Below are 46,575 nucleotides of genomic sequence, written 5' to 3'. Positions count from 1 at the left end.
GGACCGGCATCCGTACCCGCGTCCGTCACCACGACAGGACCACCGTCCGTGCCAGCGTCCGTCTCGACAGGACCACCGTCCGTCTCCACGGAACCGGCGTCCGTGCCAGCGTCCGTCTCCACCGGGCCCGCATCCGGCTCACCGGCATCCGTACCCGCGTCCGTCTCGACAGGGCCCGCATCCGGCTCACCGGCATCCGGCACGCCCGCGTCAGGTACCGAGCCCGCATCAGGCGTCAGCTGACAGCTGTTTTCACATCCATCCCCGTTGGTCCTGTTGCCGTCGTCACAGCGCTCGCCGCTCTCGACGACACCGTTGCCACAGACAGGATTGGAAGGAGGGTCGTCGTCACCATCACAAGCTGAGACGACCAGGAGCAGCGCCGCGAGCGGCGCCAGCAGTTGGCGGAAAGACCAGGACATGTAGGGGACGCTCCAGAGTGGCAGACCTGCGGGGGCCCGAATCCTACAACCGTCATGCATCGTTCAATCAGCAAAATTTCAACGACACCGTAGCAAAATGCAACCCCAGGGGTACTTTCCACCCCAGGAAAACTCAGGCAATTCCCGTGTTTCCAAGGCTCTACGGGATGACCTCCACATCGCGGTTCCTTTGAAACCTCTCAGACAGCCTGCCGGTGCGGGCGCGAAGTGCCGCGAGTCCGGACGCTTACGCGGAGTGTTTACTTTGCGTGGGCGGCACCCATAGTGAGACATCGGAAACACGGACTGCATGTCTGTGTTTCTTGAGAAAGCTCTCAGAAACATACAAGTCGCGCCTGACGGATTAATCAGGGAATCGCCCTCGCCGGGGCGATACAGGGGGAAGTGTGTCTTCAACCAAGAAACGACAACAACCGGGGGGGAGACCCCTCCCCGGAGGCCGGGTCGCGCCCGCGCTCGGACGTTCCTTTCTGGCGATCGCGCTGGTCTCCAGCCTCGCCTGTCAACCGGACGGCGCCGACGCGTCCACTCAGCAGGCCGCGCCAGGCCACCAGCCCATGGCGCCCACGCAGGAGAAGGCGGTGGGCTCCTCTCCCCAGGCGCTCGCGGAGCCCACCTGCGCGCGGACCGTCTTCGCGGATGTCGTCGCGCTGGATCAGGTCTACACCTACAACCGGCTGGGCTCCTTCAACCCCACGGGCATGATCTACGCCCTCAAGGAGGACGTGGAGGCCATCAGCCCGAGCAAGCCCGTGGGGCCCGGCAACGCGCGGCTGAAGACGAACAAGCGCCCCCGCCCGCTCACCCTGCGCGCCAACGTGGGGGACTGCCTCCAGGTGAAGTTCTTCAACTGGCTGGCGCCTACCCGCTCGGCGATTCCCAGCCCGGAGCAGTCCCAGCCCGGCCCGAGCAGGGCCGGCGGCTCCACCACGCTCAGCATCCTGCGCAAGCTCTTGCCCCTCTGGGTGTGGACGCTCTCGTATGACCCCGTCCAGTCGCTCATCAAGCGCGAGGCGGTGGGCGGCCGGTGGTTCTGGCTCGGCGAGGAGCAGGACGCGGAGAACGACCACCGCGACAACTCCCCCGCCACCCGTCACGCGTCCATCCACATCCAGGGCCTGCAGTACCGCAACATCCTCTCGGACGGCGCCAACGTCGGCTTCAACCCGAGCAGCCTGGTGCCCTCCGGCGGCACGCTCGACTACACGTGGTACGCGGACCACGAGGGCGTCTTCTTCTTCCACAGCATGGGGGCCTCGTTCGGCGGCGAGGGCGATGGAGGCTCCACCGCGCAGGGCCTCTTCGGCGCCGTCAACGTCGAGCCTCCGAACAGCACCTGGTATCGCTCCAAGGTGAGCGAGGGCGTGCTCAAGGCCGTCACCACCGGCACCAACCCGGACGGCACGCCGCTCATCCAGTACAACGCGGTGGATGGCACCGGCCGTCCCCACCTGGCCATCCTGGATTCCAGCCGGAAGATCCGCCACGGCGACCTGGAGGCCATCATCACCGGGTACACGAGCACGTCGGTGGGCACCAAGACGTCCATCGACCAGGGCCACTTCCGCGAGCTCACCGCCATCTACCACGATGAAATCAAGGCGGTTCAGGCCTTCGACGAGCTGGAGTGGAACCCGACGTTCCACAGCGTCCGCGACGGCTTCGGGGTGAACTACGGCGTGGCGGGCCTGGGCGCGGAGCTCATCGCCAACCGCGCGAAGATTGGCCCCACCAAGGACTGCGTCACCTGCGAGTACGAGGAGTTCTTCCTCGAGTCCTGGGCCAATGGCGACCCGGCGATGAACGTGGAGAAGGACGCCTCCGGCAAGGCCGTGGCGGCGCTCTATCCGGACGACCCGACCAACGTGCACCACAGCTACCTGGGCGACCCGGTGCGCATCCGCAACATCCACGCGGGCCCCGCGGAGACGCACGTCTTCCACCTGCACGCGCATCAGTGGAAGTACTCGCCCGGCGCCCAGGACTCCAACTACCTGGACTCGCAGACGGTCGGCCCCGGCTCGGCCTTCACCTACGACATCAACTTCGGCGGCTCCGGCAACCGCAACCTCACGGTGGGCGACTCCATCCACCACTGTCACCTGTACCCCCACTTCGCCCAGGGCATGTGGGCGCTGTGGCGCGTGCATGACGTGTTCGAGGCCGGCACCAAGGACCGCGTGCTGCCCGACGCGGAGATCAAGAACGGCACCCCCAACCCGGCCGTCATCCCCATCCCCAGCCGGGCCATGCCGCCCATGCCCACGTATGTCGCCACCACCGTGAGCACGCCCTCGGGCGTGATGACGCGGCCCGCGTTCCCCGGCTTCCCCTTCTACATCCCGGGCATGCCGGGCCGCCGGACGCCCCAGGCCCCGTTGGATCTGGAGTTCGACGGAGGCCTGCCGCGCCACATCGTCACCAACGCGGTGGGCCCGGTGGCCTATGGCAACTCGGGACGCTTCGACGTGGACCCGACGGCGCTCAACATCAAGCTGCTGCCCCACGCCGGCACCCCGACGGAGAAGGCCGCCATGGCCTTCCACTCCGGCGACTTCCCCAGCGCCGCCGGCGCCACCGCGCCGTCCATCGTGCCGCTGCACAACGACCCCGCCTTCGCGGAGACGGTGAAGTACTACCCCGGCTACACCGCGCTGGGCGGCACCGGGAGGTTCCTCGTCAACGGCCGGCCGCCCGTCGCCGGTGCGCCCTTCGCGGACCCGTGTCCGTCGCGCACGACGAAGCGCAACTACCGCGCGACCTACCTGCAGGTCGCCATGCAGCGGGTGAACCGCGCCGGCTGGCATGACCCGCAGGCGCGCCTGATGGTGCTCAACGAGGACGTGGCGGCCACGCAGGACGGCAGGCGGCCTCCGGAGCCCTTCTTCTTCCGCGCCGAGTCAGGCGAGTGCATCAACTTCTACGCCACCAACATCATCCCCGCGCACCTGGCACCGGATGACTTCCAGATCTACACGCCGACGGACGTCATCGGGCAGCACATCCACCTGGTGAAGTTCGACGTGACGGCGGCGGACGGCGCCGGCAACGGCTGGAACTACGAGGACGGCACGCTGTCCTCGGACACGGTGGCGCACCGCATCCACCTGGCCAACGCGGCGGGCGGCGCCTTCGTGGCGGATGGCAACGTGGGCGAGACGGGCGCGCGCGTGTACCTCTCCGCGCCCGCGTCCCACCCGCGCATCCCCCGTGCGCCCGGCACCGCGCAGACCACCGTGCAGCGCTGGTGGGCGGACCCGCTGCTCAGCGACTCGGGCAAGGAGCACCCGCTGGAGACCGTGTTCACCCACGACCACTTCGGCCCGTCGTCACATCAGCAGCACGGCTTCTACGGCGCGCTGATCGTCGAGCCGAAGGGCTCCAAGTGGAGGGACCCGCGCACGGGAATCTACTACGGCTCGCGCGTGGCGGACGGTGGCCCGACGAGCTGGAGCGCGGACATCATCACCGCGAACCCGGCCAACAGCTTCCGCGAGTTCGCCATCGCCTTCGCGGACTACGTGCCCCTCTACGACGAGTGCGGCAAGCCGGTGAACCCGCCCAACTACAAGGAGGAGAAGCTGCCGTGGGCGGTCGGCTTCGAGACCACGCCCATGCCGGAGGCCATCAGCGCCGCTGACCCGGGCGGGATGACCATCAACTACCACAACGAGCCCATCCCCCACCGCATCTCCACTCGCATCAGTTGCAGCGACAGGGTGCAGCGCAGCGGGACGCGCGGAGACATGGCCAACGTCTTCCGCTCGGACATCCACGGCGACCCGTACACGCCGGTGATGTACGCGAACCCAGGCGACAACATCCGCATCCGCCTCATCCAGGGCGCGCAGGAGGAGCAGCACTCCTTCACCCTGCACGGCAACAAGTGGCTCAAGGAGCTGTACGACCCGGACAGCGGCTTCTACAACGCGCAGGCCATCGGCATCTCGGAGAAGTTCGAGTTCAACCTGACCGGCGGCCTGCCGCAGATCATCGGCCCGTACGAGACGGCGGACTACATGTACATGAGCGCTTCCACGGGTGATTTGTGGAACGGCATGTGGGGCATCCTCCGGACGACCAAGAACCGGCTGCGAAACACCCGCACCCTGGCGGACGTGGCCCTGCTGGCCGCGGACGAGAACCCGAAGCTCCAGACGGTCGCCAGGGGCGCTGCGAACGGAGAGGCGCAGGCCTACCCGCCGTTCACCCTGCTGGACCTGCCCGACGAGGCGGGCCTGGAGGTGCTGGACCCGGAGAAGGAGCGCGACTCCGTGCAGGACTCCTACGAGGTGGACGAGACGGGCAAGCCGGTGAAGCAGCGCACCGTCGAGCACGTCATGGCCGACCGCGAGGGGATGCTCCGCGTCGACAAGGACCTGGTCCTCCAATACGAGGCGGCCCAGTGGTTCGGCATCAAGCCCATCAAGACGGACTCGTGTCCGAAGGGCGCGCCGGTCCGGCTGTACCGGGTCTCCGCCATCGACGCGAAGAACCACCTCGCCGGCAAGCGGCTCGTCTACAACGACGTGCACAAGATCTACGACCCGGACGCCATCATCTTCGCGCAGGACGCGCACCTGGGCGGGCTGAAGGCCGGCACGCGCAAGCCGGAGCCGCTCATCCTCAGGGCCCGCGCGGGTGAGTGCATCCAGGTCATCCTGACCAACCGGCTGCCCTCCACCACGCTGCCAAAGTCGAACATCTGGGCTCACCACTCGGCCATCACCCCGCGCTTCAACGTCAACCAGGTGCGGATGTCGAACCACGTGTCGCTGCATCCGCAGCTCGTCAACTACGACGTCAACGTGGACGACGGCGCCAACGTGGGCCTCAACGCGGTGCAGACGGTCCCGCCCGGCGGCGCGCGCACGTACCGGTGGTTCGCCGGTGAGTTCAAGAGCTCGCCGTTCGGCACGCCGTTCCCCTGGGGCCGCAGGACGCCCATGGAGTTCGGCATCGTCAACCTGCGCAACATGGCGGACGTGGTGAACCACGGCATGCACGGCGCCATCGGCGCGCTCATCATCGAGCCCACCGACGCCTCCTGGACGGCGGACCCCGGCACCGAGGCCCAGGCCTACGTCTCGTACACCGGGGCCGACGGCAAGCCGGAGACGTTCCGCGAGTTCGTCGCCCTCTTCCAGGACGACCTGGGCCTGCACAGCGATGACTCCACCTTCTGGGACACGGACGGCCTGGAGAGCTACACGGCGCTGCGCAACACGTCGGGCATCGACGACTCGCAGGACACCGGACAGAAGGGCTTCAACTACCGCACCGAGCCGCTGTGGGCCCGGCTGGGGGTGCCCCCGCAGACGAGTCCGGAGGCCATCAACGACTTCGACCTGCGCGACATCCTCAGCTCCACGAAACATGGGGACCCGGCCACGCCGGTGTTCAGGGCGAAGGTGAATGACCCGCTGCGCTGGCGGTTCGGCCATCCGTCGGGCCACTCGCGCCAGCACGCCATCTCCATGCATGGCGCGGAGTGGCGCCGCAACCCGTGGCGCGCGGGCAGCCAGTCGCGCGTCATGGGCCCCAACGCCACCTCGCCCATCATCTCCACCCAGGGCGGCGCGTCGGTGATGCAGTCGTACACGATGATTCCGGAGTACGGAGCCGGTGGCGCCTCCAGCGTCAAGGGCGACTACATGTACCGCGACCACGCGAGCTTCCTGTGGAGCGGCGGCGGTCTGTGGGGCGTGTACCGGGTGCAGTAGCGGTCAGCCGCTGTCGGTTCCGGGCGACGCGGTCCGCGTTGGAGCGCGTCGCCCCCCTTCTCTCTCTTCGGTGTCCCTGGAAGTCCTCGCACCATGCGCAAGAGCCTTGTCTTCACCTCCCTCGGCCTGCTGTCCTTGGGCGCACTCGGCGCCGCCGGTTGGAACCTCCGCCCTCGCGAGCAGCCGGACGTCCCCGTGGCCGCGCCACCCCTCCCCGCTCCGGAGCCGGTCTTCGCCGAGCGCGAGGGTGTCTCGGTGCGGTTCGATTTGTCGCTGAACCCTCGTCCCCGGGAGGCCGCGGCCGGCGCGCCGCTCCAGGGCACCGCGCGCTTCGTCCTCCAGGACGCGAAGTCCCACGCGCCGCTCCAGGGCCGACGTGTGCTCGGCTGGATGTCGCTGCGGGAGAAGGGCGCCGCGCCCCTGGATGACGCGGCCTGCACGGCGCGCGTGAAGACCTATCTGGGCGGGCTGCTCTCCGCGCGCGCGGACGTGGACCTGAACGCCTACTGGTTCCTCACGCTCAACCATGACCACACGGTGTCCGTCATCAACCCGCAGCTCGCCTTCGAGCGCACCAAGCTGCACAGCCTCGTCTCCGTGGGCGGCGAGGCGGCCGACTGGGCGATGTCGCAGGACCGCTCCGCGCTCTACGTGACGGTGGCCTCCGGCAACAGCGTGTCCGTGGTGGACATGGAGCGCTTCCTCACGACACGGACGGTCCGCGTGGGCCAGCAGCCGGGCCGCGTCGCGGTGGCACCGGATGGCCGCACCGCGTGGGTGAGCAACGACGGGGACGGCACCGTGAGCGTCCTCGACACCGCGGCCCACGCGGAGGTGGAGACCTTGCGCGTGGGCACGGGCCGCCATGAGTTCGCCTTCTCCGACGAGGGCCGCACGGCCTGGGTCACCAGCACCGAGGCCGACGTGCTGACCGCCGTGGATGTGGCCTCGCGCGAGGTGCTGGGAACCGTGAAGGTGGGCGTGGGCGCGGGTGACGTGGCCTGGAGCCCCGTGGCCCGAGCCCTCTTCGTGGTCCAGCCCCGCTCCAGCGAGGTGCTGGTGGTGGACCCCGAGAAGCGCGAGGTGTCGCGGCGCATCACCGTGAAGCCCGGGCCGGGCGCGCTGCGGTTCGACCGCACCTCTCGCTGGGCGTTCCTGCTGTACCCGGAAGCGGACGCGGTGGACATCCTCGACGCCGCGCGCAGCCAGGTGGCCCACGCGCTCACCGGCTTCTCCGCGCCGGACTCCGTCGTGTTCACCGAGTCCTTCGGGTACGTGCGCAACACCACCAGCGGGCGCGTGGCCCTGGTGGACATGAGTACGCTGGAGGGCACCGGCACGCCCTCCGTGGTGAACGTCACCATGGGCCAGCGCGCGCCCGAGGAGTCTCGTGGGCTGGGCCGCTCGGACCCCATCGCCGCGCTGCCAGAAGGCAACGGCGTCATCGTCGCCGGCACCGCGGACCGCGCCCTCTTTCTCTACCAGGAGGGAATGATGGCGCCGCGAGGCACCCACCTGAACTACGGCCGCGAGCCCCGCGCCGTGCGAGTCCTGGACCGCTCGCTGCGCGAGGTGGAGGCGGGCGTCTACTCCGCCACGGCCACGGTGCGGGAGAACGGCACCTACGACGTTCAGCTGCTCCTGGACAACCCCCGCGCCATCGTCTGCACGCAGTGGCAGGTGGGCGGAGTCCCGGAGGACGCGGCGCTCGCGAAGAAGCTCCCGCTCACCCTCACCCCCGCGTTCGACGCCAAGACGCTGCTCACCGCCGGCGCCACCACGACGCTGCGCTTCAAGCTGGAGCCCACTCCGGGCATGACGGGCATGCCCCCCGTGCAGCCCGAGGAGGTTCGCGTCCTCCTCTTCAAGACGCCCGGCACCTGGCAGTGGCGCACGGAGCCGCGACGCAGCGCCGACGGCGGCTTCGAGGTGGACTTCACCCCGCCCTCGCCGGGCCAGTACAAGTTCGTGGTGGGCGTCGAGAGCCGTGGCATCGACCTGGGTCGCCTGCCCCACTCCACCTTTGGCGTCGTGGAGGCTCCTGCCTCGGCGACGGCATCCGCCTCCGAGGTCCACCGATGAAGCACCGCCTGTCGTCGTTCTCGAAGGTCCTCGTCCTCGTGCTGGGGCTCGCGGGGCCCGTGTCAGCGCACGAGGTCGCCGTGCCCACACCCAAGGCGCCCGCGCCGCTGAGCGTGGAAGTCCCCGACGTGGAGCTGGTGGACCAGACGGGCCGCGCGGTGAAGCTGTGGACGGACCTGGTCCGTGGCCAGACGGTGGCCATCAACTTCATCTTCACGCGCTGCAAGACCATCTGTTCACCGATGACGGCGACGGTGGCGCGCGTGCAGAAGGAGCTAGGCCCCCGGAGCAACGTGCGCTTCATCTCCATCACCCTGGACGTGGCCAATGACACGCCCGAGCGCATGGCGAAGTTCGCCGAGCCCTTCAAGCCCGGCCCGGGCTGGTCCTTCCTCACGGGGGAGCCGGCGAAGGTGAAGCAGGCCCTGGTGGCGCTCGGGGGCTATGTGCCGGACAAGGAGGCGCACCGCCCCACCGTCCTCGTGGGCAACGCGATGGCCGGCACGTGGACGCGCGTGGATGGATTGGGGAGTCCCAGCACCCTCCTCGCGGCGATTCGCGAGGCCCAGGCGGCTTCGGCGGGGCCCTCGGAGCTGGGGGCCACGGTGCAGGCGGACGCCAGCGCGCAGGACGCCTCGGCCGCGAAGTACTTCACCAACACGGAGCTGGTGGACCAGCACGGCAAGGCGCACCGGTTCTACGAGGACCTGGTGCGCGGACGGAAGGTGCTCATCAACTTCGCGTTCACCGCGTGCAAGGGCGCGTGCTCGCCCATCACCCGACATCTGGCGCAGGTGCAGGAGAAGCTCGGCGGACGCGTGGGCAAGGACATCACGATGATCACCCTCTCGGTGGACCCCGCCAACGACACCCCCAAGAGCCTGGGCACCTTCACCCAGAAGATGGGCGTGCGGCCCGGCTGGTACTTCCTCACGGGCTCGCGAGAGAACATCACCCTCGTGCTCAAGAAGCTGGGGGGCTACGTCGATGACCCGGATGCGCACAACACCACGCTGCTCATCGGCGACTCAGCCACGGGGATGTGGGTGAAGTCCCCGGCGATGGCCCAGGTGGACAACATCGTCTACGCCGTCGAGCACCTGAACGACCCGAGGTAGCGGCATGCCGAGGAAGCCTGACGGAGCCCGCGCTGTCGGCGTCTCGCGAGCAGCGAGCCTGGGGCCACATGGCGCGCGGTGGGCCCTGGTGGTCCTGGCGTCGCTGTGGTTCGGCTGCAAGCAGGCGGAGTCGACACCTGCTCCCGTGGACCCGCTGACGGCGAAGCGAGGGCGGAGCCTCTTTCAGCGGGGACAGAGCGTCCGAGGGAAATCACTCATGGGTTTTCTCGCGCCCGAGCGTGTGGAGCTGAGCGGAGAGGTGGCCGCCTGTGCTCGCTGCCATGGTCCTTCGGGTCGTGGCAGCCGCGAGGGTGGCGTGGAGGTGCCGGACATCACGCCCGGGGCGCTCGGACATTCGCGGGCTCGAGCGGTGGGAGCGCTGGAGGACGCCGCGCGCCCCGCGTACACGCGGACCACGTTGTTGCGCGCCATCACCGAGGGTGTCTCCGCCAGTGGGCGTGTGCTGGGCGTGGCCATGCCTCGGTACGCACTGGACGATGTCGAGCGGGAGGAGCTGCTCGCCTACCTGGGGCAGCTTGGCGAACACCCGGACCCGGGCGTCTCCCCCACCACGCTCACGGTGGGCGCGGCGTTGCCTCTCACGGGAAGACGGGGACAGCTGGGACAGGAAGCCGCGGCCGTGGTGCGCGCGGTGTTCTCGGACGTGAATGCCAGTGGCGGCATCTTCCGCAGGAAGCTGGAGCTGCTCGTCGAAGACGACGCCGCGCTCCACGCGCCGCGGAGCATGATGCCTCCGGCCGCGGACTCCACTGCGCGATTGCTGGAGCGAGGGAGTCCGGCGGAGGCGGCGCAGGACGCCACTCGGGCCACGACGCCTCCGACCTCTGACGCCACCACGCGCTTGCTGGACCGTGGCGTGCTCGCGCTGGTGGCCAGCATGCGACGAGGCCCGCTGCCTTCCGACGCGCGACTCACCGAGGAAGGTGCGCCCCTCATTCTCCCCCTCGCCTTGAACGGAGGCACCGCCGACGAGGACAGTCCCGTGTTCTTCCTGTACCCCGATGAGCCCGCTCTCGCGCGGCTCGCGGTGCAGTCCCTCGCCGCCACGCGCGAGTCCGAGCTGCGACGCAAGTCGCTGGTCGTCATCCACACGGGAGGCGATGAGGGCAGGGCCTGGGCACAGGCCGTGCGCGCGGAGACGACACGCCGGGAGCTTCGAGCCCCCGTGGAGCTGACCGTCCCAGACGGACCTCTCCCGGTGGAGCACTGGGCCTCCGCGCCACCACCCGCCGTGCTGTACGCGGGAACGCCCGAGGGCCTCGACACCTTGCTGCGGGCCCTGGAGGCGCATGCCCCCTCCGTACGTGTCCTCGCACCGGCGAGCCTCGCCATTCCCGAGCTGGTGGGCGCCTCGACGGGTCGCATCCACTTCCTCTATCCCGCTGGCCTCGGAGAGCGAGCCCCCGCGCTGAAGGACTTCGCCGCGTTCATGAAGCGCCATGGCCTGGCCCCGGGACACACCTCGTTTCAATTCGGCGCCTACGCCGCGGCGCGAGTCCTCGTGGAAGCCCTCACCCGAGCGGGAGCCGAAGTCACCCGCGCCAGCTTGACGCAGCACCTGGAGACCCTGCGCGACTTCGACACGGGCGTCTCCCCGCCCGTCACCTTCGGCGTCAATCGCCGCGTGGGCGTGCAAGGGGGGCAGCTCGCGGCGTTGGACCCCACCACGAATCAGCTCGTCCCTGTGTCCGACTGGATACCCCTGACACCCTAGCGGTTGTGTGCGAGCGTCGGGCCCATGGCCCTGCCCCAGACCCACTTCATCGAGACCACACTGCGCTCTGCGCTGATGCAGTTGCCGGTTCGGACCGCGGTCTTCGAGCTGGAACAGGCGCGCGTGCTGCTGTCACCCGCATCGATTCTCACCGCCGAGCAGCTCAAGGAAGCCGGTCCCGTCACGGACATCGTCGCCCCGAGCTTGATGCACACCGCGGGCATGAAGGCCGCCGCGAAGGCCCACCCGACGGCACGACTCTGGGGCCCCCTGGGCGCGCGGGAGAAGCATCCCGAGCTGACCTGGCATGGCCTGCTCGGCGTAGACCCCTGGCCCTTCGAAAGCGAGCTGGCGCTGCTTCCGCTCGCGGGCATGCCGAAGTTGAACGAGAGCGCGTTCCTCCACTCCGCCTCGAAAGCGCTCTACCTGACCGACATGGTCTTCAACATCCCGCAACCGAAGGGCCTCGCCGCCTGGTTGTTCTTCAGGATGTTCGGCACCTACCGCCGCTTCGCCGTGAGCAAGCTGTTCCTCCGCTTCGTCAAGGACAGGCCCGCGTTCGAGGCCGCCATCGCGAAGCTCGCTTCGCTCGACTTCCAGCACGTGATTCCCTCACACGGAGACGCGGTGCTGCACGAGGGCAAGCCCAGGCTCCTCGCCGCGCTCCGCGAGCGCCGACTGCCCGCCTGACGCCTCACGACGCGGCTCGCGGCGCCACCGGAATCTCGATGACCACCTCCGCTCCGGCGCCCCTCGGCTCCGTCGCGACATAGGCGCGGCCACCGTGTTGCTCCGCCACCTCCCGGACGATGGCCAGGCCCAGCCCCGTGCCTGACGTGTGCACGTCACCCGGCACGCGGTGGAAGGGCTCGAACACGGTCTCGCGCTCGGACGAGGGGATGCCCGGCCCCTTGTCCGCCACGCGCACCTGATAGCGCTCTGCCTCCCGCACCAGCCTCACGTGAATCTCTCCCCCCTCCGGAGAGAACTTCAGGGCGTTGGACAGCAGGTTGTCCACGGCCTGCCGCAAGCCTCCGGCATCGAAGCTCGCTTCGGCGGGGCCCGGCGCATCCATTCGAATCAGCAGACGCCTCCGCTCCGCCTCCGCGCGCGCGCCCTCCACCGCCTGGGCGATGAGCTGGGACAGGTCTCCGCGCTTCCGGTCCCACCCTCCGCGTCCCGCCACCGCGAGGTCCAGGAGATTGCCCGCGAGCACCGCCAGCCGGTCCACCTCCCGCCGCGAGTCGAGCATGCTGGCGCGCAGCTCCTCCGGCGTTCGCTCCCGGCGCAGCGCCAGGTCCATGCTGGTGCGCATCAGGGTCAACGGCGTGCGCAGCTCGTGCGCCGCGCCAGCGATGAGCCGCTCCTGCGTCTCACGCGCGCCACGCAGCCGCTCCGTCGCCTCCGCCAGCACCGCGCGAAGCTGGCCTATCTCGTCACGCTCCAGGTCCTCCACCGGCGCGCGGGAGAAGTCGCCCTCCCGCAGCTGGCCCAGGTGGCGGGTGATGGCCGCCAACCTCCGCGCCAGCTTTCGCGCCAGCGTGGTCTGCACCACCAGCAAGGCCAGCCCCAGCACCGCCGCCAGCGAGAGGGCCATCCGGTGGTACGTCCCCACGGAGCCATCCACCTGCCCCAGCGACGCGGACAGGCGCAGCGCATAGCGCTCCCCGTGGGGGGAGCGGACATTCACCCGCACCTCTCGCCACCGCTCGCCATCCGGCTCCACCCGAGTCATGAGCCGAGGCTCGCCCCCCGGCTCTCCTGGCACGATGCGCTCCTCGAGCACCGCCACCCCCGCGGGCCCTTGCGGGTAGCTCACCACCAGCGACCCGTCCGGCCCGTAGAGGTAGCCATGGGGCGCGAAGGGCCGCACCTGCTCCAGGAGCGGCGACACCGCCATGTGCAGGTGGACCTTCTGCCCGGGGCCGTCGAAGAGGCTCACGCTCTCCACCGCGGCCTGCGCCAACAATGCGCGGTCCAGTGAGCGCTCCAGGTCATAGCGGAAGAGCTGGCCCGCCAGCCCCAGCGCGGTGAGCATCGCCAGCACGGGGAGGAGCGCGCCCAGGACCCAGAGGCGCCGCGTGAGCATCACGACGATTCGTCCGTGGCCACCGTCAGCTTGTAGCCCACGCCGCGCACGGAGCGGATGGAGACGTCGGTGACTTGAAGGCGCTCCAGCTTCGTGCGCAGGTAGCCCACGTACACATCCAGCACGTTGCCATGACCCTCGAAGTCCGGGCCCCAGGCCTGGGCCATCAACCGGGCTCTCACCTGCGCCTCGCCCGGATGCTTCGCCAGCGCGGAGAAGAGCGCGAACTCACGCGGCGTCAGCGGCTCCTCGCGACCTCCCTTGCAGAGCACCCGTCGGCGCGGGTCCATCACCACGCAGCCCAGCCGCACGGCGCCATCCTCTGTTTCACCTCGCCGCGCCAGCGCCTCCAGCCGCGCCAGCAGCTCCTCGAAGTCGAAGGGCTTCACCAGGTAGTCGTCCGCGCCCGAGCGCAGCCCCGTCACCTTCTCCGGCGTGGTGCCGCGCGCGGTGAGCATCAACACCGGCGTGCGCACTCCCGCGCTCCTCCAGTGCTTGAGCAGGGTGACACCGTCGATCTCCGGCAGGGCCCAGTCCAGGATGATGACGTCGTAGCCCTCCCGGGCTCCCACCTCCAACGCCTCGCGTCCCCGCGTACAGACCTCGACGGTGTGGCCTTCCTCCGCCAATCCCCGCTGGAGCAGGGCCACCATCTTCACTTCGTCTTCGACGAGCAGCAGCCGCATGGACACGCCCCTCCCCTAGTTTTCCATGCCCGGAGGGGGCGTTTCCAGAGGCAATCCCGTGACAAGCGGCTCAAGTCGGAGCGGAGGGTCCGGGCTCGCGAGACACCGAGGACACCTCCGGCCGCATCCCATGGTCGATGAGGAAGGCACGCACGGCGTCGGAGATTTCGGTGCCCGCCTCCAGCAGCCCGGCATGCCCCGCGTCATCCACCTGCATCCAGTGGGCATGAGGCAGGGAGTCGCGCATGCGGATCATCTCCCGCAGGGGCACCAGGGTGTCGTCGCGCGCGGCGATGATGAGCGTGGGCACCTTCACAGAAGGCAGCACATCCCACGCGTGTCCTTCGGCCAGCCCGCGCAGCGTGTACCAGTAGGCCTTGGGGCTCATGGTGCGAAGCGCGCGCAGGAACTCGTCGATGTCGTCCCTGGGCGCGCGCGCACGCAGGGCCCCCACAGCGCGGGCCATGGGATAGGCGATGCGACTGCCCAGCACCGCGCGCACCACCGGGGTGACCAGCGGCACCGCGGGGGTCGCCATCCGGAAGACCTCGCGCGCGGTGGACAGCGCGGCGCGCGCGGCCAGTCCCGCGTCGCCAGAGCCCGGAGCCCCCGGCGTGCCGGCGATGAGCGTCATCGCGGGCACCAGGTCCGGCCTTCGCCGGTACAGCTCCAGGAGGACGCGCACGCCCATGGAGAAGGCCACCTGATGTGGCGGCCGACCATCGCCGCGCGCCATGACTTCCTCGGTGACGCGCTCCAGGTCTCCCACGTGTACGGAGACGTCATAGTCGCCGCCGCGGGACTCCTCGCTGCCGCCGTGCCCCCGGTAGTTCCAGTGCACCACCCGGTGGTCCTGCTCCAGGCTGGCGACGATGTGGCGCCAGAAGTTCTCCGAGGTGCCAATGCCATTGCTCAGCAACACCGTGGTGCGAGTCTTCAGCGCGTCGTCCGCGGCCTGTTCGAGCAGGTCGCCGACGTGGGTGTGCCAGGCCACCCGGGTCCCATCCGGGGCGACGACGTAACGCGTGGCGCGACGATAGGGCATGCCCCTTCACCATGGTGCGGGGACGGCGGGGGCGCAAGCGGTCCTTCCCAGCGTCCGCGGTGCGGAACACCGTGCCGTGACACTCCCACCCCTGGAGCGTCCAGGGTATGAGGACGCCATGCTTCGTGAGGATGCTCGGGACATCGACATCGACAGGGCGCTCGCACACTACGCCGAGCACGGCTATGCCCGGCTGGGTCGGGTCCTGGAGGAGTCCGGGCTGGACGCCCTGCGCGAGCGTGCGGACGACCTCATGCTCGGCCGGGTGGTCTACCCTGGCCTGTTCTTCCAGCCGGACGCGACCACAGGGCGCTACGAGGACGCGCCGCTGGGCCTGGGCTGGCAGGGCCCGTCATTGGACTATCGCAAGCTGGAGAAGCTGGAGAAGGACCCGCGCTTCCTCGCGTGGATGGAAAATCCCCTGTTCGAGCGCATCGTCCGCGCGCGCATCCCCGGCGACATCGTCCTCTACCGCGCCATCCTCTTCCACAAGGGCCAGGCCGGCGGCAGCAACCTGCCCTGGCACCAGGATGGCGGCCGACTGTGGGGCCTCACGCGCGAGCCGGAGCTCCAGCTGTGGACGGCCCTGGACGACGCCCCCGAGGACGGCGGCTGTCTTGAGGTGGTGCCCGGAAGCCACAAGGCCGGACTGGTGACGGAGCTGGGCGGCGTCATTCCTCCCGACGCGGTGGCGGCCCAGGACGCGGAGCGCCGCGCCCTGCCCCTCCCCGCGCTCGCCGGTGAGGTCATCCTCATCCACAACCACCTGTGGCACCGCTCCGGACGTGGCCGCCCCGGCCTGCGCCGTCGTGCTTTCTCCGCGTGCTACATGAGCGCGGACACCCGCTGTGTCCGCAAGAAGAAGGCGCCGCGCGTCTTCCCGCCCATGTTCCGTCCCCTGTCGCCGTGAAGGCGCGGCCATGGGTGGAGGAGAAGTCCTCCTCCGCGCCCGGTGCGGGGGACGGCGCCGCGTCCTTGCCCGCCCCCCGATAGGCATCAGTGAGCCCGTCGGGGCCGATTTCTACGTAGGAACCGGTGTGCACCAAGACTCGCCAGGTCATGTCTCGTCTGTAGTTCATGGCCAGCGGAGCATCGACGGACAGAACGTCAGGCGTTGGGGGATTGAATCGCGCATCGCCCCCGAGAATGCCAATCCAGCCCCACTGGGTTCGGAGAGGGCGTTACTTGCGGGCTGGAAAGTGTGGATGTGATTGTCATGAATGACGGAACACAGCGCCACGTGCATGCCCGTTTTCCCATGGCGAAAGACCACGGATGCCTTTACACTTTGATTTCCCATGGATGGACGTTTTCATCAGGCCGAAGTACGTGCGCAGTCGAGCAAACGCCGTTCTTTTCTCCTGGAGGATGGACATGAAAACCCTTGCCCCGGAAACCCCCGTTGAAACGCTGTACCGTGAAGGTCGCAAGACATTCATTGACCTGGTCCCCGATGGCGGCGCCAGACTTGATGCGCTGTTCCATACCGCCCCGGCGCTGGGCCAGTTGGCGGTGGGTGTCGTCTACGGCCATCTGCACGATCGCCCGGGCCTGGACCCGCGCCTGCAGGAAGCGTCGATTTTCGCCGCCATCGTCGCCGCCGGCATGGTCGGCCCCCCTTTGAGCGTACATTTCAAGACAGGTCTGGCCGAAGGCCTGGCACCCGGAGAACTCACTGAGTTGCTGACACTGGTATCCGCCTTTACTGGCTTTCCACGAGCCGTTGCCGCGGCGGATCAACTCAACAAGTTGTTTGAGGATGCAGGTCTGGCTTCACCTCCCGCGCCCACTCCTCGGGCCGTCACCGTGGCCTTCTGTGACAGCGTGCGCGAAGGAAACCCTTCGTACCCGGCCAATGCCCAAATCAGAAAGCTGTTGCGCAAACCCCATCGGTTATCGCTCCAGGCAACCGCCGCTGATCGTGTCCTCGTCGAGTGCTATGTCGGCAAGGAAACAGCGCCCCGAGGAGTTGTCATGGTACGGGTGACAGGGGCTGAGGTGGTCGAACTACAGGCTTACTCAAAAGCCACGACTTGACGCTCGCGGTGTGTCCGTTCACGTGCCACGGGGGCCCCTCACGGATCACGCAGAGGGTCCGGAAGTGGTCGTCCTGTACCCGCTTGAGGTGTGCACCGGTGGCGACTGCTCGCTCCAGGTAGACGATGCCCTCCTCGGTGACGCGCTCGCCTGCGACGAAGACGGCCTGTCCAGGCGGGAAGCAACCCATCGTCTCCGCGCTGATGCGTCCAACTGCTTCCCGGGCCGGCACACGCTCGCTGACGGTCAGCATGGCCGCTCGTCGCGGTGTCAGGACGCGCTCCGGCAAGGCAGGCGGCTCGAACACGTCCACGCGAGGCCCCTTCGGCCCCGTGGAGCTGCACACCTGCGCGAGCGCCCTCAGCGTGTCCCCCGCCATGCCGTCCGTCACGCTCGGGCTGACGCGGAACAGGACGACGTCCGGCGTCGCCATCAGCCCCGCATGGAACGCCGCCTCGACTGGGGCTTCCGAGGCCCGGCGTGCCTGGCTCGACCCGTTCGGAATCTCACGCGGGCGGACAGCCCCAGGAAGCCATCGATGACGACGTGGGGATGGGGCCGTGCGGCGCCGTAGCTGTGGTCGCGCGTGTCACGCCCTTCGCGCCACGATTGAGTGAAGGGCTCGCCATCCGCCATTTCGCATCGCCCAGTGACGCTCCTGGGTGGGCAATTCGAGCGACGGAGCGGCTCTCTCGAGGCCGCTCCGTCGCGGAGGTGCATGACTCAGTACATCTTCAGGTCATACCCCGCGGTAGGCCGCCAATCGGAGCCCGTGGGGACGTTGCGGGTGTCCGTGACCTTCACCGCATAGACACCAGGCGTCACGTTGACGGCCGTCCGGTACATCAGGCATGCGGGCGTGAAGTCCGAGCAGACCCTTGTCGATACGCTGGTGAGGAGCGCGCCCAGCGTGCGGGTGGCATGGTCGTACGCATAGACATCCAGACGCAGGCTCGCGCCATTGCGCACGTTGTAGGCCTCCACGGTCATCAGTTGATTGATGTTCGTGGCCCCAAGCACCCAGTCCACGTCTCCGGCCCGGTGGAACGTGTGTCCAAGCTGCGGATAGCCCAGGTACGACGAGGCCGTGGTGTGCGAGTTGTCGCTCTCGTACGAGTCCGGAGGCGCGAGAAGACAGTTGGGGGGAGGGCTGAACCCGCCGATAGCGAGGCAAACGTTGCTCGAGCAGCTGCATCCGGTCGTGCAGTCCGCGCCCGTACCGCAGGCGCGCACGGGCGCGACATCGCAGAAACCCGCGGGTGGAGGCGGACTGAAGCCGGCCTCGCAGAAGCCACTCGGGTTGCAGCCACAAGTGGCCCGGCAGTCGAGCGAGCTTGAGCAGGACCGAAGCTCCGACACTTGCTCCCCCAAAGGCTCCGACTCAATCGCGGACCCGGGCACCTCCTCCATGTTTCCACAGGCCATGACGAACAACGCCATGACAGCAATATTCCAGCGAACGATGTTCACGGTGCTCTCCTCGGATAGGGCTCCGCCCAGGCGCGGCATGCGCCGTGAGCGAAAGCCTGTTGTTGACTTCTGGTGAATACTGTCGGACTTCCGAATGGTGGTGCTGGTCAGGGAGCCGGCTCGGTTGCGGAGTTACGTTGGTTCGCTCCCGATGGGTTGGATACCTGTACGAATAGTCGAGAGCAACCTCATGGGAAACCAATCGTTGCCGTCGTGGACCTCACCGGCAGCCGTGCCGAAAGCGCCTTGACACGAGGACCGTCGTTTCCCGCGGGATGGCCACTTCCCTGAACAGTCGAGCGACTGCGCCACGAAGCGAAACAGCCAGGTCGCTCTACCCACCTTCGGCCCGTGGGCTCAAGAGCCATGTAGCTTGCCGTGTTTGCCGGGTGGAGCGCTCCAATGTTCAGCGTGTACTGCTCGGCATTGCCCACGCGAAGCACGGCGACCGTCTCGGCCAGGGGAAATTGTACCTCGACCCAGCCCGCATCGTCTGTCTTTCCATCCAGCACAACGATTCCCAGCCAACGCACTCGCGTCAAGCGCAAATGTGAGTCCACAGCAATTTAGTTGTGGAATGACTACGATTTGAGGCGGTTCGCGGTGCAACTCCGCATCAAGAGTCCCTTTGGATGATTGGACTGGACTTGCCTGTTTAACTTGAATTTCACTGCCGTCCTCACCATTCCTGAATGAGGAGGCTCTGTGATTCGTTGGCGACTTCATGACGCTTGGAAGCGTGGACTCGCGGTGCTGGGTTTGTTGCTGGTCGGCTGTGGGTCAGCCGAAGAGGGCGGAGCCGAGCAGGCCCTCTCCACCCTGACCTCGCCGCTCGTGGGGCAGAAGCTTGTCATCACTCCGGCGATGGTCCAGCCGGACGGCATCCGCCCGACACTGGGCGTTTACCAGAACCTCTATGACGAGCAGGCACTGATAGGCGACCCTCGCGCGGGCTCGACCTTCAAGCCCACGACGACCTGGGGCAACGTCGTCTACAGCGAGACCCAGTACCCCATGGGCTTCATCATCGACCTGGGTCAGCTCCATGACGTGACGGAAGTCGGCGTGTTCGACACGTATGACGAAGTCGGCACGGTCTACTTCAGCGTGGGGGCGCCGGGGGAATGGACCGCGCCCATCTCCATCGCCACCAACCAGTGGGAGAAGTGGCGGCTGGTGCCCGTGGGCCAGCGCACGCGCTACCTCCACTTCGCGCGCAGCATGTACGGCGCGTCGAACGAAATCGTCATCTATGGCTCGCCGGTGGGCACGCCCAGCAACGTACCTCCCACGGCCTCGGCGGGCCTGGACCAGACGGTGGTGCTGCCCACGTCGTCCGCCCAGCTCACGGGCACCGCGAGCGACTCGGATGGGACGGTGGTCTCCCGCCAGTGGACCCAGCTCTCCGGACCGAACACCGCCACGCTGACAGGCGCCACGACGCTGACGGCCACGGCCTCGGGCCTGGTGGTGGGGCTCTACGAGTTCAATCTGCTCGTGACGGATGACCAGGGCGCCACGGCCAACTCGCGCACGAAGGTGCGGGTGGAGCCAGCCCCCAACGGGCGCGGAACCACGCTGGAGATCTACGCGGGAGGGACGGGCTCGCCTCCTGGCAGCTATGGCCATGTCGTGTACCTGCCGTCGGGCTACGAGACGGGCTCGAACTGGCCCATTGTCTTCTTCCTGCACGGCGCGGGTGAACGGGGGGACGGAGGCACCCTGCAGCTCAAGCAGGTCCGGAACCTGGGGCTCCAGTCGTACATCGACAAGAATGGGAAGGACTATCCCTTCATCCTCGTGTCGCCCCAGACGGGCATCAACAACTTCTGGAACGACCAGGAGGCCCTCGATAGCTTGAACCCCTTCATCGAGCGGATCCTGTCGACGTACAAGGTGGACAGGAAGCGCGTGTACCTGACGGGCCTCAGCATGGGCGGTGCGGGGGACGTTCTCCTATGCGTCGACCTTCCCCGCGAAGCTGGCGGCCGCGGTTCCCGTCTGCAACGGTGGTTACGGCTCTTCCGTCCCTCGTGCACAGGCCATGGTGAACGCAAACCTCCCCGTCTGGGGCTCGCATGCCATCAATGACCCCGTCTCATACTCGGGGACGCGGGAATGGTTCACCCGGCTGGGACAGGCCATGGGCGGCACGGGAACCGTCATTGACACGTACACCTATCCAAACCGGGCGCAGACCGCGTTCTTCCGCCCCACCCTGGGGACGTGGACATGGGTCGACGGCCAGACGGCCCTGGATGCCAATGGCAATGCACCCGAGCGCCCGGTGCTCTTCACCCTCTTCCACGATGGTGGCCATGAAATCTGGGACCGCGTCTACCAGGACCCGAAGGTGTTGAGCTGGATGCTCGCGCAGCAGCGCCCCTGAGGCTGTCTTCCGGAGTGACGCGGGCATGTGCCCCGCGTCACCCCGGATGGTGGGGTGGCGTCCGTCCGCCCCTGGGTGAGGGCTGGGCGGGCAAGCAACGCGCGTGCTAGGCTGGACGACTCCTATGCCATTGACCTTTCAGTATGTGCCCATGAACTTCGTTGGAATCCTGGGACCTGCGACCGACGTGCTGAAGACCGGGGGTGTGGGCACGTGTGTGGCCATCGCCATTCAATACCGCGGTGCCGAGGACGCTCCTCAATATGCGCTGGCTCACGTCCCTTATGACAGTGACGCTCTCGTGGGAGATAAACAGTCAGCCGTGAATCAATACATGGACGCCATCTTCACGTGCCTGGGAAACCCCGTCGACATGTGGGTGAGGGTGCTCGTAAACACAGTCAACGACATGACCCAGCTGATCACCAACAAGCTGGCCGCGCATGGAAGCGTTCATGAGCACCTGGTTTCCACGTATGGCGGCGGCACTGAAGCGGTACCGAGGATGAATGTCGTGATTCTGCGACAGGCGTCAGCGGATTTTGGAAAGTTGTTCTGTTATGCGAGCAACAAGCTCGAGTTCCGTGACGAGAGTGAAACAGCCAAAGACGCTCTTGGGACGGGGAAGAACATCGTCAGTGTGCTGGATGTCATGAAGCGGCAGGACAAGCACAACTTCAGAAGACATGTCGACCTCTACGGAAAGGCAAGGGCCTCTGTGGCGGTGGGTTACTCTCAGCGAGCCAATCCGTATTCGCTGGTCCTGAAGGAGTCGGCTGAAGCGAACTTTTCGCCAGTCCTGGCGGAAGCCAACAGGTTCAGTCGAACCAAGACCCTGCCATGGACGAAGAACAAAGCCAGACCGGGCCTGGTTTCCGATTATTGGTCTTGGGAGACTCGTATCAAGAGCAGGATCATGCTCCCGGTGCCACAGTCGTGGCCCGACATGTGAGCGCGAGGGCCAGGCTTCCTGGCGGCATGAATGTGCTTCCAGCGACACAGGCATTGGCCCTTCCACCAATCCCCGGGCGCCCCTGCAGTGAGTCACCCTGCCTCTGTCTTGTATTGCCCCCGAGAGCACCCGGTCGTCCTATCCCGGACATGACGCCTGACGACAAACAAGACTCGTTTGACAGTCGCTGAAGGACTCCCAACAATGACAAACTCAATCGGATGTGCCCGCCATTCCTGGCGGTTCGCACCGGTGCGCGCACGTCAGGGTGAACCACGGGAAGAAACCTTCACATGGCCACGAAAAAGCGAAGCCGCGCCGCCAAACAACCTTCGAGACGCCAGGGTCCCTCCCTTCCTCCGCGCGTCTTCGCCCAGGCCTCGCCTCGCTCCATTGGAGGCGTCTCCCTCTTCGACGTGCAGGAGCAGATCTCCACCGCGAGCGTGGTGAACTTCCTCTCCGAGCGAGACATCGTCCAGCGCGCGGTCCTGCGCCTGAAGGATGCGGGCTTCGACATCCTTCGGACCTTGAACATGCCTCCGACCACGCTCCTCCAGGACTCGCTGCTGCTGCGGCAGGGCGGCTTCGGTCTCTACGAAGGACTCCCCGACGCGCCCACGTGCCAGCTCCTGCTCGAGGACGCCCTGCGCAGGAGCACCACCGACGCGCGGCGCGCGCACACCACGTCATCGGACTCGCAGCCCGAGCGTGGCGGCGCCCCGGGCCGCGACCTGCTGAACATGAGCGGAGGAGTCGTGCTCCAGCGGCTCTACTCGGCCCCCACGATGCTGGATTGGCTGAGGCGCCTGACCTGGCCCGGCCTCCAGCCCTCGGGGGGACAGGGCACCTACAGCTTCTACCTCCAGCCAGGGGACCACCTGGACCTGCACCGGGACGTGGCCCCCTGCGAGGTCGCCGTCATCACCTGCCTGCTGGATGCACTCGACGCGCAAGCCCCCGGCGGCAGGCTGACGCTCTATCCCCAGCGCGTAGCCGAGCCGCTCCAGCGCATCCGTCAGTCCCCAGAGGCGGGCCGGGTGACGCTGCGGCTGCGCCCCCGGCAAACGCTGGTCATGCTCGGAGGCCTGGTCCCTCACGCCGTCGAGCCCGTCGTGCGGGGCCAGTCCCGTATCGTCTCCGTGCTCTGCTACCACTGAGCGCGGTCAGCAGCAGTTGCTCGGCTTCTGCGCGATGACGGCGATGAGGACGGCGATGTTGATGACGAGCTGCGCCAGCACGACGGCGAGGTAGGCGCCCCCGGAGGTGAAGAGGCCCACGACCATGAGGATGAGCGACGCGCAGTTGAGGGCGATGGAGACCCAGTTTCCGGTCAGCACGTCACCCACCACCTTGCCAAGCGTCCCCGCGACGTAGAGCGCCTTGATGACCTTGATGACGGTGCTGCCGCTCGTGGCGCCCTTGGCCGCCTCTCCGATGGCCTTGAGCAGCGGCGTGCTCTCTCCCACCAATTTGCTCAGGGAGGAGACGGCCCTGCTCGCCGAGAACCCCAGTCCCACCACGGTCAACAGCAGACAGAGGGAAGTCGCCGCTACGGAGACAACCCAGCCGACGCACTCCGTGTTGACGGACAGCTCCATCCGTCCGCACTCCACGGGCCCCTGGGCGGTGTGGTGGTAGAAGACATACGCGGCGCCCTCCACCTTTCCGGCGATGGCGCCCACCGGCAGGCCTCCGGGGCCGTTGCCTTTCGCCAGGCCCAGGTAGAGGTTGTTGCGGAACAGCGAGCGCAGGCGGTCCTTCATCGCTCCAGGAACGGCGGCGAGCACCGGCTCATAGGCGGCGATGATGGCTTCGACCTGGTCGGGCGGGAGCGGGCTGTTGGCGGGATAGGCCACCTCCTCCGGGGACCAGCGGACGGCGGGCTCCAGCCGCGCCGAGGGCCGCACCGCCGCCAGCTGGGTATAGGAGCCTCCCGCCGGGGGCGGTGACTCGGACGGCGGGGTGACCACGGTGGCGGGAAAGGCCGTGTTGAGGAGCACCGGCGGATTGCCCGTCACCTGGTTGGTGAGCATGAGGCTGCTCCAGGCATAGAACGCGACGCAGCCCTCGGAGTCGGTGGGGTCTTCCGACATGTACTGCTGGACTTCGCTGGCTGAAATCGCGCGGGACCAGAGCGCCGCCGCCTGGAGGTAGCCCTGGAGTTCGTTCTCGGCGGACCCGGCGGTATCGGGGGCATACGTGGCACCGAACAGCCACACGGGGTTCGCGAGCACCGGCACGGTGCACGCGATGGTCAAGTCATGACTCCCATCGAGGTAGATGAGGACCGTGGTCCCGTCATACGTGGCCGACAGGTGATGCCAGGAGCCCGGGGGCAATTGGATGCTGTTCCCCCAGCCGCCGGAGCCATCCGCCGCGTCCCGCTTGAACTCGAGGTTGAATCCGCCGCCGTTCCACTGCACCCCCAGGGAGCACCCGTAGCCGGTGTCGCGGTCCCTGCACGAGAACAGGGTCCGGGACGTCGCCTGGAAGTCGGAGGGTGCGTCGACGTTGAACCAGGCCTGCACGCTGAAGGGGCCTCCGTCCGCCACCGCCGAGAGCGCGTCGCGAGGGGACGGCTGGACTCCCGTGTTGAGCAGCCGCAGCGCCGGGGCGACCATCACGACTTGAGCGCCGCCCGCGAAGGTGGCGGCGTTCCGGTTGTTGCCGGAGACGTCACTGCTCGAGCCATCGGCGAAGCTGTAACACGCGGCGAGACTCGTGCTCGGCGAGGGGATGTCCCACAAGGGGAGGCGCTCACCCTCGGGCAGCGCCGTGGACCAGAACGCGACATTGAGGAACTGCGCATCCGACGTGTGGCCCAGGCTGAACAGGCTGTTGGGCGCGGTGACCCGAGAGAGGGAGCCTTCGATGAGCGGCGTGCCATTCACAGACAACGTATACGTGCCCTGGTTGGTGCCTTGCGACTGGAAGACGAGCAGGACGTACTGCCATTGATTCGCCAGCAGCTCGATTTCAGAGCGCCGCGGCGCGCTCATGCCCGGGATGTTGAGGGTGAGCAGCAGCCCATGCATCCCGATGTAATAGGACGTGCCAGACAGCAGCAGGAAGCCGTCGTAGGCGGGGGCTCGCGGGTTCAACCAGAACCCGATGGAGTAGGAGCTGCTGCCGCTCAGGTCGATAGGGCTCGACGTGCCAAGTGAGATGCTCTGTCCATAGCGAACGTCCGCGGCACCGTACTGAAACATGGGTCTCATGCGACGAGCGCACAGCAAGGGCTGCGCCAGACCGGGCATCCCCCCTGCCCTCACCCGGTCAGGTCGTGGCGCGGGCTCGGAGTGAGCCGACCGGCTGCGTCTGATCGCAACGCCGTTGCGTCGCGCCAGGACGCATTCGCCCCTCCGTCACCACTGGCCCTCAGCCCACCAGGTGCAACCGCGACGTCGGAGGCACCAGCTCCCGCGAGCGCTGACTCACGGGCAGGGACACGCGGAAGGTGCTGCCTCGGCCCACTTCGCTCTCCACGGAGATGTCCCCGCCGAAGCCGGTGACGATGCCGTGGCAGATGGACAACCCCAGGCCAGTGCCCTCCCCCACGGGCTTGGTGGTGAAGAACGGGTCGAAGATGCGCGCGCGCACCTCCGGCGCCATGCCCACGCCGGTGTCATGCACCTCGACGATGACCCTGTCTCCCTGCGGACGCAGGATGACGCGCACCTCGTTGTGCTCCGGCTTTCCCTCGGGGATGGCGTGCGCGGCGTTGATGAGCAGGTTGAGGAACACCTGCCCGAAGCGCCCCTCGCTGCCCTCCACCGGGGGCACGTCGCTATAGTCGCGGATGATCTGCGCGCGCATCTTCAGCTCGCCGCGCGCCATGGTGATGGCGGACTCCATCACCGCCTGGAGGTTGACGGACGTGGCGACCTCGTCGTCTCCGCGCGAGAAGATCCGCAAGTCGCGGACGATCTGCCGCACCCGGTGCGCGCCATCCACCGCCTCACGCAGCACCTCCTCCATCTCCGACGTGCGCCCCGGCGGCAGCTCGCGCGCCACGGATTGCAGCTCCACGGACAGGAAGGACAGATTGGAGAGCACGAAGGCGAGCGGGTTGTTGATTTCGTGCGCCACGCCCGCCGCCAGCGTGCCCACCGCCGCCAGCCGGTCCGACACCACCAACTGCGCCTGCATCGCCTTGCGGTCCGTCACGTCCAGCGACACCCCGCCCAGGAGCCGCCGCCCCGAGTGCTCCTTCACGATGAAGCGATACGTGAGCCAGTGCCGCTCGGCTCCGTCCGGCGCGGGAATCATGCCCTCCGACGCGCGGGCGAGCCCCGACTCGAGCACCGCATGGTCCTCCCGCCGCACGTGCTCCGCCGCATCCGGAGGCATCAGGTTCATGTCGTCCAGGCGGTCCAGGCTCGCGCTCTCGGACAGGCCGAAGAAGCGGCGGTACGGCTCGTTCACCCAGATGCGGCGGCCCTGCTCGTCCTTCATGTAGGCCACCGCGGGGCTGTGGTTCATGAAGGCGGCGAACAGCGCCTGCGACTCCTGGAGCGCGGCGAGCGCCGCGGCGCGCTCCTCCATCAGCGCATGCCGCGCCTCGGCCTCGGCCGCGTTGCCCATGGCCGCGCCGAGCAACCCCGCCATCAGCTCCAGCGTGCGCACGTCCCGGTCATCGAAGGCATTCGGATGGCGCGCGCAGAGGTTGAGCGCGCCCACCGGCCGGGCCTCGCGCCACAGCGGCACACACACCATGGAGCGCGCCCCCACCTGCCGCGTGGCGCGCACGTTGACGCGCACGTCGTCCTCGGTGTCGTCGGTGCGCATCACCTCGCCGCGCAGCAGGCTGGTGCCGGTGAGGCTTCCCTCCACCGGGAGACGAAAGCCCATGTGTGGCAACAGACATCCCGTGGCCACGTGGTACTGCACGTACCCGTCCTCCAGCAGCGCCACCGCCGCGCCGTCCGCGCCACAGAGGACGCGGGCGCGCTCGCACAGCAGGCTCATCACCCCGGCCAGGTCCAACCCCGCCAGCGCGACGTCCGCCTGCGTCTGGATGATGGAGGCCAGCCGCTCCATCTCCCCGCGCGCCGCGGCCTCCGAGCTCTGGTGCTGCCGGCGCTTCGCCGAGCGCCGCTCCAGGAGGTGCCTGCGCGCGCGCACCTCCACCGGCGAGAAGGGCTCGACGAGGAACTCGTCCACGCCCGCCGCCAGCAAGGGCGCCAGGCCCTCGTCCGTCGCGGAGCGGGACAGCCCCAGCACCAGCGGCTCCTCGGGCCGCGCGCGCCCTCTCAGCGCGTCCAGCCAGCGCGCGTCCTCCGCGAGCGCCTCGGCCTCGACGATGAGCACGTCCACCCGGCCATGCACCAGCTCCGCGCCGGCCTCGGAGGCCTCGGCCCGGACGAGCACCTCCTGCCCCTGGCGTCGGAGCTCCTCCGCCACGGGATGCCGCGGGTCAGCGCTGATGCACAGGTACTTCATCCGTTCCTTCCCGCCTCGGCGAAGGTCCCTGGCCGTCTTTGGAATGTTACAGTCTAACAGCAGCCTGAATCCACCGCGCCGGTCCCGAGTGAGGGGCCGAGCCACCCCAGGACATCTCAAAAGAAGAGAGGCCGTGAGTGCCGGGCAGTCCAGGAGTCATCGTCGCGGAGCAACCCCACTACCTGCCCTGGGTGGACTTCTACGAGCAGGTGGCGCGCGCGGGCACGTTGCTGGTGCTCGACAACGTGCAATGGCTGCGGCGAGGCTGGCAGCGGAGGACGCGTGTGGCCTTGCCAGGGAATGTGCCCACACCGCCTCCCACCGAGCCTGGCTTCCAATGGCTGTCCATTCCGCTGGAGGACCCACACCGCGACTCGCTCATCGGCGAGCTGGCGGTGGACTCCCGGCAGCCCTGGGCGCGCAAGCACCTGAGCAAGCTGGTGACGCTGTATGGCCAGAGGCCCCATTTCGCCACCCAGGTGCTCCCGTTGCTGGAGCCCTTCTACGACAGTGTGGCACGTGAAGCCGGGCCGGGCTCGCTGCTGCGGGTGCTGCTGGGGAGCACCGCGCTGTTCCACGCGCCGCTGGGGATGAAGCCCGACATCCTCCTGGCCTCCACGTTGGAGCGCCAGGGCGACGAGAAGTCCGCGCGCCTCGTTGAGTACTGCCGCCAGCTCCGGGGGCACACGTACTACTCCGGGCTGGGCTCCTCGCTGTACCTCCAGGTGAGCCTGTTCCGGGACGCGGACGTGCGAGTGCTGTGGCAGCGCTTCCGGCACCCGCCCTACGCGCAGGGGCGCGAGGGGCGATTCGTGCCGAGCCTGTCGATTGTGGATGTGCTGTCCAACGTGCCGGTGGAGGAGGTGCGCCGGTGGTTGGAGCCCTCGCCGTGGGGCCCCTTCGCACCGGCGCCGGCCGGAGACTGACGGCTCAGGTCGAGGAGGCCGCGGTGGGCTCCGAGGACTTGTCGAAGCGCACGAAGTAGCTGCGCACGGCGGCGTCCAGCAAGGCGGGGTCCAGCTTCGGCTCCTGGCCCAGGTAGTGGGACATGTCGATGACCTGGTCCAGGAGATCTCGGGGCTGGCAGGCGGCGAAGGGGCGGTCGGTCGGCCGGTAGTGCGAGTCGATGAGGTAGTCGATGGCGTTGGCGTTGTAGGCCACGCCCCGCTTGCGGCACATGATCTCGAAGATCTGGTGGAACTGCTCCTCGTCCGGCCGCTGCACCTCCAGCTTGTAGCGGACGCGGCGCAGGAAGGCGTCGTCCACGAGGGCGCTGGGGTCCAGGTTGGTGGAGAAGGCGGCGAACACGTCGAAGGGCACCTGCAGCTTCTTGCCGGTGTGCAGGGTGAGCATGTCGATGTCGCTCTCCAGCGGGACGATCCACCGGTTGAGCAAGTCCTTCGGCGACACCTTCTGCCGGCCGAAGTCGTCGATGAGGAGCATCCCGTTGCTGGCCTTCATCTGGAACGGGGCCTCGTAGTACTTCACCTCCGGCGAGTAGACGAGGTCGAGCATCTCCAGCGTCAGCTCACCGCCCACGACGACGAGCGGCCGGCGGCAGCGCACCCAGCGCCGGTCATACGAAGCGCCCCCTTCGTCCTCCACGGGCTTGTGGATGTTGGCGTCGAAGACCTTCACGACGAAGTCGTCGATGAGGATGGCGTGGGGGATGAAGATGTCCCCCTCGAAGCAATTCACCATGCCCTGGCAGATGGCTGTCTTGCCATTGCCGGGCGGGCCGTAGAAGAAGATGGCGCGGCCGGAGTTCATCGCCGGGCCGATGCCGTCGTAGATGTAGTCGCGGATGACCAGATCGCCGAACTTGTCCTGCATCCGCGCGCGGGTGATGCGATTGCCGCGCACCGTCTGCTTCTTCACCGCCGCGACGTACTCATGGAAGGAGACGGGCGCGGGGCCGTTGTAGCGGTTGCGGTCGGTGATCTGCCGCAGCACGTCCGTTACGAAGGTCGTGAGCTGGTAGATCATCGTGGACTTGCCGACACCGGACGAGCCACCGCCCCGGATGTCCACGTACTTCTGGCGGCGCAGGCCCTCGATGAGGTCGTCGATGATGGACGAGGGGAGCTGGAGGCGGCTGGCCAGGTCCATGCCGCGCATCTCACCGGCGAAGAAGAGCGCCTTGAGGATGAGCTCCTCCACGAAGGTCGCCGTCAGGCCGGTCTCCTCCAGGTTGCGAGGTTGGGTGGGCCAGAAGCGCTCCTGGCTGCCTGCATTCGGGTCCAGGGCGCGCCGGGAGCTGGTGCCAGGAGTGCGCCGCTCGGGGCCCGCGTAGGACGCCGGGGGTGGAATGGTCCGCCGCTCCTGTCCACCGGCGGAAGCGGAGGGGCTGGCTGCCTGGGGGCGACGCTCGGCGCCGGGGGCGGCCGAGGACGGAGGGCGGCGCTCCTGGTTGGAGACGATGACGGAAGGCAGTGGGCCAGATTGGAGGGGTGAGCGGGCCCCAGCGGGGGGCACGGGGCGGCGCTCGGTGGGGAACTCCGGCTCGTCCGACGGAGGCGCGGGCCGCTGGGGCGCGGGCCGGCGCTCGGGGGGAAGCGAGGGGGCGGAGCCCGTCATGCCGGTGCGGGGCCGAGGGGGCGTGCTGAGGACGTGGCTGGGTGTATCGGGGACGGAAGGCGTCTCGGTGGGAGTAGCGCTGCGGCTCGAATCGTCGCTCGGCCCGCCGGCCGGGGACGGCCTCCTGAACAGGGTCATTCGGTGCTCGCTCCAGGGTGTTCAGGGGAGAGCCTACCCGAAATGCCCGGTATCAACGAGACAGCCGGGCGTCGGGGGGCTCGGACAGGATGCGCCCGCCTCCGTCCAGGAGGTGGCCCGAGCGCCGCGCCGTCGGACCACGGGCCTGACTCTCACCCTGGAGCCACACCCTTGAACCGACCCAGGTTCGAGAACTGGGACCGGGGCTACCGCCGCCGCTGGGACTCCAGCTACGGCCAGAACCACCGCTTCGTCGTGTCGCCGGAGTACGGGCGCGGCGCCTCCTCATCGGGCCTGGCCGGGTCCGACGGGCGGCCCCTCAGGACAATCAATGACACACTCCGGAAATAGGCGAGCCCGGCCCTGCCTTCAATTGCTCCGACGGGAAGCGCCCGCCGCCCCATGGAGCAGATTGCATTCCACGAAGAGACGGCCTTAAGTGCCCCCTTTTTCAACATCGAGCCCCACCCCCCGCCATGTTCGATCAGACTCAAAAGGCCCTGACCCAGCACCTCAAGCCGCTGGTGAAATCCGTGGCTCGCAACTTCATCCATCGGTTGGAGCCCTGGCTGGAGACCCCGGTATCCGCGTCCGAGCCCCCAGCGGCCCCCGCGGCGGCTCCCGTCCAGGACCTCACCGTGTGGACCCTGCCGGATCGCCCCCTGCGCGACGCGCTCCCTCCGGTGGCCGAGCTGCTGCGCACGCACCACGGAGATCAACCCATCCTCCAGGTCATCCGGGGCCTCTTCGGCGAGGACGATGGGACGATCCAGACGCGGCTGATCCAGGCGCTCTCGGAGGAGCAGCTCCGCGCCTACGTGGCGGCGGACACCGCCCCACTGCCGCGCCCCGATGACCGTGCCCTGTACTTCGGCGAGCAGCACGTCAGCTACTGGCTCAACGGCCTGAGCGACTACCTCTTCCTGCGCGGGCTGCTCGAGTCCTCGGGCGTCGACCCGAAGTCACACTTCCGGTTCCTCGACTTCGCCTGCTCGTCGGGTCGGGTGCTGCGCCACTTCATCGCCCACGCGCCCCAGGCGGAGGTGTTCGGCACGGACATCTATTCGAACGCCGTCCGGTGGATGAACAAGTTCCTGCCGCCGCGCGGCTTCTACTTCCAGAACAGCGTCGTCCCGTCGCTGCCCATCCCCGACGCGTCCATCGACCTGGTCTTCTGTGGCTCGGTCTTCACGCACATGGACGAGTTCGAGGAGTCCTGGCTGCTGGAGTTCCGCCGCGTCCTCAAGCCGGGAGGAATCGCCTTCATCTCCCTGCACACGGAGCGGACCTGGAACGGGATGAAGAGCCCCGAGCATCCCATCCGTCAGCACCTCACGAATCACCCGTACCGGAGCCTGGAGTCAGCGACCAACCCGGTGCCCTCCAAGTGGTTCGAGCAGGACATGCCCGCCGACCGCATCGTGCTGCGCTACATGCCCTCGCCGTTCCACAACATGCACACGTTCTATACGACCGGGTACATCCGCGAGAAATGGGGGCGGTTCTTCGAGATTCGGGAATTCGTCCAGCATGCCCACGGCACCTATCAGGACGGCGTGGTGCTGGTCCGACGCGCCTGAGCGCTCGCGCCGGGAGAAGTCCGGCGCCCGCCTGACGCGGCGGGCGCCGAAGCACACGACTCAGGTCAGCTGCAGGCCCTTGTCGATCTCCGCCAGGCGGAAGCGCGCCATGGCCAGATTCGCGTTGGCGCGGCTCAGGGCCACGTAGAAGAACAGGCCCTCGCGCGACGCCAGCGGGCGGATGATGTGGTACTGCTCGCCCAGGGTGATGAGGATGTCCTCGATGCGGTCCTTGATGCCCAGCACGGTCATCGCCTTGAGCTTGGCCCGGACGACCTCGGTGTTGGCCGCTGCGGCCGTCTCGATGTTGAACGTCGCGGTGCCGCCCTGGCTGCCCAGACACATTCCGCTCTTCGCATCCACCAGACAGGCCGCGAAGGCGCCTTCGATCTTCAGTGTCTCATCCAGGGATTGCTTCACGTTCGGCATGACTTCTCTTTCGGCTGGGGGGTGGGTGGAGTGCTGCGCGGCAGGCGAGGTCAGCTCTTCAAGGCTGAACGTCAGCTGGCTGGAGTAGGTACGCGGCTGGGGAACGAAGAGGGCCTGGGCGTCCGGGAGCGACAGCAGGACGTCCAGGTGGCTCGCCATGTGGCCACGAAGCAGATCTCGGAGCGTGTCACGGGGAACCAGGCCCCACGCCACCAGCACCTCGCAGAAGTTGCCTCCGTTCTTGCGGCACTCCGACATGACCTGCTCGACATCGTCCCGGCTGACCAGCTGCTGCTGGATCAACACCGACGAGAAGTTCTGGACCCCAGGGCCGTTCAGGACCGCCCAGGCCACCTTCTGCTCCACGACGAAGATGCGACCCGAGATGGTGGTCGACTTCACCACCACCTCACCCCCGGTCTGACTCTCCAACGCCTCGTGAAGCACGGAGCGAAGGACAGGTCGCGCCACCTGGGTCACCGTTCGGGATGCTCGTTCCATGAAGTGGGTCCGGGACGCACCAGGTGTGCTGATTTTCATATCCAATTCCACGCGAACTATATCCAGCGCCCCAGAAATATCGCAACCGGACTGCAATATTCGCGGATTTCGCGTGATCTGGGTTCAATCGGCCCCAGGCGATCAGACCCGACCCATGGCAGAGATCCACGCAGATGTGAAGCATGAATCCCACGGTGTCTCATACTTCCAGTGAGAGTGTGAGAGCAGTCGAGGGCTGGGCGCAGGAGCCCTGACCGTTCGATCAGGCCCCTGGCTGTTACTCGACGAAGCCTGATTTCACTCCACTTCGGGCGCCGGGGTGTGCTCCGAGGAGTCGAGCAACGAGTTGGGCGTGGAGTCGAAGGGCAGGACCACGGTGGTGCCATTCACATCACAGAGGGATCCAGGGCCCGCGTCATCCGCGGGATCCGGGCCCGGGCCGCTCGAAGCACCCCAGTAGTTGCGTGCCGCGTTGACCGTGTTGCCCGTGCTGTTCGCGAGGCCGCAGTTGGGCGCCGCCGGGAAGGAGCCGCCCACGCTCTCACCCAGGTTTCCGAAGAAGCTGTTGCGGCTCACCTTGAGCTGCGAGCCCAACTGGACCCACATTCCGGCCCCTCGGTTCCCGATGGCCTCGTTGTCCGTGAAGTCGAAACCGGAGGCATCCTGGCTGACGATGAGGAACCCCATGCCCCTGTTGCCGATGGACTTGTTCCCCTCGTACCTGTCACCGCCCCCGCCCGAAATGAAACCGTGGCCGTACACCTCGTCGTTGCCGTTGTTCGTGGCGAGGTTCTCCTTGACGGTATTCCCCTCCGTGCCGGAGCCAATAGAGAACCCCATCCCATTGCCCGTGGCGACATTGTCCCTGACCGTGTGGCGATCCCCCAAGAGGGTGAACCCGGCATCCCGGTTGCCCTGGGCGATGTTCCCAATCACTCGCACGTTGCGCCCACCCAGGACCGCCAGCCCAATTCCATCGTCGTCAGTGACCTTCCCGGCCCCCGTGAGGGTAAACCCCTTCCCATAGTCCCCGAAGACGACGTTGCTCACGGTGATGTTGACGACATCCAGTACGGCCCCAGCGGCATCGATCACCGTGACCTGCGCGCCCCCCGTCGACTCGACCCGGAGCCGCTTGTTGATCAGGATCATGCAGCGGCACCCCGTCTGCACCTCGGCCGCTTCGTCACCGGGGTCGCTGAAGTCCCCGTCGGCGTTCAAGTCCCCGTAGCGGCCGGGCTGGACGAGGATGCGATCTCCATCCCGGGCGTTGGCGATGGCCCGACTGATGGAGCGACACGGGTTCGCCTTCGCGCCACACGTCGCGCTGTCCAGCGCGTTGTTGGCGACGTAGAGCGTCCTCGTCGACTCCCGCGGAGCCTCCGCCATGGAAAGAGAGGGAAGCCACAGTGTACCCAACACCGTGACCATTCCGAGCATCTGCCTGAACATGCCTACCTCCTGCCCACTTCCTGCCATGGGCCTACAAGCGCCAGTGGATGGCGTGAGGAAGGATGGAGTCGCATGGGACCGCTGTGCAGTGAGGCCCGGGACTGGGAGTCGCCTCCCCGACACAGGCCTGTTCAGGGGCGTGCCAGGGATTGGATGAACTTCGTCTTCACGTTCGTCACCTTCCCCGAGCGCTCCAGTGAGCGTTGCCCTCTTCGGTGGCTTTCCCGCACTTTGTGTGGAGGGGGCCCCGAGGAGGAAGCTGCGCGAATGGCTGGTCCGCCGCGCGATCTCTGAGGGGAGCACGCCTGGGTCGTAGGTGACGACAGGCGCCAAAACTAGATTTCCCTGCAGGACAAGCCTGGTTGGCAGCTCACCGTGTCTCCCTTCTCATTCGAGGGAACCACACGAAGTGAGGAAGAGGCATGGAAGCGGGGGACTCTCAACATGCGACAATACCCTTCGATCAACAGTATCAGGAAGCGCGCTTGAGTGGATTGACGTGCCACACGTACGATGCTTGACCTTCGCAATGAGCAAAGACGCCGATCACCTGACGCACCTCGTGACACCACCAAGCTAGCATTGCTGTCGCTCATGCATAGAAACCTCTACGCCTGCCATCACACCGTCCTCATGCTGTATTGCAGCGAGAGAACAAGATAAATACTCACACACTGGACGTCGGCAATCTCATCCTACATCACAAGGCCTAAGCAGAGCTGCTTCCACAGGACTACACACGAAGAGAACGCTTTAGATGCCCGACAGGACGCCAACTATCCGTTCGCGCTGATTGAGGGTTGACGTCATGCCCCGCCTGGGTTCAAGAACACCCACGAAGAATCAAGACAACAAGGGTCACAGTCGACACCAACCCAAACTGCCATACCCCGACCGCCAGTTTCCCTATAGGATAGAGACAAACGCCCCACCGAATAATCCCTCAACGGAACCAGAGAGCACCACACTTGAACAATCCATACTCCCTAGCTCTGCTGACGCCTCACACATTCGAGCACATGACCAATTCACTAGCCATCCAGGTACTGGGATCCGGATTAAGCACATTCGGCCCAGGCGCAGATGGTGGACGTGATGGTTATTTTCAAGGAGAGGCCCCCTACCCAAGCACAACAGAGCGATGGTCGGGCACCTGGGTCATCCAATCCAAATTTCACGCACCCAATCTCTCCACCAATCCCCAAAAATGGCTAATTAGCCAAATACGAGAGGAAATCAACAGCTTCTCAAATCCAAACACGAAACGCAAATGGCCAGACATCTGGATTTTTGCAACAAATGTCGACCCATCCGGCCGTGCTGGCACTGGCGCATTCGACACAATCATGGAGATGGTCAAGACGTCGCGCCCATCACTGGCACGGAGATTCCACATCTGGGGTGGCAATAAAATACTCGATCTCCTTAGTCAACACCCCGCTGTCGCCAAAAGATATGGTCACTTCATTACCTCTGGCGAAATCCTGTCCGACCTTCACGAAAAACTACAAGACGACCGAGCATCGACAGATCAAATAATAAGGCAACTTGCAATTCCGGCACTCGAACATCAAAAATACACAAAACTCGAACAAGCAGGTTCGACCGACGACAATAGACCCGGAATCCATCAAATCTTCGTAGATCTGCCATTCAGATCTCGCCTTCACAACATCAAGGGATCAGCAATCGCAACGCTCGCCAAGGCCGCCTCCCAGAACCACAAAGACGATCCCCTCGATCCATCATCGGAAGAATGGCATAAATGGAGATGCCATCCATCTAGGGCACCCATCTGGCTTATCAAGGGCGGCCCAGGCCATGGGAAATCAACTATCGGCCAGTACTTCTGTCAAGTACAGCGAGCCGCACTAATCGCATCAACTCCGCACTGGAAACTTCCGACTACCATTCGCAACCTCGCCAATGAAATTCAGAAAGAAGCAGAGAGGAGCGCGATATGGCCTACACGGCCACGGATCCCAATATACATCGAACTCAAAAATTACGCCCAATGGATTGGAGAGCAATCTCCTGAAAAGACAAAAGGAATACTAACATACGTAGCTCACACCTTGACTACAGAGCTTGAACAAACTGTGCTGCCAGCAACGCTCAGACGAGCACTCGCGAACCGCAGCTGCTTCTTTGCCTTCGACGGATTGGATGAGGTCCCCGCAGACATCAAGGATGCAGTTGCCAAAGAAGTAAAATCCCTCATCAGACAGACACTCGCAGAATGCGATCTCCTAAGCATTTGCACGTCTCGCCCACAAGGATATTCTGGCCAATTTCATGGACTAACAGGCACCGCCGAAATCGACCTCACTCCCCTTACAGCCCAAGATGCATTTCGATGCGCAACACCACTAATTCGATTCAACCGCACAAAAGCCGAAGCAGACACCGCCTGCGACGTTCTAAGCGACGCCCTCAAAAACGTGTCTGTTCGTGAAATAATGACCACACCACTTCAGTCCCATATCATGGCGGTCATCGTCCGCGGCGGGCGCCGTCCGCCTGAACGAAAGTGGGATCTTTACAAGCAGTTTTACGATGTGATTCGCATTCGTGAAGCCAATCGCCATCTACCTGAACGACAACTAGCCAGCCTACTTCGAGACGACGCTCCGCTACTGAAGACAATCCACAATCGACTTGGCTTCCTACTTCATGCGCAAGCAGAAACAGCAGGAGGGGCATACGCAAGCCTCCCTCGCTCTGGCTTTCGCGAATTAGTAAAAAGCACTGTCGCATCGAAGAAAGATGGCGACACAGACCGAACAGTCGAAACCACAATGAAGGCAGCCACAGAACGGCTAGTGCTCATAAGCACGCCTGACGATGGCCAAAAAGTAAGATTCGACATACGTCAACTCCAAGAGTTTTTTGCCGCAGAATTTCTCTATGACGGAATCCCCCCCCGCGGCACTTCAAAAACGACTGGAGACAATAGCAGGCGACGCTCACTGGCGCGAAGTAATGCATTTTTTAATTAGTGCACTAGTCGAACACAACCGCAAAGCAGACCTCAGCATAGCCGTCACAGTTCTACAGGAACTTGACGAAGGGCAAGGAGACAAGGACAGAAGGACGCTCTGTCAGCACTTGTCTCTCGGAGCAATGATTGTGGCTCGCCTCATCGAAAACGGAGTTTTCGAACACGACAAGAGCATTCGCAATATTTTTCGGGATCGCCTCACGCCGATCGCAGCAAGTCCCTACATGGAATGCATCAGTCCACTGCAACAAACCAAAAGTCCTGCCTCCCTTAATTGGCTGATCGACCTCCTAATCAACCACGTCAACACGAGACTTCCTCATGACGCGATCGGCGCCGGCCGTCTCCTGTTTCTCAAGCTTGGGGATAGCGATCCTCGTCTTGCAACTTATCTACACTGGCTCAAAAACACAGCCATAAACATTCAAGAACAGGTGTTGGCAGCACTGGACCTGCAAAGCGAAACTGAGGACTTGGCGAACTGGCAAGTCGAATACATATCGACGATTCTACAAGCCGACCAATTCACTAAGCCTCCCCACATGCTGCTTTTTTTCCTTGTTCACGGCGGAGAGACCCGCTGGGCAACTCAAGTCGAACGGGACCTGAGAAAACGGACGAGCAACGAAGCAGCAGATCTATTCAGAGCCATTCTGATGCGGCGCGTAGAACCCGGCCGGATTGACTTTCAAACTCACGAATACGGCTGGGCAACAGCACGAACCCTTGCGCCACATGGATTCGCCATTCCCCCCTTCACGGAGCTGGCACAGCGAGTTCGCCCCATCAAGCTATCGGGCGCGATTGAGTACGCGCGCAACCTATTGACCTGGGCGATATTCCAAGATCAGGCGTCCCTAAAGTACATACTGAATCGTATACGCGACGACTGGGACCTCCTAAACGTCGCGCCCTATCAAATACAGTCGTGCGTTCCGATTCCTAGCAGTCTCGAAACAAGTCCAACCCGAGTCATGAATGAATTAGCTGCCCTCTCGAGTGAAGATTTCGCCATTTCACTAAGAGAGCATCGAATCGGGAGGATTCCACTGAGACGACACGTGGGCCTAGATGTCTCTCTCAATCAAGCCTCGCGAAATAGCGGCACGCCATCCGACTTTGTCAAGCTGGCCAATGACTACCCGGCAGCTGCCCTGTCCATTTGGACAAAACGACATGCCTACCCGACCGAGCAACAAGAACGCCTGGACCATCCCGACTGCTTAGAAGCCATCGCGCTTACCATTAATAACAATCCGGAAGTCATCCTAGAGCGCCGAACAGGTTAGGTCACGCCGCGAGCTGGAAGCGCGCGGCGACCTCAAGGTTTTGGACGACCGAGAGTCGCCTGAGGTCAAAGAGGTTGCGGCGCGTGCCTCGGTAACGGGCCTTCGGACCCTGGCGGTTGGCGAGATGAGCCAGGCGATGCTCGACGCCGACCCGCTCGCGGAGTTGTGCGCGGCCCGCGCGCGACTGCAGAAGTGAGCGAAGGCGATGCTGGAGCCGCTCGTCATCGCCCATCGTGACGCTGCGCCCCTTACCGGATGCGGCCTGGGTACAACTGGGGCGCAGCTTGCACGGTCCGCAGGCTTCCGGGTCGAAGTGCACGACGGCGCCGGGCTCGAAGGGCTCCACCTCACCCGCGGGGCACGTGAGGGTACCGTCGCGGATGTTCACTTTGAAGTCGCGCTTGCCGAACAGTCCCGGCTTCGCGCTGGCTCCTCGCCACGGCCGGCAGACGAGGTCGCCGCCGCTGGCCAGCACGTCCTCGGCCATCGTGCTGTTGAGGTATGCCCTGTCGACGAGCAGAACGTCGGGATAGAGGTCCTGGTGGGCCATGTCTTCCTGCAGTGCGTCCGTCGCCTCGTCTTCGGGGCGGTTGGCGGGTGACACGGCGCAGGCCACCACGAGCTCGGTGTCGAGGTCGATGCCGACGTGCTGCTTGTAGCCATTGAAGCGCTTGCTCTTGCTCTTACGCCCGTGGCGCATGTCGGCGTCCTCGATGGAGATGCGCCTGTCGGCTGCCACGCCTTGTCGAATCTGAACGCCTCCTTCGGGGCGAGGCTCGAGGTCCTGTTCGCGCACCTGCGCGAGCGCTTCGATGTAACGCGTCAGCGGCGCCTCGACGCACGACTTCGACTGCTTCGCCACCCAGGCCATGAGGCGGTCGAGTTGTCGGCACAGGCGATTGAGTGCGTCGAGCTTCGCGTCGGGCGCACTCCAGTCGATGTCGAGGCCGGCCTTGATGCTGCTGGCCCTCAGCAACGGCGCATCGGCCTGCTGACACACCTCCTCGACGTCAGTGCCGAGCGCGAGCGCCATGCACTCGGCCACCTTGCGGCCTGCGTGGCCGAGCAGGTTGATGGTGTCCTCAACCCGCCCGGCTCCCTCTAAAGGGCGGCTGTCGACCCCCACTCGCAACGTCTTCGGCGTCTTTTTCGAATCGAACCCCTTCGTCCGCTTCGCCACCTCGACGGTGTGCTCGAGCAGCCGACGGTCCATCTCGTGCGCGATGAGGCGCTCGCGGAACTGCTGCAGCCCGCCCTGCGAAAACGCGGGCGCGTCTTCTTCATCATCGAGCGTTCCGAGAACCAACCGCCAGCAGCGGTCGCTCGCCGACAGACGCACCGCTTCCGCATCGGAAGTCTGCAGGTAGGCCTGTAGCAACAGGCCCATGCACATCAGCGCAGGCGGCTGCGCGGCTTCACCCTGGCCCGTCTGTCGATACATCGACTCCAACTCGGCCTGAAAAGCGTCGTCGAACAACTCGTGCCGGTGCTCGCGCAGAAAGACGAAGAGCTTCCGACTCTTGCCGGCGAGCTTCAGGAGCTTCTGCTCGCGGGCACTGCACTCCATCGTGGGCTTCCATCGGTCCAAGTGGCACCTCCGTGAGGAGGTGACCTGAGCACTCGGCGACAGCCCGCGTCGACCGTGCTCGTAAGCGATCGATTTTCCTCGGGCTGATTCCTGATCGGCGCTCTAGGAATTCCATTCCCTCTCCAATGGGGGGCGCTCTTCAAGACGATGCCTGATGGCGGCCACTCCGTCAGGAAGAAACTCTGTCTAATAAATTCGACTAGCTCCATGGACTTCTGGATGGATCATGGCGAGGCAATTAAGCCAAACCCAACAACGCTCGCATTGCCGTTCGAGGCTTCTTTGCTTCCGTACATGCTGAACTCCGTAATTTCTCATCATGCCGACGAACGCCCACGCCACATCGAAAACCTTTCTTCATTGCCCAATGGTTCTATTGCGATCCTCTCCGCCAAAGAGAGTTGCTCACGCACCGTATGCCAAATCATTCCCAGCATAAATGATCTCGACATCATTGTGGCCGACAGCAAACGCGCCCAAGCAGTACGAGCCTCGGCCTCTGTATTGGCAATGCTGCACCCAGACGGCGGCGCACACATCGCGGCGAGCCACATGGCACTCTACCCCGATGTCGCTCTCGGCTACGCACAGATGGGGCCACTGGTTGCGCTCGCAGTTGGCATTTTAAGCAGCGATGATTTGTCTCCAAGCACAAGACACTTAATCAACTCGCTGCTGGCAGCTCAGCCGACGTCTCCAGTTGGATTCTGGGCCACTGTCCTTGGTCGCATGAGAGAGCGTTCATATGCGCCAATAACCTCCGTTGGGGCGCAATCAACTTGGCTCCAGGAGGAAGATTGAAATCTGGACAGAGACAGCCACTCAGCGACGCCCCTACTGGAGGAGCACCAGGGATTGGACGAACTTCGTCTTCACGTTCGTCACCTTCCCCGAGCGCTCCAGCACGCCCTGCCCCACGATGAACAAGGCGCCGTGGATCTCCTTGCGGCACCGCTCATACACATCCGGAGGCACCACCAGGTTCGCAATCCCAGTCTCGTCCTCCAGCGAGATGAAGCACATCCCCCGCGCCGTCGGAGGCCGCTGTCGGCAGATCATCATCCCGCCCACCGACACCGTCCTCCCCGAGGACACCTGCTTCAGTCCCTCCGCCGTCACCGCCCCCAGCTTCTTCAGCGTGGGCCGCAGCAGCTCCAGCGGGTGCTTCTCCAGCGACAGCCCCACCGTGTCGTAGTCCGCGCAGACACGGGCGAACACATCCATCGACGGCAGCGCCACCTCCGTGCCGTCCATCGACATCCCGAAGAACAGGTCATCCGAGTCCAGCGGCCCCAGCGCCTGGATGTCCCACAGCGCCTTGCGACGTGAGCCACAGAGCGACCCCAGCGCCCCCGCCAGCGCCAGCCGCGTCAGCTCGTGCCGGGGAATTCGCGCCCGCCGTGCCAGGCTCCCCACGTCCGTGTAGCCCTCCCCTCGCCCCGCCTCCACCCTGCGTCCCGCGGCCTCACCCAGCCCCTTCACCATCCGCAGCCCCAGCCGCAGCGCCTTCCCCCCATCCTCCAGCGTGCAGTCCCAGCGCGAGCACCGCACGTCCACCGGCCGCACCTCCACCCCGTGCCGCTGCACGTCCGCCACCAGCGTGTGCGGCGCGTAGAAGCCCATGGGCTGCGAGTTCAGCAGCGCCGTCGTGAAGGCCGCCGGGTAGTGACACTTCAGCCAACTGGACGCATACGCAATCAGCGCGAAGCTCGCCGAGTGACTCTCCGGGAAGCCGTAGTGCGCGAAGCCCCGGAAGTTGTCGAACCACTCCTCCGCTTGCGCCCGCGCATACCCCCGCGACAGACACCCCTCCACGAAGCGTCCCCGGTACTGCAACAGCATCGACTCCGCGCGCTTGTGGCTCAGCACCCGCCGCAGCCCATCCGCCTCCTCCGCGGAGAAGCCCGCCGCCACCATCGCCAGCTTCATCGCCTGCTCCTGGAAGAGCGGCACCCCCAGCGTCTTGCCCAATATCTCCCGCACCGCCTCGCTCGGGTACACCACCGTCTCCTCGCCGTTCCTCCTGCGCAGGAAGGGGTGCACCATGTTCCCGACAATCGGCCCCGGGCGGATGAGGGCAATCTCCACCACCAGGTCGTAGAACGTCCTCGGCTTCAACCGGGGCAGCATGTTCATCTGCGCCCGGCTCTCGATTTGAAACACCCCCACGGTGTCCGCCTCGCACAACATGTCGTAGACCTTCGGGTCCTCCGCTGGAATCGTCGCCAGCGACAGCTCCCGCCCGTGGTGCTCGCGAATCAGCGCGAAGCACTTCGACAGCGCCGTCAACATCCCCAGCGCCAGCAGGTCCACCTTCAACAATCCAATCGAGTTGATGTCATCCTTCTCCCACTGGATGACCGTCCGCCCCGCCATGGCCGCGTTCTCCACGGGCACCAGCTCCGTCAGCGGCTCCCGCGTCATCACGAACCCGCCCACGTGGATGGACAGATGTCTGGGAACGCCCTCCAGCTCCGCCGCCACGGACAACGTCCGCTGCACCCGCCGGTCGAACGCGGACAGCCCGGCCTCCAACAGGACCTCCGGCGTCACCTGGAACCCGTGCGCCGCGGAGACCTTCGACAGCCGGTCCACCTGGTCCAGGGACAGCCCCAGCGCCTTGCCCGCCTCCCGCAGCGCCAGCCGCCCGCGATAGCAGATGACCTCGCACACCATCCCCGCCCGGTGGCGCCCGTGCTTCTCGTAGACGTACTGGAGCACCTCCTCGCGCCGCTCGTGCTCGAAGTCCACGTCGATGTCCGGCGGCTCCTTGCGCGCCATGCTCAGGAAGCGCTCGAACAACAACCCCATCCGCACCGGGTCGATGGCCGTAATCTGCAGCGCGTAGCAGACCGCCGAGTTCGCCGCGCTCCCCCGCCCCTGACACAGAATCCCTCGCCGCCGCGCGAAGCCGATGATGTCCCACAGCGACAGGAAGTAGCCCGCGAAGTCCAGCGCGGCGATGAGTCGCAGCTCGTGCTCTATCTGCTTCACCACCTCCGGCGGCACGCCCGCCGGGTAGCGCACCCCGAGCCCCTCGTACGTCAGCGCCCTCAGGTGCTCGTCCGCCGTCCGCCCGTGGGGCAGGTCCTCCTCCGGGAAGCGGTAGCGCAGGTCATCCAGCGAGGCCCGACAGCGCGACGCCAGCTCCACCGTCCTCTCCAGCGCCTCCGGCCGGTCCGCGAACAGCCGCGCCATCTCCCCGGGCCCCTTCAGCGTCCGCTCCTCGTTGGGCCACAGCCGCGTCCCCGCCTGGTCCACCGTCGTCCCGTGCCGCACCGCGCTCAGCACGTCCTGGAGCGGCTGACGTCGTCGGTGGTGCGTGTGCACGTCGTTGTGCACCACCAGCGGCACCCCCAGCTCCCGCGCCAGCACCTCCGCGCGCGCCTCCCGCGCCGAGTCCCCCGCCGACAACGTCCGACACAGCCCGACGTGGAAGCGCTCCGGGAACGCCTCCGCCAGCGGCGCCACCCGCTCGATGGGCGCCGGCTCCGGCAACAGCGCGAGCAGCCCGCTCGAGCGCTCCGCCAGCGCCCGCCACGGCAGCCCCGCCTCCCCCTTCGGGTGCGTCATCCGGCTGCGCGACACCAGCGCGCACAGGTTCGAATAGCCCCCCGAGTCCGCCGCGTACACCACCACCGGAGGCCCGTCCTCCAGCGTCAGCTCCGCCCCGAGGATGAGCCGCAGGCCGTGCTCCTTCGCGGCGAGGTGGGCCTTCACCGCCCCGTACAACCCATCCGCGTCCGTCAGCGCCAGCGCGCTCAGCCCCAGCCGCGAGGCCGTGAGCACCAGCTCCTCCGGATGCGAGGCGCCGCGCAGGAACGAGAAGTTGGAGCGACACACGAGTTCGGCGTAGTCCACACCCCGATCAAGACACTGATCGGGCGTTCAGGCGCTAGGTCGGATCTTCGTTCAGCCACCGGGTGACTTCGTGGGTTGAGGCAAAGCGCACCGGGCCCCGACGCACCGCCGACGTTTCCGGACAGCCCGCCGTCCGAGCCGCGCGTCCAAACCCAGACATGCCATCTCCAGACATTGCTTCCGTGTCCGCGCAGCAACGCTCAACTCCTGAGAATCACTGTCGATAGAGCGCTCGGTGCCTACCGTCGTTGACCGCTCGGCGCGCCTGTTTCCGGGACGCGCCCATCACAACGGGCGGCATCGGCCCATGTCGCCACACCACCTCTGTCGACGAGGAGGACGTATGTCCTTGCACGGCCTCATCCGCTTCGCCCTTCCCTTCACCCTGTTCCTGGCGTCCACCCTGCTTCTCCCGGGCGGCGAGACGCAGGCCGCCTCGCGCAAGAGCACCCCCTGCGGCATGAATCGCGAGCTGTACCTGGGCACCTACAAGGGCCGTGTGTTCAAGGAATGGCAGACACCCCTCACCGACGAGCAGCTCAAGGACCCATTGACTCGCATGGCCAATGACGCCCTGCTCAAGAACAACTACACGCTCACCGTCCGCTTCCAGCGCGACGCGAGAGGGGTCTACCAGGCGGAGACGCTGGTGCAGTTCGACAGCCTCACCCCCGACACCGTGGGCCCCAGCCACAAGGACACCAGCAGCTACCTGCTCAACCTGGACCGGGAGCCCGCCAAGGTGGAGTTCATCGTGACGCGGCGGCCCGCGAAGACCTACGCCACCCGACCCCAGGAGCTACCCCGCACCGGAGGCATCGAGAAGACCACCTCGCGGCCCAACAAGCCCACCAGCCACACCCTCGTCTTCAAGGAGACCCTGGCCCTGGACGCCCTGGACTGCGACAGCGGTGGCATCCCACAGCGCCTGCTCTTCACCCGGACCATCGGCGGCCAGCAGCCCATCGTCGAGACGCGGGAGCTGTTCCGCACGAAGTAGGCGCCCACGCCCCTCCGGCGTACCCCCATGAAGTCGTTCAGTCCTTTCGACTCCGCCCGTCCGCGTTTGACAGGACGGTGAACCGGCTGACAAAGAGAACTTCATGGACCTGACTCCCGCCGCCTGGCAGCTCTGGATCGTCGCCGCCCTCGTCTGCGGCGGACTGGAAATCAAGCTGGCGGGCTTCGGGCTCGTGTGGTTCGCGGTGGGGGCGCTCGTCTCCTCGCTCGCCGCGGGCCTCGGACTGACCTTCTTCCTCCAGGTGGCGATCTTCGCTACCGTCTCCGTCGGCCTGTTCGCCGCCTCGCGCACCCTGTTCAAAAACGTTTTCATGCGGAACGCTTCGCATTTGAAGACGGGGGTCGAGGCCATGGTGGGGCAGGAGGCGGTGGTGATGGAGTCCATTGAAGGGCCTCACGGGGGCACGGTGCGCATCAACGGCGAGCTGTGGACGGCCCGCTCGCTGTCCGGCGCCATCCCCCAAGGGGAGCTCGTCACCGTGGAGCAGGTCGAGGGACTCAAGCTTTGGGTGCGCCGCCCTTCGGCGACGTTGTCGGTTCCCGCGGCGGAACAGAACCAGGAGAAAGTCTGATGGATCCACTGACCTTTGTGATTGTCGCCGCCCTCGTGGGGCTCGCGGGCTTCGTGCTGTACACCTGCGTCCGCATCGTTCCCCAGGCCAAGGTCATGGTGGTGGAGCGGCTGGGCAAGTTCCACGGCGTCGCCACCAGCGGGCTCAACCTCCTCATCCCGTTCCTCGACAGCCCCCGCCCCATCGAGATGCGCACGGGCAACCGCTACATGCGCAGCACCATGGTGGACCTGCGCGAGCAGGTCATGGGCTTCGAGACGGTGCAGGTCATCACCCACGACAACGTCAACATGGAGGTCGGCTCGGTCATCTACTACCAGATCGTCGACCCCGCGAAGGCGCTGTACCAAGTGGAGAACCTGGCGCTGGCCATCGAGCAGCTCACCATGACGAACCTGCGCAACGTCATGGGCAGCCTGACGTTGGACCAGACGCTCACCAGCCGCGAGACGGTGAACACCCGGCTGCGCATGGTGCTGGACGAGGCCACGGAGAAGTGGGGCGTGAAGGTGACGCGCGTGGAGCTGCGCGAAATCGAGCCGCCCCAGGCCATCAAGTCCGCCATGGCCAAGCAGATGACCGCCGAGCGTGAGCGTCGCGCCGAGGTGACGAAGGCCGAGGGCGACAAGGCCGCCGCCATCCTCCAGGCCGAAGGCCAGAAGATCTCTCGCATCCTCCAGGCCGAGGGCGAGCGTGACGCGGAGGTCGCCCGCGCCGAGGGCCACAAGCGCGCCACCATGCTGGAGGCCGAAGGCAAGGCCGAGGCCACGCGCCTCACCTTCGAGGCCATCCACAGCGGCCGCGCCACCCCGGAGGTGCTCGCGCTGCGCTACATGGAGACCCTCCAGGAGATTGGCAAGGGTGACAACAAGATGTTCATCCCCTACGAGGCCACCGCCACCCTGGGCGCCATCTCCGTCATCAAGGACGTCTTCTTCGCCAAGGACGACGAGGCCCCGCGCCCCGCGCCCCAGGCGCGTCCCGTGCCCACCGCGGCGTCCCTGAGCGCCCAGAGCATCGCCCGGAGCAACGTGCTCGCCGAGCCCGCCACCCTCACGGGCGCCAGCGCTCCGCAGGCGCGTCGTCCCCGTCCTCCCTCCGGGCAGGACGAGTAGTCCGCTGTCCGGAACCCGTCTTGCTCGCCGTCCAGGCAGGCCTGTGAGCAAGACGGGGTTGCAATCCGCCCCGGCGCACGCCATAGATTTCAGCGCACGTATCCACCGGAGGGCCTGACACCCCCTCCCTACGCGAGGTTGACGCACCCTTGATGCTGAGCCGCTGAGTCCCAGGTCTTTTGGCCTCCCCGCGCAGGGCCGCCCCTTGGGCTGGCTCGCGCCCTGGATTCAGGAGCTCGCA

The 46,575-nt window shown here is 66.2% G+C and carries 33 protein-coding genes; 20 read left to right on the top strand and 13 right to left on the bottom strand.

Features of this window, described 5'->3' with window-relative positions:
• The coding region (locus tag ACN469_RS12975; RefSeq protein WP_498767635.1) for a DUF4215 domain-containing protein at window positions 1-422 on the bottom strand (422 nt) is incomplete at its 3' end.
• Between the two features lie 578 nt (window positions 423-1,000).
• Between ACN469_RS12975 and ACN469_RS12970 the strand changes: the two genes are divergently transcribed.
• The 5 genes from ACN469_RS12970 to ACN469_RS12950 all read left to right on the top strand — a co-directional run bounded on the left by ACN469_RS12970 (window position 1,001) and on the right by ACN469_RS12950 (window position 11,791).
• Window positions 1,001-6,166, top strand: coding sequence for a multicopper oxidase domain-containing protein (locus tag ACN469_RS12970; protein WP_498767633.1), 5,166 nt, complete (start codon window positions 1,001-1,003; stop codon window positions 6,164-6,166).
• 93 nt (window positions 6,167-6,259) lie between these two features.
• Complete coding sequence (locus ACN469_RS12965) at window positions 6,260-8,248, top strand: YncE family protein (protein ID WP_498767631.1); 1,989 nt, start codon at window positions 6,260-6,262, stop codon at window positions 8,246-8,248.
• On the top strand, window positions 8,245-9,366 hold the full coding sequence (locus ACN469_RS12960; RefSeq protein WP_498767629.1) for an SCO family protein: 1,122 nt from the start codon (window positions 8,245-8,247) through the stop codon (window positions 9,364-9,366). The genes ACN469_RS12965 and ACN469_RS12960 overlap by 4 nt, the downstream gene beginning before the upstream one ends.
• A 4-nt stretch (window positions 9,367-9,370) precedes the next feature.
• Window positions 9,371-11,101: a cytochrome c/ABC transporter substrate-binding protein gene (locus tag ACN469_RS12955; RefSeq protein WP_498767627.1), complete on the top strand. Its 1,731-nt coding sequence runs from the start codon at window positions 9,371-9,373 to the stop codon at window positions 11,099-11,101.
• A gap of 24 nt (window positions 11,102-11,125) precedes the next feature.
• Window positions 11,126-11,791 (top strand): hypothetical protein, encoded by a 666-nt coding sequence (locus ACN469_RS12950; protein WP_498767625.1) that lies wholly within the window; start codon window positions 11,126-11,128, stop codon window positions 11,789-11,791.
• A gap of 4 nt (window positions 11,792-11,795) precedes the next feature.
• Here the strand turns inward: ACN469_RS12950 and ACN469_RS12945 are convergent, their stop codons facing one another.
• The 3 genes from ACN469_RS12945 to ACN469_RS12935 form a co-directional block, all read right to left on the bottom strand.
• Window positions 11,796-13,190 (bottom strand): HAMP domain-containing sensor histidine kinase, encoded by a 1,395-nt coding sequence (locus ACN469_RS12945; protein WP_498767623.1) that lies wholly within the window; start codon window positions 13,188-13,190, stop codon window positions 11,796-11,798.
• Window positions 13,190-13,876: a response regulator transcription factor gene (locus ACN469_RS12940; protein ID WP_498767621.1), complete on the bottom strand. Its 687-nt coding sequence runs from the start codon at window positions 13,874-13,876 to the stop codon at window positions 13,190-13,192. Before ACN469_RS12940 ends, ACN469_RS12945 begins: the two co-directional genes overlap by 1 nt.
• A 70-nt stretch (window positions 13,877-13,946) precedes the next feature.
• Complete coding sequence (locus tag ACN469_RS12935) at window positions 13,947-14,921, bottom strand: alpha/beta fold hydrolase (RefSeq protein WP_498767619.1); 975 nt, start codon at window positions 14,919-14,921, stop codon at window positions 13,947-13,949.
• 118 nt (window positions 14,922-15,039) lie between these two features.
• Here ACN469_RS12935 and ACN469_RS12930 point away from each other — a divergent pair, with 118 nt between their 5' ends.
• Window positions 15,040-15,831, top strand: a complete 792-nt coding sequence (locus ACN469_RS12930; protein WP_498767617.1) for a phytanoyl-CoA dioxygenase family protein — start codon at window positions 15,040-15,042, stop codon at window positions 15,829-15,831.
• A 464-nt stretch (window positions 15,832-16,295) separates the two neighbouring features.
• A complete protein-coding gene (locus ACN469_RS12925; RefSeq protein WP_498767615.1) occupies window positions 16,296-16,958 on the top strand; it encodes a carboxymuconolactone decarboxylase family protein in 663 nt (220 codons plus the stop codon).
• Here the strand turns inward: ACN469_RS12925 and ACN469_RS12920 are convergent.
• Together ACN469_RS12920 and ACN469_RS12915 are read right to left on the bottom strand one after the other, a co-directional pair.
• Entirely contained in the window at window positions 16,894-17,337 is a 444-nt protein-coding gene (locus tag ACN469_RS12920) for an Orn/Lys/Arg family decarboxylase (RefSeq protein WP_498767637.1), read from the bottom strand. The two genes, ACN469_RS12925 and ACN469_RS12920, sit on opposite strands and share 65 nt — an antisense overlap.
• A 344-nt stretch (window positions 17,338-17,681) precedes the next feature.
• Window positions 17,682-18,398 (bottom strand): hypothetical protein, encoded by a 717-nt coding sequence (locus ACN469_RS12915; RefSeq protein ID WP_498767613.1) that lies wholly within the window; start codon window positions 18,396-18,398, stop codon window positions 17,682-17,684.
• A 735-nt stretch (window positions 18,399-19,133) separates the two neighbouring features.
• Here ACN469_RS12915 and ACN469_RS12910 point away from each other — a divergent pair.
• The 4 genes from ACN469_RS12910 (at window position 19,134) to ACN469_RS12895 (ending at window position 22,926) form a co-directional block, all read left to right on the top strand.
• Window positions 19,134-20,519, top strand: coding sequence for a carboxylesterase family protein (locus ACN469_RS12910; protein ID WP_498767611.1), 1,386 nt, complete (start codon window positions 19,134-19,136; stop codon window positions 20,517-20,519).
• Window positions 20,473-20,817: a hypothetical protein gene (locus ACN469_RS12905; protein WP_498767609.1), complete on the top strand. Its 345-nt coding sequence runs from the start codon at window positions 20,473-20,475 to the stop codon at window positions 20,815-20,817. The genes ACN469_RS12910 and ACN469_RS12905 overlap by 47 nt, the downstream gene beginning before the upstream one ends.
• A 151-nt stretch (window positions 20,818-20,968) precedes the next feature.
• A complete protein-coding gene (locus tag ACN469_RS12900) occupies window positions 20,969-21,769 on the top strand; it encodes a hypothetical protein (protein ID WP_498767607.1) in 801 nt (266 codons plus the stop codon).
• A gap of 293 nt (window positions 21,770-22,062) precedes the next feature.
• Window positions 22,063-22,926, top strand: a complete 864-nt coding sequence (locus ACN469_RS12895; RefSeq protein WP_498767605.1) for a 2OG-Fe(II) oxygenase family protein — start codon at window positions 22,063-22,065, stop codon at window positions 22,924-22,926.
• Between the two features lie 6 nt (window positions 22,927-22,932).
• Here ACN469_RS12895 and ACN469_RS12890 read toward each other — a convergent pair whose 3' ends face one another.
• Together ACN469_RS12890 and ACN469_RS12885 are read right to left on the bottom strand one after the other, a co-directional pair.
• The gene (locus tag ACN469_RS12890) at window positions 22,933-24,978 is read right to left on the bottom strand and encodes a LamG domain-containing protein (RefSeq protein ID WP_498767603.1); all 2,046 of its coding nucleotides are present in this window, start codon (window positions 24,976-24,978) and stop codon (window positions 22,933-22,935) included.
• A gap of 169 nt (window positions 24,979-25,147) precedes the next feature.
• On the bottom strand, window positions 25,148-27,211 hold the full coding sequence (locus ACN469_RS12885; RefSeq protein WP_498767601.1) for an ATP-binding protein: 2,064 nt from the start codon (window positions 27,209-27,211) through the stop codon (window positions 25,148-25,150).
• Between the two features lie 137 nt (window positions 27,212-27,348).
• On the opposite strand from ACN469_RS12885, the gene ACN469_RS12880 reads away from it, so the two are divergent.
• Window positions 27,349-28,137 carry a WbqC family protein gene (locus ACN469_RS12880; RefSeq protein ID WP_498767599.1) on the top strand — a complete coding sequence of 263 codons (789 nt, stop codon included), beginning with the start codon at window positions 27,349-27,351 and terminating at the stop codon, window positions 28,135-28,137.
• Window positions 28,138-28,141: 4 nt separating this feature from the next.
• Here ACN469_RS12880 and ACN469_RS12875 read toward each other — a convergent pair whose 3' ends face one another.
• Window positions 28,142-29,926: a DUF8689 domain-containing protein gene (locus ACN469_RS12875; protein ID WP_498767597.1), complete on the bottom strand. Its 1,785-nt coding sequence runs from the start codon at window positions 29,924-29,926 to the stop codon at window positions 28,142-28,144.
• A 171-nt stretch (window positions 29,927-30,097) separates the two neighbouring features.
• Between ACN469_RS12875 and ACN469_RS12870 the strand changes: the two genes are divergently transcribed.
• The gene (locus ACN469_RS12870) at window positions 30,098-30,277 is read left to right on the top strand and encodes a hypothetical protein (protein WP_498767595.1); all 180 of its coding nucleotides are present in this window, start codon (window positions 30,098-30,100) and stop codon (window positions 30,275-30,277) included.
• 125 nt (window positions 30,278-30,402) lie between these two features.
• Complete coding sequence (locus ACN469_RS12865; RefSeq protein ID WP_498767593.1) at window positions 30,403-31,506, top strand: class I SAM-dependent methyltransferase; 1,104 nt, start codon at window positions 30,403-30,405, stop codon at window positions 31,504-31,506.
• 60 nt (window positions 31,507-31,566) lie between these two features.
• Here ACN469_RS12865 and ACN469_RS12860 read toward each other — a convergent pair whose 3' ends face one another.
• The gene (locus ACN469_RS12860; protein WP_498767591.1) at window positions 31,567-32,436 is read right to left on the bottom strand and encodes a hypothetical protein; all 870 of its coding nucleotides are present in this window, start codon (window positions 32,434-32,436) and stop codon (window positions 31,567-31,569) included.
• 297 nt (window positions 32,437-32,733) lie between these two features.
• A complete protein-coding gene (locus ACN469_RS12855) occupies window positions 32,734-33,888 on the bottom strand; it encodes a right-handed parallel beta-helix repeat-containing protein (RefSeq protein WP_498767589.1) in 1,155 nt (384 codons plus the stop codon).
• Between the two features lie 968 nt (window positions 33,889-34,856).
• On the opposite strand from ACN469_RS12855, the gene ACN469_RS12850 reads away from it, so the two are divergent.
• Window positions 34,857-36,887: an NACHT domain-containing protein gene (locus ACN469_RS12850; protein WP_498767587.1), complete on the top strand. Its 2,031-nt coding sequence runs from the start codon at window positions 34,857-34,859 to the stop codon at window positions 36,885-36,887.
• Window positions 36,888-37,011: 124 nt separating this feature from the next.
• Entirely contained in the window at window positions 37,012-38,178 is a 1,167-nt protein-coding gene (locus ACN469_RS12845; RefSeq protein ID WP_498767585.1) for a hypothetical protein, read from the top strand.
• A gap of 1 nt (window position 38,179) precedes the next feature.
• Here the strand turns inward: ACN469_RS12845 and ACN469_RS12840 are convergent, their stop codons facing one another.
• Entirely contained in the window at window positions 38,180-39,766 is a 1,587-nt protein-coding gene (locus ACN469_RS12840; RefSeq protein ID WP_498765577.1) for an IS1182 family transposase, read from the bottom strand.
• Window positions 39,767-39,973: 207 nt separating this feature from the next.
• On the opposite strand from ACN469_RS12840, the gene ACN469_RS12835 reads away from it, so the two are divergent.
• Window positions 39,974-40,567, top strand: coding sequence for a hypothetical protein (locus ACN469_RS12835; RefSeq protein ID WP_498767583.1), 594 nt, complete (start codon window positions 39,974-39,976; stop codon window positions 40,565-40,567).
• A 33-nt stretch (window positions 40,568-40,600) separates the two neighbouring features.
• On the opposite strand, the gene ACN469_RS12830 is transcribed toward ACN469_RS12835, so the two are convergent.
• On the bottom strand, window positions 40,601-43,627 hold the full coding sequence (locus tag ACN469_RS12830) for an error-prone DNA polymerase (protein WP_498767581.1): 3,027 nt from the start codon (window positions 43,625-43,627) through the stop codon (window positions 40,601-40,603).
• A 343-nt stretch (window positions 43,628-43,970) separates the two neighbouring features.
• On the opposite strand from ACN469_RS12830, the gene ACN469_RS12825 reads away from it, so the two are divergent.
• The 3 genes from ACN469_RS12825 to ACN469_RS12815 all read left to right on the top strand — a co-directional run bounded on the left by ACN469_RS12825 (window position 43,971) and on the right by ACN469_RS12815 (window position 46,334).
• Window positions 43,971-44,627 (top strand): hypothetical protein, encoded by a 657-nt coding sequence (locus ACN469_RS12825; RefSeq protein WP_498767579.1) that lies wholly within the window; start codon window positions 43,971-43,973, stop codon window positions 44,625-44,627.
• A gap of 103 nt (window positions 44,628-44,730) precedes the next feature.
• A complete protein-coding gene (locus tag ACN469_RS12820; protein ID WP_498767577.1) occupies window positions 44,731-45,219 on the top strand; it encodes an NfeD family protein in 489 nt (162 codons plus the stop codon).
• On the top strand, window positions 45,219-46,334 hold the full coding sequence (locus ACN469_RS12815; protein WP_498767575.1) for an SPFH domain-containing protein: 1,116 nt from the start codon (window positions 45,219-45,221) through the stop codon (window positions 46,332-46,334). Before ACN469_RS12820 ends, ACN469_RS12815 begins: the two co-directional genes overlap by 1 nt.
• Window positions 46,335-46,575 lie beyond the last annotated feature (241 nt).

This window comes from Corallococcus terminator (genome assembly GCF_049194865.1).
Taxonomy (GTDB): Bacteria; Myxococcota; Myxococcia; order Myxococcales; family Myxococcaceae; genus Myxococcus; species Myxococcus terminator_A.
The sequence above is the reverse complement of the archived record's forward strand: the minus strand, read 5'-3'. Positions and strand labels throughout refer to the sequence as shown.

What these genes read in the sequence shown, in the direction of transcription:
- ACN469_RS12845 (WP_498767585.1), top strand. Translation starts at nt 37,012, where the DNA reads ATGATTGTGGCTCGCCTCATCGAAAACGGAGTTTTCGAACACGACAAG.
- ACN469_RS12925 (WP_498767615.1), top strand. Translation starts at nt 16,296, where the DNA reads ATGAAAACCCTTGCCCCGGAAACCCCCGTTGAAACGCTGTACCGTGAA.
- ACN469_RS12815 (WP_498767575.1), top strand. Translation starts at nt 45,219, where the DNA reads ATGGATCCACTGACCTTTGTGATTGTCGCCGCCCTCGTGGGGCTCGCG.
- ACN469_RS12920 (WP_498767637.1), bottom strand. Translation starts at nt 17,337, where the DNA reads ATGGCGGGGGACACGCTGAGGGCGCTCGCGCAGGTGTGCAGCTCCACG.
- ACN469_RS12875 (WP_498767597.1), bottom strand. Translation starts at nt 29,926, where the DNA reads ATGACCCTGTTCAGGAGGCCGTCCCCGGCCGGCGGGCCGAGCGACGAT.
- ACN469_RS12940 (WP_498767621.1), bottom strand. Translation starts at nt 13,876, where the DNA reads ATGCGGCTGCTGCTCGTCGAAGACGAAGTGAAGATGGTGGCCCTGCTC.
- ACN469_RS12825 (WP_498767579.1), top strand. Translation starts at nt 43,971, where the DNA reads ATGTCCTTGCACGGCCTCATCCGCTTCGCCCTTCCCTTCACCCTGTTC.
- ACN469_RS12885 (WP_498767601.1), bottom strand. Translation starts at nt 27,211, where the DNA reads ATGAAGTACCTGTGCATCAGCGCTGACCCGCGGCATCCCGTGGCGGAG.
- ACN469_RS12930 (WP_498767617.1), top strand. Translation starts at nt 15,040, where the DNA reads ATGCTTCGTGAGGATGCTCGGGACATCGACATCGACAGGGCGCTCGCA.
- ACN469_RS12965 (WP_498767631.1), top strand. Translation starts at nt 6,260, where the DNA reads ATGCGCAAGAGCCTTGTCTTCACCTCCCTCGGCCTGCTGTCCTTGGGC.
- ACN469_RS12900 (WP_498767607.1), top strand. Translation starts at nt 20,969, where the DNA reads ATGAACTTCGTTGGAATCCTGGGACCTGCGACCGACGTGCTGAAGACC.
- ACN469_RS12935 (WP_498767619.1), bottom strand. Translation starts at nt 14,921, where the DNA reads ATGCCCTATCGTCGCGCCACGCGTTACGTCGTCGCCCCGGATGGGACC.
- ACN469_RS12950 (WP_498767625.1), top strand. Translation starts at nt 11,126, where the DNA reads ATGGCCCTGCCCCAGACCCACTTCATCGAGACCACACTGCGCTCTGCG.
- ACN469_RS12970 (WP_498767633.1), top strand. Translation starts at nt 1,001, where the DNA reads ATGGCGCCCACGCAGGAGAAGGCGGTGGGCTCCTCTCCCCAGGCGCTC.
- ACN469_RS12855 (WP_498767589.1), bottom strand. Translation starts at nt 33,888, where the DNA reads ATGTTCAGGCAGATGCTCGGAATGGTCACGGTGTTGGGTACACTGTGG.
- ACN469_RS12860 (WP_498767591.1), bottom strand. Translation starts at nt 32,436, where the DNA reads ATGGAACGAGCATCCCGAACGGTGACCCAGGTGGCGCGACCTGTCCTT.
- ACN469_RS12960 (WP_498767629.1), top strand. Translation starts at nt 8,245, where the DNA reads ATGAAGCACCGCCTGTCGTCGTTCTCGAAGGTCCTCGTCCTCGTGCTG.
- ACN469_RS12945 (WP_498767623.1), bottom strand. Translation starts at nt 13,190, where the DNA reads ATGCTCACGCGGCGCCTCTGGGTCCTGGGCGCGCTCCTCCCCGTGCTG.
- ACN469_RS12905 (WP_498767609.1), top strand. Translation starts at nt 20,473, where the DNA reads ATGGTGAACGCAAACCTCCCCGTCTGGGGCTCGCATGCCATCAATGAC.
- ACN469_RS12895 (WP_498767605.1), top strand. Translation starts at nt 22,063, where the DNA reads ATGGCCACGAAAAAGCGAAGCCGCGCCGCCAAACAACCTTCGAGACGC.
- ACN469_RS12835 (WP_498767583.1), top strand. Translation starts at nt 39,974, where the DNA reads ATGGACTTCTGGATGGATCATGGCGAGGCAATTAAGCCAAACCCAACA.
- ACN469_RS12890 (WP_498767603.1), bottom strand. Translation starts at nt 24,978, where the DNA reads ATGTTTCAGTACGGTGCCGCGGACGTTCGCTATGGACAGAGCATCTCA.
- ACN469_RS12865 (WP_498767593.1), top strand. Translation starts at nt 30,403, where the DNA reads ATGTTCGATCAGACTCAAAAGGCCCTGACCCAGCACCTCAAGCCGCTG.
- ACN469_RS12955 (WP_498767627.1), top strand. Translation starts at nt 9,371, where the DNA reads ATGCCGAGGAAGCCTGACGGAGCCCGCGCTGTCGGCGTCTCGCGAGCA.
- ACN469_RS12915 (WP_498767613.1), bottom strand. Translation starts at nt 18,398, where the DNA reads ATGGCGTTGTTCGTCATGGCCTGTGGAAACATGGAGGAGGTGCCCGGG.
- ACN469_RS12820 (WP_498767577.1), top strand. Translation starts at nt 44,731, where the DNA reads ATGGACCTGACTCCCGCCGCCTGGCAGCTCTGGATCGTCGCCGCCCTC.